We start from the raw sequence: 55,947 nt of genomic DNA, 5'->3' as shown, positions 1-55,947 counted from the left end.
TCTCTTCCTGCATGACTTCACGCAGGTCTTCCAGCATGGGGGCAGCAAACTGGTTATACAGTTCGGGGTCTGAGACCAGTGTAATCAGGCTAATTCGGGCGTTGACAGGGCGAGCGATAGAAACCGCCTTGTCTAACAACTGCTGACTTTCAGGGGTGGCGGCAACAGCAACAAGAATGTGCGAATAGCTCATAACTCGCTCCTTTTTTTCAAGAATTATGAGAGGGCTTTTCAGCTTTACTCAGCTTACTCCATACTGCAACGTTTCCTTCCTTCATAGTGTGAATGTCATCATGATTATTCATTAATTATTCTTATAAATAGAATAATCGATTCATATTAGTTGCAGATATGTTCAAGTTACTTAAGTGAAACCCACTGCTAATGAAAACAATGTGTTAATAGAAATTAAACATATATTAACATTTGCAAGGTCGTCACATCGCGGTATTAATTAATCACTCTAAATATTTAACTTATTGTTTATAAAGAATTTAATTAAAAAAGTTTTTTGAGTTAAATATGTGATCCAGCTCGCTATTTCACGGCGTGATATTAACGGATGTGAACAAAATACTATTCGCTTTTATTGCAAGAATATTCGTACATCAGGAATTGAAATGGATGATGGCAGAGTAAAAAATAAGCAAAGTAAAAGCTACGCTGATGGATTTATGTTAAGTGTTTGGCTGGTTTATGTGATCTTGATCACATATTCTTTAAATTCGCAGCATAGCTCCGTTGTATGTGTAACTGACGGCGGGTAGAGTTGCGTCGAATTAGGAAAAATCTTAGACATTTGTAAGAATTGATGTGAGCTTGTAAGGGATGCTGCCTTCTTAAAAGGGAATGTTTAGACAACGCGTAAGTGTCGTCACGCTGCTATGTATTTGACCTTTTGCTTTTTTTTACCGGGCCTTCCCGGCGACATCACGGGGTGCGGTTTTACCGCATGAAAACAATGTTGGTTATTATGGATGCAAATAATGCATACATCCGAGTTGCTGAAACACATTTATGACATCAATTTGTCATATTTATTGCTTGCACAGCGTTTGATCGTTCAGGACAAAGCATCTGCGATGTTTCGCCTTGGTATCAGCGAGGAAATGGCGGACACGTTGGCAACATTAACACTTCCTCAAATGGTCAAACTGGCCGAAACAAACCAACTGGTATGTCATTTCCGTTTCGACGATCACCAGACTGTTACTCGCCTGACGCAAGACTCCCGCGTTGACGATCTTCAGCAAATTCATACTGGTATCATGCTTTCAACACGCCTGTTAAGCGACATCGATGATGCAGCACGTAAGAAAAGGGCTTGATGATGAGCGAAAAAAGCATTGTTCAGGAAGCGCGTGATATCCAGTTGGCAATGGAATTAATCACATTGGGCGCCCGTTTGCAAATGCTGGAAAGCGAAACGCAATTAAGCCGTGGTCGATTAATCAAGCTGTACAAAGAATTACGCGGTAGTCCTCCGCCAAAAGGGATGCTCCCGTTTTCCACCGACTGGTTTATGACGTGGGAACAAAATATTCATGCGTCGATGTTTTGCAATGCATGGCAATTCTTGCTCAAAACGGGTCTCTGTAGCGGCGTGGATGCCGTGATCAAGGCGTATCGGTTATATCTTGAGCAGTGCCCGCAGCCTGAAGAAGGGCCACTGCTGGCGTTAACCCGCGCGTGGACGCTGGTGCGATTTGTCGACAGCGGATTGCTGGAGTTGTCCCAATGCAATTGCTGCGGTGGGAATTTTATCACCCACGCACACCAACCCGCAGGCAGCTTTGCCTGTAGTTTATGCCAACCGCCATCACGGGCCGTAAAAAGACGTAAACTTTCCCAGAATGCTGCCGATATTATTCCACAACTGCTGGATGAACAGATCGAACAGGCTGTTTAACTGATACGGTGTGGATGAGCACTCCAGCAGCGGTAAGCAATTACCGCTGCTTTTTTTTGTCCTGACCTTACGTTAATTGCCCGACTGCGCATCCTGTCATAGTCAATTGCGAAAGGATGATGTCGTGCTTATCTTATTAGGTTACCTGGTTGTTATTGGTACAGTTTTCGGCGGTTACATGATGACCGGCGGACACCTTGGGGCACTCTATCAACCGGCTGAGCTGGTGATTATCGGTGGTGCGGGTGTTGGGGCATTCATCGTCGGCAATAACGGGAAAGCCATCAAAGGGACGATGAAAGCGATCCCGTTGCTTTTCCGTCGTTCGAAATACACCAAAGCGATGTATATGGATCTGCTGGCGCTCTTGTATCGCCTGATGGCCAAGTCACGTCAACAGGGCATGTTCTCGCTTGAGCGCGACATCGAAAACCCAAAAGAAAGTGAAATCTTCGCCAGCTATCCGCGCATTCTTGCGGATGCTGTAATGCTTGATTTTATTGTCGATTATCTGCGCCTGATCATCAGCGGCAACATGAATACGTTTGAAATTGAAGCGCTGATGGACGAAGAAATTGAGACTCATGAGAGTGAGGCTGAAGTCCCGGCGAATAGTCTGGCGATGGTCGGCGACTCACTACCGGCATTCGGGATCGTCGCGGCCGTTATGGGGGTTGTGCATGCGCTGGCTTCTGCCGATCGCCCGGCAGCAGAGCTGGGTGCGTTGATTGCGCATGCGATGGTGGGAACATTCCTCGGTATTTTGCTGGCCTATGGATTTATTTCTCCGCTTGCCAGCGTTCTGCGACAGAAAAGCGCTGAAACAACCAAAATGATGCAGTGCGTGAAGATAACGCTGCTCTCCAATCTGAATGGTTACGCGCCGCCGATTGCCGTTGAATTTGGTCGTAAAACACTGTACTCCAGCGAACGTCCTTCGTTTATCGAACTGGAAGAACATGTTCGTGCGGTGAGAAATCCAACTGCGCAACAGACGACCGAGGACGCATGAAAAATCAGGCCCATCCCATTATCGTTGTAAAGCGACGCAAGCATAAGAATCACGGTGGTGGGGCGCATGGCTCGTGGAAAATCGCCTACGCCGATTTTATGACCGCGATGATGGCCTTCTTTCTGGTGATGTGGCTCATTTCTATTTCCAGCCCTAAAGAATTGATCCAGATTGCCGAATATTTCCGTACACCGCTGGCCACCGCAGTGACCGGGGGAAATCGTATTTCGAATAGCCAAAGCCCGATTCCAGGCGGCGGGGATGATTACACCCAGCAGCAGGGCGAGGTGAACAAACAGCCGAATATTGATGACCTGAGAAAACGTATGGAACAGAGCCGCTTGAGCAAACTTCGCGGCGATCTCGATCAACTGATTGAATCCGATCCCAAACTGCGAGCGCTGCGTCCGCATTTAAAGATTGATTTAGTTCAGGAAGGGCTGCGGATACAGATTATCGACAGTCAGAATCGTCCGATGTTTAAGACCGGTAGCGCTGAAGTTGAGCCGTACATGCGCGATATCCTGCGCGCGATTGCACCAGTGCTCAACGGGATCCCTAACCGGATCAGCCTTTCCGGTCACACGGATGATTACCCTTACGCGAATGGTGAGAAAGGGTACAGCAACTGGGAATTGTCTGCCGATCGCGCAAATGCATCGCGTCGCGAGCTGGTTAGCGGCGGTCTGGATGATGGAAAAGTATTACGTGTGGTAGGTATGGCCGCCACGATGCGTCTGAGCGATCGCGGTCCTGAAGACGCTATCAACCGCCGTATTAGCCTGCTGGTTCTCAATAAGCAGGCAGAAGAGGCCATTTTGCATGAAAACGCTGAAAGCCAGAATGAGCCGGTAAGTGTCTTACAACGGCCAGCGGAACTCCCGCCGGTAAGCGTTCCCACATCGCCACCAGCCAATCCGAGGTGATAGCGTGAGCATGGATATTAGCGATTTTTATCAGACATTTTTTGATGAAGCTGACGAACTGTTGGCTGATATGGATGCTTGATTTGGTTCCTGAAGCCCCGGATTCCGAACAGCTGAATGCCATTTTTCGTGCAGCGCACTCGATTAAAGGCGGGGCGGGCACCTTCGGCTTTACCATTTTGCAGGAAACGACCCATCTGATGGAAAACCTGCTGGATGAAGCGCGGCGTGGCGAGATGCAGCTCAATGCCGACATTATCAACCTGTTTTTGGAAACGAAAGATATTATGCAGGAACAGCTCGACGCCTATAAAAGCTCAGTGGAGCCTGATGCCGACAGTTTTGAGTATATCTGCCAGGCGTTACGGCAGTTAGCGCTCGAAGCGAAAGGTGAAACCGCACCGGCAGTTGTCAACCCAGCAAAACTTAGCGTTGTTGACAGCGCCGTGATGCAGGAAGAGGCGGTTGCAAAGCCTGAACCCGCCAGTGAAGAGAGCAAAAAACGCATTACTCTCTCGCGCCTGAAAGCCAGCGAAGTGGATTTACTGGAAGAGGAACTGGGGAATCTGGCGACCTTAACCGATGTGGTAAAAGGAAGCGACACGTTATCAGCAACGCTTGATGGCAACCTCGCAGAAGATGACATCATCGCGGTGCTTTGCTTTGTCATTGAAGCTGACCAAATTGAATTCGAAACCGTCAGCGCAGCGCCTGTGGCAGCTGAAGCTGAAGAGGTGGCTGTTGTCACTGAGCCGCAGCCGGTTGCTGTGGCACCTGCGGTGAAAGCTACCGCCAGTGAAGCACCACATAGCCGCGCGGAACGTGAAAAACCCGCCCGCGCCAGCGAGTCGACCAGTATCCGCGTAGCAGTTGAAAAGGTTGATCAGCTTATTAACCTGGTTGGCGAGTTGGTGATCACGCAGTCGATGCTGGCCCAGCGCTCTAACGAACTGGATCCTGTCAATCACGGCGATCTCATCACCAGTATGGGTCAGTTACAACGTAACGCCCGAGATTTGCAAGAGTCGGTGATGTCGATTCGTATGATGCCAATGGAGTACGTGTTCAGCCGTTTCCCTCGTCTGGTGCGCGATCTGGCCGGTAAGCTGGGTAAACAGGTCGAGCTGACGCAGGTAGGTAGTTCAACCGAACTTGATAAGAGCCTGATTGAACGCATCATCGATCCGTTGACGCACCTGGTGCGTAACAGCCTCGACCATGGTATCGAATTGCCGGAAAAACGCCTTGAATCCGGCAAAAGCCCAATCGGCAATCTGACGCTTTCCGCGGAGCATCAGGGCGGGAATATTTGTATTGAAGTGACCGATGATGGCGCTGGCCTGAACCGCGAACGTATCCTGGCTAAAGCTGTCTCTCAGGGCATGCCGATCCACGAAAACATGAGCGATGACGAAGTGGGTATGCTGATCTTCGCTCCAGGCTTTTCGACCGCCGAACAGGTGACGGATGTTTCCGGACGCGGCGTGGGTATGGATGTGGTGAAGCGAAATATCCAGGAGATGGGCGGCCATGTTGAGATCCAGTCTAAACAGGGACAGGGGACCACTATTCGCATTCTGCTGCCGCTGACGCTGGCGATCCTCGACGGGATGTCCGTGCGTGTGGCCGATGAGGTCTTCATTCTGCCACTGAATGCCGTTATGGAATCGCTGCAACCGCGCGAAGAAGATCTCCATCCGCTGGCAGGAGGAGAGCGCGTTCTGGAAGTACGTGGCGAATATTTACCGCTGGTTGAGTTGTGGAAAGTCTTTGAGGTTGAAGGCGCTAAAACTGAAGCGACTCAGGGCATAGTGGTCATTTTACAAAGTGCAGGGCGTCGCTATGCGCTGCTGGTGGATCAGTTAATTGGCCAACACCAGGTGGTGGTCAAAAACCTGGAAAGCAACTACCGCAAAGTGCCAGGTATTTCTGCTGCAACGATCCTCGGCGACGGCAGCGTCGCGCTGATTGTCGATGTCTCTGCATTGCAGGGGTTAAACCGCGAACAACGTGTGGCGATCACAGCCGCCTGATTGAGTGAGAAGGGAATAATATGACCGGTATGAGTAATGTAACTAAACTGGCCGGCGAACCGTCAGGTCAGGAATTCCTCGTGTTTACGCTGGGGGATGAAGAGTACGGTATCGATATCCTGAAAGTGCAGGAAATCCGTGGTTATGATCAGGTGACGCGCATCGCTAACACGCCAGCGTTTATCAAAGGCGTCACAAACCTGCGTGGTGTGATTGTGCCTATCGTCGACCTGCGCGTGAAATTTAGCCAGAGCGATGTGGATTACAACGAAAACACCGTGGTGATCGTGCTGAATCTGGGTCAGCGTGTGGTTGGCATTGTGGTAGATGGCGTCTCGGATGTGCTGTCGCTGACAACGGATCAAATCCGTCCGGCACCGGAGTTTGCGGTCACGCTGTCAACGGAATATTTGACGGGGTTGGGTGCGCTGGGTGACCGGATGCTGATTCTGGTCAACATTGAGAAGCTGCTGAACAGCGAAGAAATGGCGCTGCTGGATATTGCCGCTTCCCACGTCGCATAATCGTCATAACTCATCCGGCCTACAATGATTGCTGTTGCAGGCCGGATTAGCGTAGCGCATCCGGCAGATTTCCCTCTTACGCTTCCCGCTCAACCAGCTCCGGTTCTTCTTCCAGTAAACCTTCATCCTGCGCCAGCATCGCCGTTGCAATCCCGTTACCTAATACGTTGATTGCTGAACGTCCCATATCCAGGAAGTGGTCAATTCCCATCAGCAACAGGATCCCGGCGACCGGAATGTTAAAGCTCGGGATGGTTGCAGCCAACACTACCAGTGCTGAACGTGGCACTCCGGCAATCCCTTTGGACGCCAGCATCAGCGTCAGCATCAGGACGGTGATTTCTGCGAAGGATAGGTGGATGTTATAGGCCTGCGCGATAAACATAGAGGCAAATGAACAATAGACCATGGAACCGACCAGGTTAAACGAATAACCGATAGGTAGCACGAATGACACGATGTTGGGTGAGCAGCCAAATTTAGTTAATTGCTCCAGCGTTTTCGGATAAGCGGCCTCAGAGCTGCTGGTGGTGAATGCGACCAAAACCGGGTCTTTCAGCATGCTCACCAGGCGAAATACCTCTTTTTTCAGCATGACATATCCCACAGCCAGCAGAACCAGGCAGGTCAGCAAAATCGCCACATAGTAGCCGCCGATAAACGACGCATAGTTAAGCAGGATCCCCAGCCCTTGGGTGGAGATGACGGAAGAGATGGCGGCAAAAATAGCCAGCGGCGCAACGTACATCACGTAGCCGGTCACTTTCAGCATAATGTGGGAAACCACATCCAGCGCGGCAACCAGTGGAGCGTTAAATTTCTCTCCGAGCGATGCGCCACCAATACCGAAGAACATTGAGAACACCACAATTTGCAGGATCTCATTGTTAGCCATCGCTTCGGCGATGCTGGTTGGAATGGTATGCGTCAGAAAACCTTTCAGGCTCATGCCGCCCACGGCGAGACCGGTGTCGGTGGCTTCCAGTGGGATCGCCAGGTTCAGCCCGCTGCCGGGTTGCTCAAGGGAAACCACAAACAGACCGACCAGGATAGACAATATAGAAGAGCTGATAAACCAGATCATCGCTTTGCCGCCCACGCGTCCGATGGTGGACGTTTCTCCTAGGCGCATAATACCAACTGTCAGGGTGCTGAATACTAAAGGCGCGATCACCATTTTAATCAGGCGTAAAAAGATGTCGGTAAGAAGCGTAATGTTATCGGCCCAGGCGGTCACAACGCCGGGGGAGGCATAAGAGTGGATCACCGCACCCGACAGGATCCCCGCCAGCATGAAGATCACGATAAACAACGTGAGTTTGTTTGCATTTGCCACTAAAAAGCCCTCAGTAAGGATTTAACATTTATTGATCGGTTACTCATTTTTTATACTTATTAAGTGGTAACGAGGTATTCATCATATAAATTGGATTAAAGCGTAAGCGGATACAACTTTTTTTAATTTTTTATCCATTTTGTTGTGGTATTTACGATGCGTATGTGTGATCTCAATCACATAAAAATGCGTACTTCGGCCATTCTGGCCGTGCTCATCGATGAAAATAAATGTTATTTACATGATAATTATGGTGTTTTTATGTGAATGATTTGTGGTTGCTGCGCACCCGTTTTATTTTCCCCTCGCCAGGCTTCACATCCCTTCAGGATTTCCTTTTCGCAAACGTAAAGTTATCTCAGCGAGTGCCGATAACGTTGATAACTCGTTTTCAGGAAGGTGCCTTATGTTTAACCGTATCCGCGTTGTCACAATGCTGATGATGGTGCTGGGGGTTTTCGCACTGCTACAGCTTGTTTCCGGTGGTCTGTTGTTTTCTTCATTGCAGCAGAATCAGCAAAGTTTTGTTATTTCTAACGATCTTCGACAGCAGCAAAGTGAACTCACCTCAACATGGGATCTGATGCTGCAGACACGAATCAATTTAAGCCGTTCTTCTGCGCGCATGATGATGGATGCGTCTAACCAGCAAAGCAGCGCTAAAAACGATCTGCTGAAGAATGCGAAAGCATCGCTGGCGCAGGCCGAAACGCATTACGCAAAATTTAAAAACATCACACCGTTGCCGGAAATGGCAGAAGCCAGCGGCAACGTCGAGGAAAAATATCAGCAGTACCATGCGGCCCTGGCAGAACTGGTTCAGTTTCTGGAAAGCGGCAATATGGACGCCTACTTCGCGCAGCCTACGCAGGGAATGCAAAACGCGCTCGGCGAGGCGCTGGGCAAGTACGCCAGCGTTAGCGAAAAGCTTTACGTCCAGGCATTTGATCAAAGCGCGCGGGATTACCATTTCGCCCAATGGCAGCTTGGCGTGTTGGCCGTCGTGCTGGTGCTGATTCTGGTGGTGGTCTGGTACGGCATCCGTCATACCCTGCTTAATCCTCTGTCCCGTGTCATTGCCCATATCCGGGAAATCGCCAGCGGTAACCTGACCGCAACTCTCGCTGTTAGCGGTCGTAACGAAATCGGCGAGCTGGCCAGTACGGTTGATCATATGCAGCGCTCCTTGACGGAAACCGTCACCCTGGTGCGTGAAGGCTCTGATGCGATTTATTCCGGTACCAGCGAAATTGCCAGCGGAAACACTGACCTTTCATCTCGTACGGAACAGCAGGCGTCTGCACTGGAAGAGACCGCAGCCAGCATGGAACAGCTGACCGCAACCGTGAAGCAAAACGCGGACAACGCGCGTCAGGCCTCGCAACTGGCGAAAAGCGCGTCCGATACCGCGCAGCATGGCGGCAAAGTGGTTGATAGCGTGGTGAACACCATGCACGAAATCGCCGATAGCTCGAAGAAAATCGCCGACATCATCAGCGTCATCGATGGCATTGCCTTTCAGACCAACATTCTCGCACTGAACGCGGCGGTTGAAGCAGCGCGTGCCGGTGAGCAAGGCCGCGGCTTTGCTGTGGTGGCGGGTGAAGTGCGTAATCTGGCAAGCCGCAGTGCGCAGGCGGCGAAAGAGATTAAGGCATTGATTGAAGATTCCGTTTCCCGGGTTGATACCGGTTCCGTACTGGTAGAAAGCGCCGGCGAAACGATGAACGATATCGTCAATGCCGTGACGCGGGTGACAGACATTATGGGCGAGATTGCCTCGGCATCTGACGAGCAAAGCCGGGGGATTGATCAGGTTGCGCTCGCGGTCTCTGAAATGGATCGTGTTACGCAGCAAAACGCCTCATTGGTACAGGAGTCAGCTGCCGCAGCGGCCGCTCTTGAAGAACAGGCCAGTCGCTTAACGCAGTCGGTATCGACTTTCCGTCTTGCGTCACGTCCGGCCTCGACAAAACCGCGCGATACACGATTACCTGCAGCCCCGAGCGCATCCTATCCGCGCCAGAGCATTGAACAAGATACGAATTGGGAAACATTTTGACTGATAGTTAAACCGCGGCCAGTGCCGCCCGATGGGAGCGTTGATGTTTAATCGTATTCGAATTTCGACCACGCTGTTTTTGATTTTGATCCTCTGCGGAGTTTTGCAGATTGGCAGTAATGGCTTGTCCTTCTGGGCATTTCGGGACGGTTTTCAGAACCTGAATCAGGTCGAACGGAGTAATCAGCAACGCGCTGCGCTGGCCCAAACCCGCGCTGTGTTATTACAGGCCAGTACGGCCCTTAATAAGGCAGGGACGCTGACCGCCCTGAGCTATCCGCCAGAGGACATCAAAACGCTGATGACCCTCGCGCGCGATAGCCTGACGCAGTCTGAATTGATGTTTAAACGCTTTATGGCGACGTCGGATTCGACGGAGCAAGGCAAGGCGCTGTTTGGCGCAACGGAGAATAGCTTCAGCCAGTGGCACAGCGCTCTCGCGCATCAGGCAACCTGGCTTGAAAACAATCAGTTGTCAGATTTTCTGACCGCGCCGGTGCAGGCGGCTCAGGATGCTTTTGATGCGAATGTGAATGCGTGGCAGAGCAACATTGACAGCGTGTTGCAAACGGCGGGGGAGCAGAGTCAGCGTAATTACCATATGTCGGGGGTGATTTTCGCCACCATGGTGGTACTGGCGGCACTGCTCACCAGCGGTGCGCTGTTCTGGTCACGCAAGATGATCGTTCAGCCGCTGGCGATTATTGGCAGCCATTTCGACAGTATTGCCGCGGGGAACCTGGCACGACCGGTAGCGGTTTATGGGCGCAATGAGATCTCGGCTATTTTTGCCAGCCTGCAGAAGATGCAAAAGGCGTTACGCGAAACGGTAAGTGACGTTCGTCAGGGCAGCTCAGCCATGCATAGCGGTATTTCAGAAATCGCGATGGGCAATAACGATTTGTCTTCACGGACTGAACAGCAGGCGGCTGCGCTGGCGCAAACGGCGGCCAGCATGGAACAACTGACCGCCACCGTCGGCCAGAACGCTGATAACGCACGCCAGGCATCAGGAATCGCCAAAAGTGCGGCAGACACAGCGCATAAAGGTGGCGAGCAGACGTCCCGGGTCGCCAGCACCATGCATGAGATTTCTGCCAGCTCGCAGAAAATCGGCGACATTATCGGGGTGATTGACAGCATTGCCTTCCAGACCAATATCCTGGCGTTGAATGCCGCGGTAGAGGCCGCCAGAGCGGGGGAGCAAGGGCGTGGTTTTGCCGTCGTCGCCGGAGAAGTGCGCAATCTGGCAAGCCGTAGCGCACAGGCGGCGAAAGAAATTAAGGGACTGATTGAGGAATCCGTCACCCGGGTGCATCAGGGATCGCAACTGGTGGATATGGCGTCGCGCACTATGACGGAAATTGTCAGTTCGGTGACCCGGGTTAACGACATCATGGGCGAGATTGCCTCGGCATCCGATGAACAGCGCAGAGGCATTGAGCAGGTGGCGCAGGCCGTCAGCCAGATGGACTCCGTGACGCAGCAAAACGCCGGTCTGGTGGAAGAAGCCGCATCCGCCGCCGGACAACTTGCGACGCAGGCCGATCATCTTTCTGCTTGTGTCGCATTTTTTAAACTTGAAGAGCAAACCGTAGCAAAACAAGAGTTGGCGCAGCCTCAGGTTGCGCCCGTTGTATCCTGAATGTGATTGAGAAGGCGCTATGACATCATCTCTGCCCTCCGGGCAAACGTCATTATTGTTACAGATGACACAGCGCCTCGCGCTGTCTGACGCGCATTTTCGTCGGATATGTCAATTAATCTACCAGCGTGCGGGGATCGTACTGGCCGACCATAAGCGGGACATGGTTTATAACCGCCTGGTTCGTCGTCTGCGTACCCTGGGGCTGGATGACTTTGGTCGCTATCTCAGCATGCTGGAAGCTAACCAGAACAGTGCTGAGTGGCAGGCTTTTATTAACTCCCTGACTACCAACCTGACCGCTTTTTTTCGCGAAGGGCATCATTTTCCGGTGCTGTCAGATCATGCTCGTCGGCGCAACGGTGAATACCGCGTCTGGAGCGCGGCGGCGTCAACCGGAGAAGAACCCTACAGCATTGCGATTACGCTTGCCGATACCTTAGGTATGGCACCGGGCCGCTGGCGTGTTTTTGCCAGCGACATTGATACCGAAGTGCTGGAAAAGGCCAGAAACGGCATTTACCGCCTCGATGAGCTAAAGACGCTGTCACCCCAGCAGTTGCAGCGTTATTTCATGCGCGGCACCGGGCCGCATGAAGGGCTGGTACGCGTTCGGCAGGAACTGGCAGGGCATGTTGAATTTTCCAGCGTGAACTTACTGGATAAGCAGTACAACGTGCCAGGACCGTTCGACGCCATATTTTGTCGTAACGTTATGATCTATTTCGATAAAACGACTCAACAGGACATTTTGCACCGTTTTGTTCCACTTCTTAAACCTGACGGGCTGCTGTTTGCAGGTCATTCAGAAAACTTTAGCAACCTTGTGCGCGAGTTTAGCCTGCGTGGACAGACCGTGTATGCGCATGCGCCAGGTAAGGATAAAGCATGAGTAAAATCAGGGTGTTGTCGGTAGATGATTCTGCATTGATGCGTCAAATCATGACCGAAATTATTAACAGTCACAGTGATATGGAAATGGTGGCGACGGCGCCGGATCCGTTGGTCGCCCGGGATTTAATCAAAAAATACAATCCCGACGTCCTGACGCTGGACGTGGAAATGCCGCGCATGGACGGCCTCGACTTTCTTGAGAAGTTGATGCGTCTGCGTCCGATGCCGGTAGTCATGGTTTCTTCGCTGACCGGTAAAGGTTCAGAGGTCACGCTGCGGGCGCTGGAGCTGGGGGCGATTGATTTTGTCACCAAACCGCAACTGGGGATCCGCGAAGGAATGCTGGCGTATAGCGAGATGATTGCGGAGAAAATCCGCACCGCATCGCGGGCAAAACTGGCGGCCCATAAGCCCATGGCTGCACCGACGACCTTGAAGGCAGGGCCATTACTCAGTTCGGAAAAATTGCTGGTGATTGGGGCGTCAACCGGAGGAACAGAGGCAATTCGCCATGTACTCCAGCCATTGCCGCTTTCAAGTCCGGGTATTCTTATTACCCAGCATATGCCGCCAGGATTTACCCGTTCGTTCGCAGAACGTCTGAACAAACTGTGCCAGATAACCGTGAAAGAGGCAGAGGACGGAGAGCGCGTACTTCCAGGGCATGCGTATATCGCGCCGGGTGACAAGCATATGGAACTGGCGCGCAGCGGCGCGAACTATCAAATCAAAATTCATGACGGTCCGCCGGTTAATCGACATCGGCCTTCAGTGGATGTGCTGTTCCATTCGGTGGCGAAACATGCGGGGCGCAATGCCGTCGGGGTGATCCTGACCGGTATGGGCAACGATGGCGCAGCCGGAATGTTAGCGATGAATCAGGCGGGAGCCTGGACCATTGCGCAAAACGAAGCAAGTTGTGTGGTGTTCGGCATGCCGCGCGAGGCCATCAATATGGGTGGCGTAAGCGAAGTGGTCGATCTTAGCCAGGTGAGCCAGCAAATGCTGGTGAAAATTAGTGCCGGACAGGCAATACGTATTTGAATCAGGAGTTTATTTTTATGGCGGATAAAGAGCTTAAGTTTTTGGTTGTGGATGACTTTTCCACCATGCGTCGCATCGTGCGTAACCTGCTTAAAGAGCTGGGATTCAACAATGTTGAAGAGGCTGAAGATGGCGTGGATGCGCTGAACAAGCTGCAGGCTGGGGGATTCGGCTTTGTTATTTCTGACTGGAACATGCCGAACATGGATGGACTGGAACTGCTGAAAACCATCCGTGCCGATGGCGGGATGGCTTCTCTGCCGGTGCTGATGGTCACGGCAGAAGCGAAAAAAGAGAACATCATTGCGGCAGCACAGGCAGGTGCCAGTGGCTATGTCGTGAAACCGTTCACGGCGGCGACGCTGGAAGAAAAACTGAATAAAATCTTTGAGAAACTGGGCATGTGAGGGTGTGATGATGATGCAACCACAAATTAAACCTGCTGACGAACACTCTGCCGGGGACATCATCGCGCGCATCGGCAGTTTGACCCGAATGCTCCGCGACAGCTTGCGTGAACTGGGGCTGGATCAGGCCATTGCCGAAGCGGCAGAAGCGATTCCTGATGCCCGCGATCGTCTCGATTATGTTGTGCAGATGACCGCGCAGGCGGCGGAGCGTGCGCTAAACAGCGTAGAAGCTTCGCAGCCGCATCAGGACGCGATGGAAAAAGGGGCCAAAGATCTGACCAAACGCTGGGATGAATGGTTCGAAAATCCGATTGAACTCTCCGATGCTCGTGAACTGGTCACCGATACCCGTCAGTTCCTTGGTGATGTGCCTGGACATACCAGCTTTACCAATGCCCAGTTGCTGGACATCATGATGGCGCAGGATTTCCAGGATCTCACCGGACAGGTCATCAAGCGCATGATGGATGTTATCCAGGAAATTGAACGTCAGCTGCTGATGGTTCTGTTGGAAAACATTCCGGAACAGGGCGCACGTCCAAAACGTGAAAACGAAAGCTTGCTTAACGGCCCGCAGGTTGACGCCTCGAAAGCCGGTGTAGTGGCAAGTCAGGATCAGGTTGACGACCTGCTGGATAGCCTCGGGTTCTGATGAGTATTTGCCGGATGTGAGGCGTGGGCCTCTCATCCGGCTTACGCGCAATTCTGCTTAAAGCCATAAATCCCGTCTTTTTTACCGCTTACTCTTCCCATTGCTGGATAGCTGTTCTGGCATCATTCTCGCCTATATCTCTATCCAGGGTCTGATGCGTGGCAGAAGAAAGCGACGACGACAAAACAGAAGCCCCCACACCCCACCGACTTGAAAAAGCGCGGGAAGAAGGGCAGATCCCCCGATCCAAAGAGCTAACCTCACTGCTCATTTTGCTGGTGGGTGTGTGCATTATCTGGATAGGTGGGGAGTCGCTTGCCCGCAGACTGGCTGGCATGCTGTCGGCCGGATTACGTTTTGACCATAGCATGGTTAACGACCCGAATCTGATCCTCAGCCAAATCATCCTGCTGATTAAAGACGCGATGATTGCGCTGTTGCCGTTGATTACCGGCGTCGTTTTGGTGGCTTTAATCTCCCCGGTGATGCTTGGCGGCTTGATTTTCAGCGGTAAATCCCTGCAACCCAAATTCTCGAAGCTGAATCCGCTGCCGGGCATTAAGCGCATGTTTTCCGCGCAAACCGGCGCAGAACTGCTCAAAGCGATACTGAAGTCCACTTTAGTGGGAAGCGTGGCCGGATTTTATCTCTGGCATAACTGGCCGGCGATGATGCGTCTGATGGCGGAGTCACCGATTACGGCGATGGGCAACGCCCTGGATTTAGTCGGTATGTGTGCACTACTGGTGGTACTTGGCGTTATTCCGATGGTGGGGTTCGACGTCTTTTTCCAGATCTATAGCCATGTGAAAAAGCTACGTATGTCGCGTCAGGATATCCGCGATGAATTTAAGCAAAGCGAAGGTGACCCGCACGTTAAGGGCAAAATTCGTCAAATGCAGCGCGCGGCCGCTCAGCGTCGCATGATGGCGGATGTGCCGAAAGCAGACGTTATTGTCACTAACCCTACGCACTACTCAGTGGCGTTGAAGTATGACGAGAACAAAATGAGCGCGCCGAAAGTTGTTGCGAAAGGGGCCGGGCTGGTTGCGCTGCGCATCCGTGAAATTGGCGCAGAGCACCGTGTCCCGACATTAGAAGCGCCGCCACTGGCGCGTGCGCTCTATCGCCATGCTGAAATTGGTCAGCAAATACCGGGTCAATTGTATGCCGCCGTTGCTGAAGTACTGGCATGGGTATGGCAGCTAAAACGCTGGCGTCTGGCTGGCGGCAAGCGTCCACCACAACCTGAAAACCTTCCGGTGCCTGAAGCACTGGATTTCATGAACGAGAAGAATACTGATGGCTAATCTGGTCGCGATGCTGCGTCTGCCCAGCAACCTGAAATCCACGCAATGGCAAATCCTTGCCGGACCGATCCTCATCCTGCTGATCCTGTCGATGATGGTGCTGCCGCTGCCGGCTTTCGTCCTCGATTTGCTGTTCACATTTAACATTGCGCTGTCGATCATGGTGCTGCTGGTGGCGATGTTCACCCAGCGTACGCTGGAGTTTGCCGCATTCCCGACGATTTTGCTGTTTACCACATTATTACGCCTGGCGCTGAACGTCGCGTCGACCCGTATCATTTTGATGGAAGGACACACCGGCGCAGCGGCGGCGGGGAAGGTAGTTGAAGCCTTTGGTCACTTCCTGGTGGGCGGTAACTTCGCGATCGGTATCGTGGTCTTCGTGATTCTCGTCATCATTAACTTTATGGTAATCACTAAAGGTGCAGGACGTATCGCCGAGGTAGGCGCGCGCTTTGTACTGGACGGAATGCCCGGCAAGCAGATGGCGATTGATGCAGATTTGAATGCCGGTCTGATTGGCGAAGATGAAGCTAAAAAACGACGCTCGGAAGTGACCCAGGAAGCGGATTTTTACGGCTCAATGGACGGTGCGAGTAAATTCGTCCGTGGAGACGCCATCGCCGGTATTTTGATCATGGTGATCAACGTGGTCGGCGGTCTGTTAGTTGGGGTGTTGCAGCATGGTATGAGCATGGGCAGCGCTGCGGAAAGTTATACCCTGCTGACCATCGGTGACGGGCTGGTGGCACAAATTCCTGCGCTGGTTATCTCTACCGCGGCGGGCGTTATCGTGACCCGCGTGAGTACCGACCAGGACGTAGGCGAACAGATGGTGACCCAACTGTTCAGTAACCCCAGCGTCATGTTGCTCAGTGCGGCGGTACTTGGACTTTTGGGTCTGGTTCCGGGCATGCCGAACCTGGTGTTTCTGATGTTTACTGCCGCATTGTTGGCTCTGGCATGGTGGATGCGCGGTCGTGAGCAAAAAGCGCCAGATGAACCGCAGCCGGTGAAAATGCCGGAAAACAACTCCGTGGTGGAAGCCACATGGAACGACGTGCAGCTGGAAGATTCGCTGGGCATGGAGGTTGGTTACCGCCTGATCCCAATGGTGGATTTTCAACAAGATGGTGAGTTGCTGGGGCGAATTCGCAGTATTCGTAAGAAATTTGCCCAGGATATGGGCTTCCTGCCGCCGGTGGTACACATTCGAGACAATATGGATCTGCAGCCGGCCCGCTATCGAATTTTGATGAAAGGGGTAGAGATTGGCAGCGGTGACGCCTATCCGGGACGCTGGCTGGCCATTAACCCGGGTACTGCCGCCGGGTCGCTACCGGGTGAGAAAACGGTCGATCCGGCTTTCGGACTGGACGCTATCTGGATTGAAAGCGCATTGAAGGAACAGGCGCAGATTCAGGGTTTTACGGTGGTTGAAGCCAGTACTGTTGTCGCTACGCATCTAAACCACCTGATTGGGCAGTTCGCCGCTGAGCTGTTTGGCCGTCAGGAAGCGCAGCAGTTACTGGATCGAGTGTCGCAGGAGATGCCAAAGCTGACGGAAGATCTGGTGCCGGGCGTTGTGACGCTCACCACGCTGCATAAAGTGCTGCAGAACTTACTGGACGAGAAAGTACCGATTCGCGATATGCGCACCATCCTTGAAACACTGGCGGAACATGCGCCGCTGCAAAACGATCCGCATGAGCTTACCGCGGTCGTCCGTGTTGCGTTAGGACGCGCCATCACTCAGCAGTGGTTCCCGGGTAATGAAGAGGTTCAGGTTATCGGTCTTGATACTCCGCTCGAGCGTTTGCTGCTGCAAGCGCTGCAGGGGGGCGGCGGCCTGGAGCCTGGGCTTGCAGACCGACTGCTGGCCCAGACTCAGGAAGCGCTGTCCCGGCAGGAAATGTTGGGCGCGCCGCCAGTCTTGCTGGTTAATCACGCGTTACGTCCGTTACTGGCGCGGTTTTTACGTCGCAGCATCCCGCAGTTGGTGGTGTTATCGAATATGGAGCTTTCCGATAACCGCCATATCCGCATGACGGCGACCATTGGAGGTAAATAATGCGTAAGTTACTGTGGTTGTTGTTTTTTCCTCTGGTGGCGCAGGCCGCTGGAGAAGGGGCCTGGCAGGCAAGTGGTATGGGGATCACCTTAAATCACCGTGGCCAGTCAGCCTCGTCTGATCCTTTGGTTCCCAGCCAGCCGGTCTCAGGCTTGATGACGCTGGTGGCCTGGCGCTATGAGCTGAATGGCCCCACGCCCGCAGGTTTGCGGGTGCGTTTATGTTCTCAGTCCCGTTGTGTCGAGCTGGACGGGCAAAGTGGGACCACCAACGGGTTCAATAACGTTCCGGCCATTGAACCGATGCATTTTGTCTGGGAGGTCCCCGGCGGTGGTCGCCTGATCCCCGCGTTACGCATTCAGAGCAATCAGGTGATTGTGAACTACCGTTAACACCCTCCGTCATTCAGACCAGCAGTTGAAACTGCTGGTTGTTTCAACATTTCAGTCTCTCACTCAATTAAATAGAAACGCCGTTTTATAAAATAAGTGACGTACGTTGCCGGACTCTTTGTATTCTTGCCATTTCACGAATCCTTCTGGCAGAAATAGAAAGGTTTCACTTCCTGTTAGCTTTTACTGTGACCCTATAAGGATGCCCATTGTCAAAGCGAGGATTGCGGGGCCTCCAAAAAAGCTGCTGCGCCGTAACAGGGGCAAGTCTCAGCATTGAATCCGACATTGACAGAGGTTAAGTAAATGATTGTTTACCCGGTTAAACATAGCCCGTTATTGCGCCAGCCAGAACATTTTATTGCCAGGGATGAATTAAAAACGCTGATCAAAAAGGTGACGCATAACCTGGTCAATATTCATGACGAAACCGGCGAGTTCTTGCTGCGTCTGGACGATGGACGCGTAATTGATACTAAAGGCTGGGCGGGATGGGAGTGGACACACGGCGTCGGCCTGTACGGGATGTATCAGTACTATCTGCAAACCGGCGATGAAACGATGCGCGATATCATCGATAGCTGGTTTGCCGAGCGTTTTGCTGAAGGTGCGACCACCAAAAACGTGAACACCATGGCGCCATTTTTAACGTTGGCGTATCGCTATGAAGAGACGCGTAACCCAGCGTTTCTGCCGTGGCTCGACAGCTGGGCTGAGTGGGCAATGCATGAGATGCCGCGTACCGAATTTGGTGGTATGCAACACATCACGCTGGCGGAAGAAAACCATCAACAGATGTGGGATGACACGCTGATGATGACGGTTTTACCGCTGGCGAAGATTGGCAAGCTACTCAATCGCCCGGACTACATCGAAGAGGCAACGTATCAGTTCCTGCTGCACGTGCAAAACCTGATGGATAAAGAAACGGGGCTGTGGTTCCACGGCTGGAGCTATGAAGGAAATCATAACTTTGCTAATGCCCGCTGGGCGCGTGGCAACAGTTGGTTAACTATCGTGATCCCGGACTTCCTCGAATTACTTGATTTACCGGAAAACAATGCTGTTCACCGCTATCTGGTACAGGTCCTGAACGCGCAAATCGCGGGCTGGCGAAATGCCAGGATGAAAGTGGGTTGTGGCATACCTTGCTGGACGACCCTCAGTCGTATCTGGAAGCATCGGCAACTGCCGGATTTGCCTATGGGATCCTCAAAGCAGTACGTAAACGCTATGTTGGGCAAGAGTATGCGCTGGTGGCCGAAAAAGCCATTCGCGGCATTGTGCAGCATATTTCACCGGAAGGTGAACTGCTGCACACCTCGTTTGGTACCGGGATGGGACATAATCTTGATTTCTACCGCAACATCCCTCGGACCTCCATGCCTTACGGACAGGCGATGGCGATGCTGTGCCTTACCGAATACTTGCGAAAGTATTTTTGATATCGGTATTCAATGGCGATACCGCTATCGGACCTGATTGTTCAGTCGTCACTGTTTGTACCGTGTTGTCCTGCGGGGCAAACAGATGATCCATGATTTGACGCATAACCGGCGCGGCGGTGACACCATCACTGCCGCCGTTTTCCAGAATTAACGCCACCGCGACCTTCGGGTTCTTATAGGGTGCAAATGCGGTATAGAACACGTGGTCGCGCAAGCGGACAGGGATCATCTTCGCATTGTAGGTCTGATTTTCTTTCAGGCTAAAGACCTGCGAGGTGCCGCTTTTTGCCGCAATGCCGTAAGGCGCGGTGTGAAAGAACTTATAACCTGTACCATTTGGTTCATTCGCCATGCCGAACATCGCCTGACGCACCAGTCCCCAGTAGGGCGATGAGGCCGAGGCGATTTGTGAAGGTGCTTCTGGAGCCTGATACGGCGTGATGGTTTTGCCGCTCTCTTCATCGAGCAGCAGGTGAGGGACGATAACCTTGCCGTTGTTAATCAGTGCGACCATGGCTTTTACCATCTGGATAGGCGTGGCAATCCAGTAGCCCTGACCGATGCCAACTGAAATAGTGTCCCCCTGATACCAGGCTTTTTTGTGTACTTTTTGCTTCCATTCACGGCTCGGGAGCAGGCCGTTATACTCCTCATCAAGATCGATGCCGGTCGGTTTACCGTAACCAAACTGGCTGAGCATGCTGTTAATCCGGTCGATCCCCATCATATACGCTACCTGATAGAAGAACGTATCGGCAGACTCTTCTATCGCTTTGGTGACATCCAACATACCGTGGCCCGTTTTTTTCCAGTCACGGTAATGTCGCTCGGTGCCGGGTAGCGTCCAGGTAGGGGCACCGAAGAAACTGGTCTGCGGCGTGATCACACCGTTCAGTAATGCCGACATCGCCATATACGGTTTGACCGTTGAAGCGGGAGGGTATAATCCCTGCGTGACGCGGTTGATTAATGGCAGGTCTTTATCCTGGAGTAGCTTGTTATAGTCCTGATAGCTGATGCCTTTGACAAATGGATTAGGGTCGTAGCTGGGGTTTGAGACCATCGCCAGTACGGAACCGTCGTGTGGATCTTCAACCAAAACGGCGGCACGCTGGCCAGCCAACAAGCTCTCAATGTATTGCTGTAAATGTAAATCCAGCGTCAGATGGATATCTTTTCCGGCAACGGGCGGCACATCTTTGATCAGGCGTACGATGCGTCCGTGGTTATCTACTTCCACCTCCTGATAACCGGTCTTTCCATGCAGTTCGTTTTCGTAATAGCGCTCAATACCTTGCTTACCGATGTTGTGATCGGCGGCGTAGTTCTCCGCCAGACCTTTTTGATCCAGTGCTTTCAGGTCGTTGTCATTGATTTTTGAAACATAACCCAGGACATGCGCCAGCGCCGCGCCATAGGGATACTGGCGGTCTTCGTAACTATTGATGTTGACGCCGCTAAAATGAAACTGGTTTACCGAGAAACGGGCGATTTCGACATCGGTTAGCGCATTTTTTAGCACCACAGGACGATAGCGGCTGCTGGTTTTCAGCTCATGGCGAAACTGGTCTATGTCATCAGGAGTGAGGTCAACGATCGGCGTGAGCTGCTGGAGTAACGCATTCATATCGCTGATTTTATACGGCGTAACAGAAATATCGTACCAGGTAACGTTGCGCACCAGCGGGATGCCGTTGCGATCGTAAATCATGCCGCGCGTTGGGGCGACGGGCAGCATTTTGATGTCGTTTGCATTCGACCGGGTGGTGTAATACTGGTGCTGACAGATTTGTAAGTTATACAGATTGTAAATCAGGATGCCAAAACAGATGACTACCAGGCCAAAGGCCACCAATACACGCCGCTGGAAGAGCTTTTCTTCCGCCTCAAAATCTCTGAATGTCATTGACCCGTACCCGATTAATTCGCCGCCTAATGATACGGAGGCTTAGACGGGATGACAGGCAAAAGATGTTCCATATCTCTAGGGAAATGTGTCATTCCTTGTGGGTTGTTACAAATTACAGTGAACGTAGCCGTTTCTCGTCGGCCTGATAGTGCTGCCTACGAGGGCGGTAATTCGGGGAAATAAAAAAACCCGCGACATAGCGCGGGCTTTCATATTACTTGAGGTGATTACATACGTTCTACTGTTTCGATACCCAGTGTATCCAGACCCAGCTTCAGCGTTTTCGCCGTCAGCTGTGCCAGTTTCAGTCGGCTGTTACGAATCTCTTCGTTTTCAGCGCTGAGAATAGGGCAGTGCTCGTAGAAGCCGGAGAACAGACCAGCAACGTCGTACAGGTAAGCACACATCACGTGTGGCGTACCTTCACGTGCAACGACGGTCAGCGTTTCTTCAAACTGCAGCAGACGTGCCGCCAGTTGAGCCTCGCGATCTTCGCTGATGACGACCTGCGCATTTGCCAGCGCGCTTTCGTCGATATCTGCTTTACGGAACACGGACAGTACGCGGGTATAAGCGTACTGCATATATGGCGCGGTGTTACCTTCGAACGCCAGCATGTTGTCCCAGTCGAAGATGTAGTCGGTAGTACGGTTTTTGGACAGATCCGCGTATTTCACTGCGCCGATACCGACCGCATTTGCCAGTTTTTCCAGTTCGTCGGCAGGCATGTCTGGGTTCTTCTCCGCGACCAGACGACGTGCGCGCTCCAGCGCTTCATCCAGCAGATCGGCCAGTTTAACCGTGCCGCCCGCGCGGGTTTTGAACGGTTTACCATCTTTGCCCAGCATCATACCGAACATGTGGTGTTCCAGCGGCACTGAATCCGGCACATACCCGGCTTTACGTACGATGGTCCAGGCCTGCATTAAGTGCTGATGCTGACGGGAGTCGATGTAATAAAGAACGCGATCGGCATGCAGGGTTTCGTAACGATACTTGGCGCAGGCGATGTCGGTTGTGGTGTAGAGATAGCCGCCATCTTTCTTCTGAATGATAACGCCCATCGGTTCGCCTTCCTTGTTCTTATACTCATCAAGGAATACGACGGTAGCGCCTTCGCTTTCAACAGCCAGGCCTTTCGCCTTCAGATCGGCGACGATGCCAGGCAGCATCGGGTTGTACAGGCTCTCGCCCATGACGTCGTCACGGGTCAGGGTAACGTTGAGGCGATCGTAGGTTAACTGGTTCTGCGACATGGTAATGTCGACCAGTTTGCGCCACATCTCGCGGAAGTATTCGTCACCGCCTTGCAGTTTCACAACATAACTACGGGCGCGTTCCGCGAAGGCTTCATCTTCGTCGTAATGTTTTTTCGCATCACGGTAGAAACCTTCCAGGTCAGCCAGCGCCATCTCTCCGGCATTTTCCTGCTGCTGTTTTTCCAGCCATGCGATGAGCATACCGAACTGAGTACCCCAGTCGCCGACGTGGTTAGCGCGAATAACGTTGTGACCGAGGAACTCCAGCGTACGCACCGCCGCGTCACCGATGATGGTGGAACGCAGGTGACCAACGTGCATCTCTTTCGCTACGTTAGGCGCGGAGTAGTCAACCACGACGGTTTGTTTAGCCGGTTGAGTGACGCCCAGACGATCGGAAGCCAGCGCCTGCTGAACGTGCTGCGCCAGAAATGCCGGATCGAGAAAAATATTGATAAAGCCCGGGCCTGCAATTTCAACTTTGCTGGCAATCCCGTTGAGATCCAGATGAGTCAGCACCTGCTCAGCCAGTTGTCGCGGCGCCATACCCAGTTTTTTAGCGACAGCCATCATGCCGTTAGCTTGATAGTCGCCGAACTGTACTTTTGCTGACTGACGAACCTGCGGTTCGCAATCTGCAGGCGCACCTGCAGCAATCATGGCCTGACTGACTTTTTCTGAGAGAAGAGCCTGAATATTCACCGGAATACCTTACATTTATGAAGCGGCCTAAAATTCACCGCACCAGTTTAAGAATTAAGGGCGGGAGTATACTGCAAATGCCCGTTGCCGTCAGCATTGTGTGTACCGCCAGTAGCCTGAAATATAAACAATGCAATGGCGTAAATTTATTCATGATGTGTTCGGAGAAAACAGCGGTTGGATGGCGCAGCGCAACAGAGTAAATTAGCGACTTTGAACATGGATATGAGCTTTTAATATGGCGAACTGGCAAACCGTTGCAGAACTACAGGATATTTCTGCAGATTTACCGCATTTCACGCAGGCATTAACGGAACTTTCTACCCGTCTTGGGCTGGATATCACAGGCCTGGAAGCCGATCACATTTCCTTGCGTTGCCATCAAAATACCACCGCAGAGCGCTGGCGTCGTGGGTTTGAACAGTGCGGTGAATTGTTGTCAGAAAACATCATTAACGGCAGACCAATTTGTCTTTTTAAACTGCATGAGCCGGTTTGTGTGCAACATTGGCAATTTTCCATCGTCGAACTGCCGTGGCCGGGCGAAAAACGCTACCCACATGAAGGCTGGGAACATATTGAAATTGTTCTGCCGGGAGAGGCGGAAACGCTGAATGCGCGCGCGCTGGCGCTGCTTTCCGATCACGGTCTGAGTCAACCGGGCATATTTGTGAAAACCAGCTCGCCAAAAGGAGAGCGTGAGCGTTTACCGAATCCGACGCTGGCGGTTAGCGATGGCAGCGTGACGATAAAATTCCATCCGTGGTCGATTGAAACCATTGTGGCAAGCGAACGTCAGGAGTGAGCATGGCTATACTGGAAATCTGCTGTTACAGCATGGAGTGCGCGCGCACGGCGCAGCAAAAAGGCGCGGATCGTATTGAACTATGCTCGGCACCCAAAGAAGGGGGCTTAACGCCGTCACTGGGCGTCTTGCGTTCCGTTCGCCAGCACATTTCGATTCCCGTCAATCCCATTATTCGCCCACGTGGAGGCGACTTTTACTACACCGAAGGTGAATTTGCTGCAATGCTGGATGATATTGCGATGGTCAGGGAACTGGGATTCTCAGGGCTGGTGACCGGCATTTTAGATGTGGATGGCAATGTCGATATGCCGCGCATGGAGAAAATAATGATCGCCGCCGGTTCGCTGCAAGTCACTTTTCATCGGGCCTTTGATATGTGTGCTAACCCACTCAATGCGCTTAAAAAATTAGCTGAGCTGGGCATCGCCAGAGTACTCACTTCAGGGCAAAAATCAGATGCGGCGCAAGGTTTAACAAAAATAATGGAACTTATTGCGCAGCCCGGTGCTCCAATCATTATGGCCGGAGCGGGGGTTCGCGCCTCGAATTTGTCCCTGCTCCTTGATGCTGGAGTGCAGGAAGTCCACAGTTCTGCCGGAGTATGGCTGGCTTCACCAATGCGTTATCGCAATTCGGGGTTGTCGATGTCTTCGGATGCGCAGGCGGATGAGTATTCGCGCTATGCGGTAGACGGGACGGCGGTTGCTGAAATGAAAGCAATCATTGCACACCATCAGGCCAGCTGATTTTACCGTTGCATCATGTCGCCCAATATGATGCTTGCTCGTACCAGGCCCCTGCAATTTCAACAGGGGCCTTTTTTTATCCTTTTATGTCTGATGGCGGCGATGCCTTATCAGGCCTACGGGAGTTGTAGGCCCGGTACGCGTAGCGTCACCGGGCAATCCATCACGGCTTACGCGCAATCAAGACTGCACGCAGCGGGGCGGGGTAACCTTCTACCGTTTTGCTGTGGTCGTTCGGGTCGAGGAAGTCGGCCAGTGACTCGGTTACCATCCACTCAGTGCGGCGCTGCTCTTCGGTGGTGGTGACGCAGACATCGGCGATGCGCACATCAACAAAACCGCATTTTTCCAGCCAGTTTTTTAAAGCCAACGCAGATGGAATAAAGTAGACATTACGCATTTGCGCGTAGCGATCGCCCGGCACCAGTACGGTAGTTTCATCACCTTCGACCACCAGTGTTTCCAGCACCAGTTCGCCATCTTTAACCAACTGATCCTTTAACTGCCACAGGTGTTCCAGCGGCGAGCGGCGGTGATAAAGCACGCCCATGGAGAACACAGTGTCAAAGGCGTTGAGCGCTGGAAGTTGCTCAATGCCCAGCGGCAGCAGGTGAGCGCGCTGGTCATTGCCCAGCAGTTTACGCACCGCCTCAAACTGGCACAGAAACAGTTGCGTAGGATCGATGCCAACCGCCAGATGCGCCCCCGCGCCAATCATGCGCCACATGTGATAGCCACTGCCGCAGCCGACGTCAAGAATGGTCCGCCCGGTGAGATCAGACAAGTGCGGCAGGACACGATCCCATTTCCAGTCGGAACGCCATTCGGTATCGATGTTGACGCCGTACAGCGAGTACGGTCCTTTACGCCATGGCATCAGGTTCCGCATCAGGGTGTCGATGCGTTTAAGCTGGCCTTCGCTGAGCGGTTCTTTACTTTCTGCGGTAACGCTGTGTAGTAAGTCCAGACGATGCGGCATCAGCTCGGGCAGAAACTCGACGGCGTTTGACCATTGCTTAAAAAGACCGTGCTGATCGCGCTGCCAGGCAGCGATTTGCGCCGGAAGCGTTTCCAGCCAATGGGACAGATGATTTTTGGCAATCAACTGATAAAAGTTACCAAAATCGATCATGCGCTAACCTCAGCTTTCAACGCCACCAGAGAGCCAAAGTTGAAGCACTGGAACCACAATTCGCTGTGCTCAAAGCCGGCCTGATGCAGTCGCGCTTTGTGCGTTTCTACCGAGTCGGTCAGCATCACGTTTTCCAGCATGCTGCGTTTCTGGCTAATTTCCAGTTCGCTGTAGCCATTGGCCCGTTTGAAGTCGTGGTGCATGTTGAACAGCAACTCGCCAACGTTAGCGTCTTCGAAACTGAATTTTTCAGACAGCACCAGCGCGCCGCCGGGATTCAACCCTTGATAAATCTTATCCAACAATGCCTGGCGCTCAGGTGGCTCAAGGAATTGCAGGGTAAAATTCAGCACCACCATCGAGGCGTTTTCGATAGTAATGTTGCGAATATCGCCTTCGACAACCTCAACCGGGGTCGGTGCCTTATAGGCATCAATATGACGACGGCAGCGCTCAACCATCGCCGGGGAGTTATCGACGGCAATAATTTTGCAATTCTCGTGATGAATATTGCGACGCACCGAGAGCGTCGCCGCGCCCAGAGAACAGCCCAGATCGTAGACCTGCGTGTTGGGTTGTACGAAACGTTCGGCCAACATGCCAATCATAGATATGATATTGGAATAGCCAGGAACGGAACGCTGGATCATATCCGGGAAGACTTCAGCTACCCGTTCATCAAAGGTCCAGTCACCCAGACTGGCGATAGGCGCAGAAAAAAGCGTGTCGCGGTGAGACATAACGTAAAAATCCGGGAAAAATAAAGTGGCGTATTGTGCGCTAATGCAGGGAGAAAACCAACTCCCAGGGCATATACCAAAGATTCGCCAGCACCATTAGCAACAGCGAACACCAGGTTGCGCTCATGCCTGAACGGCGCCAGCGGAAGAGCCGGTGGTGGAATCCGTAATAATGCATCAGACGTCCGGCAATCAACATCAGCCCGCAAATATGCACCATCCACGTCTCTGCGCCGTTCATTTCCATAAATAACAGCAGCACTAATGCGACGGGAATATATTCCACAGCATTACCGTGAATGCGGATAGCGCTTTGCAGCTCGCTAAAACCTCCATCGCCATAGGCAACGCGGTATTGCATGCGCAGGCGAACGACGTCAAAGGAGAACTTTATTAACAATAACGCACCCAATACGGCATAAAGCGCGCTTACCATACAAACTCCCTTTTAAAATGGCTGCTGGCATTGACTATGATAGGTGGCATTTTCAGAAAAGAGAAGATTGCTGTGGAATAGAGGGAGCTGATCCGATCTCTGGCAGAGCACTGTGTAAATCTGCCCATAGCGTATCAACAAGCTCCGGGGCTTGCGCGATGTCCGGCGTATGCAAAAACAGATACGGCGTCGTGGTGCGTTGCCATAGCGGCAGCTTGGTCAGCCAGACGGCAAAAAGGGCGCTGTTTTGTGCCATATCATCGCTACCGATAAAGCGTACCATCGGATGGTTTGCCGTCACCACAGCATGCACCGGAACCTTCGGTTTTTTGCGCTGAGCGTCACGTATTGCTTCAGTATGTGGGATTGCGGCATGCACCGGGCGGCTGTCCAGAATCACCCGGTTTACTCCACGCTCGTGTAAACCGCGATTAAATAGCTGTTCGGCTTCGCCTTTGGCAAAGAAGTCTGGATGGCGAACTTCCACACCGTAGGTAAAGGGTTTCGGGAGCGCATCGAGAAACTGCCACAGGGCAGGCAGGTCGCGTGGGCTAAAGGTCGCGGGTAATTGCAGCCAGTATTGTCCAATGCGCGATTCCAGCGGCGACATACGCGTAAAAAATTCCTGTACCAGGTCATCACAATTACGCAGCGCGGCCTGGTGCGAGATGGTCGCCGGAAACTTAAAACAAAATCGAAACGCATCGGTGGTCTGTGCCTGCCAGCGGGCAACAATATCGGCCTTAGGCAGCGCATACAGCGTGGTATTGCCCTCCACGCAGTTAACATGACGGGCGTTAGGGGTTAACTTACTGATTTTAATAATCCTCCCGTACTGCTCTCGTGGCTATGGGGCATCAATGGGGCAAAATCTGCCAGCTTCTGATTCAGCATTGCGATCTGCTCTGCGCTGCTGTCAGCCATCCATGCACCGTAAACATTGAACACCATCTGCGCGCTCGCATGCCCCATCTGACTGGCAATAAAACTAGGGTTTGCACCAGCTGATAATGACCAGCACGCATAGGTGTGTCGTGACTGGTACGCCTTTCTGTGTCTGATCCCCGCACGCTTAAGTGCCGCTTCCCATGAGTCGCCTACTGAATCGACCCGGTAGATAAATCCGACCTGCTTACTGCGTCTGACCACATGCGGATTAAAGACGAATGTACACTCATGGTTCACCGAACGGCCGTACTCACGTAACTGCACTTCAATGTGATATTGCCTGCCCAGCCTTGTCATTTCAGCCTGATTTTTCAGGATACTGATTGCGGGCTGGATAAGATGCACCACTCGATCTGTGCTTGCCTCGGTTTTCGGTAGAGTGAACTCACCAAGTTTCGTATAATTACGTCTGACGGTAATTGTTCCAGCCTTCAGGTCGATATCTTCCCAGGCCAGGGAGACCAGTTCCCCGTGACGCATTCCTGTGTACACTGCTAATGACCACAGGTTTTTCGTCTGCTGATGCCGGCATGCATCTATCAGGCGAATAAATTCATCACGAGACAGAGGATCTGGTTCTGCCCTGGCTTTTTTCAGAGGCTTAATTCCCTCGAATGGGTTCACCTCTAAGTAACCGTGATCCGCAGCAAACTGAAACATTCCGGCCATTGTCGTCATGTAATAGTTCACAGTAACAACGCTTCGCCCTTTTGCCGGGGCTTTGTTTTTCGTCGGATTCTGATAACCAGTTAGCAAATATTTCCTGAGATACAGCAATTCCTCTTTGGTTACTGCTGACACCAGGCGATTACCTCCGATCCTCGGCACCATATTCCTTGCGACAGATTCATAGCGATTAAATGCGTTCGCGCAGATTTCCATCCGTTTCAGATCCAGCCATTTTTCTTCAAGTTCTTTCACTGTAATGTCTTTTTTACTTACACCAAAAGCCTTGAGGTTAGGGGAGTCAGGAAACTGGGTTGCATAATCAAAGGTTCCTGTGCGGATGGCAAAACATACTGATGTCCGCAGTTCCCCGGCTATCTTCCTGTTCTTAGCGGTGTCAGGGACACCGAGACTTTCCCTGACACGCTTACCTTTAAAATTAAACCAGATGCGTAATGTGCCACCGTGGTTTTCGACGCCTGTTGGATATGTGACTTTATCCATTGGTGTTACCTCCAGACGCCCAAGAGCGATACGAGCTTACCTTTTTCATGGCATCAAATCACCCTGGTTGCTTGCTTTTCATTGAAGCGACCCAGGCATCTACAGCCTTTCTGTTATACATGCACTCACTGGAAGGTTTAGGATTTCCGTCAGGCGATACGTGGATATACTCCCTCCCAATCATCCAGCATTCTTTTCTGGCACGGAGGATGGTTCCGGGTTTGAGCCCAGTAACCGCGATCAAAACGCTTTCACAAACCCAATCGTTGGGAGCTAACTGGAAAATATTGCTCATAGTTATTTCTCCATTATCCCGGCTGCACCCGGGGAAAACTTTAGCTGTTGCTGGTGGTTGGGATTAGTTTCTGCCAAATCGCTGAAACATATTTCGCCTGGTGGCGGGCATCAGCCAGTGCGTTATGTGCAACCCCATCAAATGGCATATCACGCTTAGGATCGAAACCTACAGCTCTGCCTAATGTGACGATGGTTCTGACGTCGTGATCATTCCAAAATTGCCACGGGCAAACCTGGCCGGCACGCTCATATGCGCCGCGCAATATAACGTTGTCGAAAGTAGCTCCATTGCCCCAAACTTTTAAATATTTAGGGTTATCAGAATGCCGATTAATGAAATGGCTCAGTTCAGATAGGGCAGATGATATCGGCATCGCATCATCAACACAGATTGCTGATCGTGCTTCTGAGCTTTGTCTTAACCACCACAGAATAGTGTCACCATCCGGCACCGCTCCCTGCTCCATAGCGCTTTCAAGATTAACAGCGGTGTAAAACTCCTGACCCAGTTCACCGCTTTGCGGATCGAAGAATACGGCACCAATGGAGACAATAGGGGCATTCGGTTTTTTGCCCATGGACTCAAGGTCGATCATTAAGTTGTTCACGTTAAATATTCTCCTGTTTGGCTATTCAGTAATCTTGCCGCGACGCATCGCACGTAGGTTTTTCAGGTTTGTTTCCTGCTCTATTTCGGCACATATTTTGCGATACTCATCATGCTCCACTCGTTCAAAATCTTCGTTAAAGCGTTTGATGCTAATCGTTCTCAGCTCGCCATCATTGCGTTTAATTCGGACCGAGTGATCACTACAGCTATGGATAATTACGGGCCAGTTGCTACTGTCCGTGTAGATTTGACCGCGCCGAATCAGGCTAAACATTCTTATTTTTTCTCCTGCTCTGACTGTTCTTTGATATGCAATCGAGGTTCCCCGTCTTTCGGCTCAGGCCATTGGCGAACCTTATTTATAGCCAGCTTTTTTATCATTGCCTGGGTAATCTGCTCATCACTGATACCGGCACGACGTTGCGCATCCCATAACAGGAATTGCATGTCAGCCCATTCGCTAAGGTCGCCTGGTTCAGCAGCAGCCTCGAGCGCTTCTTTGGAAAGGTGCTTCAGCGGACCAACTGGACCGACATCGCCGAAAGTAGCCTGTGACCACGCTGCATGCTCACGGCGTACCAGCTCGCGGGCAATAGCCCCATCAATCACCTTCAATACATCAGCGAGAATGTAGGCTCTGTTCCCGCCGTTTGAGTATTGGGTATCATGCAGCAGGTGTTCGCGTATCTGGTGCAGGCGATCGAGTGATACAGGACCGTGCGCCGGGTGGTTAGTTGTCATGCCGTAGCCCCTTCTTGATATTTTTCAAACCAGAACACCACTGGGTCAGATTTCATTTCAACCAATCCCATACGAACCAGCGCTTTTCCTTTCCCGGACACAAGGAATTCACGACGACCATCACCGATAATTCGCCGGTAATCTTCCAGGCTACTGCAATGCTTGTGCAGATTGCATGGGTGGCATGCTGGAACCATGTTTGATATATCGTCACGTTCCTGGTGAAGCATATTCCCATCAAAACGAATGACAGGCTTAACGTGGTCGGCATGCCACTTATCACCAAGCTCGCACCCGCAATAAGCACAGCGACCGCCAAACTTCATGCGTAGCTCTGCGCGTTGTTTTTTCGTCAGCGCCATCTCACTCCCCCTTCACGCCAATGCCAGCGGCTACAAGTTCTGCGGTGTTGGCATCCTGCTGTCGGCAGTCGCATTCAATCTCAATCGGCTCGCCCCATGGCTGCGTGCCGCCACTATCAGTCATTCCTGTGTCGTTGCATTTCGGGCATGGTTTTTCCTCAAGCGCATTCAGCAACATACGGATCTCATGTTGTTGTGCTGCTATCGTTGAGTCTTTGGCTTCCAACTCATCCAGCAGCGCCTCCGCCTCGATGTAAATCACCTGCCGATCGTGGTCTGCCGGGTCGCTATAGTTGTCCTGCATGAACTGGAATTCTTCACGCAGCGCCTGTTTGTTGAGTGCTGTCATTGGGCTGCTCCTTGTCTGGCTCTGCTCAAGAGCTGGTTAAACATCATGGTTAGGCTGTTACTGCAACCAAACGGCATATCGTTAATGCGGTATGTTGGAATACCCTTGCGAACACCAGACTTCACGATCCGACCGGTGCCATAGAGCTGAGATAATGCTCCGGCGACCGCTGGGGTCTTTTTGTTCATACCTTTGGCGATTTCACCGCTGGTGGTATTCGGATTAGCCTGTAGATATTCAAATACAGTCATGGCGTTTTATCTTTACGTTCCTGTTCCAGTTGCACCAGAGACTCTTTTAATGCTGCGAACGTAGCGTCCAGTCTGGTGGCGACTTCGCGCATAAGCGGCGCATGCTTTGGTGGCAATTCAGCAACGGAGGCAAACGCCTCCGCTACGAGTTCTTTTACCTTCATGCGGCGCATTGGCGCTGCTCCATCAACTCGTTAAAGCGATTGATGAACATGCCGTATGACTGGCCAGGACGAACTGGGTTGATAATGAATAAATCCGTTGGGACAACTTCCTCGAGGCATGGCCAAATGGAACCTTCGTCAATCTCAAAATCGCGGCGTTCGCTGGCGAGCATCACCAGGTCGGCATATTTCACGGTTGGGTGTTGCTCAGTTGGTAGACCGAACTTCTGCCGAATGGCTGCGTCCACACGAGCTTCGATTGCCTGGTAATCCGGAAGCAGGCGCTTAAGTGGGGAGGGGATGTCCTGCAGGTAGGCTTCAGCAGCATCATGAAGCAGTGCTTCTAATGCAAACTCCTGCGGAACGAGGTGGCTGGTTAAAACGCTATGCTGGCCGACACTGTAAAACTCAGGAAGATGCCCTGCAAAGCGGCAGATATGAGACAACGCGGTAGCAATATCCTCGATCACGATATCGTCCTGTTGGATATCGAGGTAATTAAAATGTTTGCCGGATAATGTCTGAATGTAGCTCATGGTTTTCTCCATATTGGCGCGCTGCACCGCGCCATTAAATTAATGAATTGCTGAATTTAGCGTGCAGCAACCCAACCCATGCTTATGGGGGTAATTGTTGCCTGGTGTTTATCGCTTGGCTTCGCCGCCGAGAGAGGTTGTTAATCCGTTAATGAGAGAGATAAGCTCGCCGGTCATCAGAACAAAGTCAGCGTCGAACCGCTGAGCCGCATCCTCACGGTCGATATCGTCGTTTTGTTCTGTAATCTCATTAGAGAACTTAAGGCGTTTGATGCTGCCGTCATCGCAAAGAACGAACTGAATGCGCTGTTGCCAGTCGATAGACAGCTTTGTAACTACTTTGCCAGCTTCCAGATGCACATGAATTTCGTCACTGACCAGAGTCTGTTTTTTAAAGCGTCCAATACCGCCATCTTCAAGAATAGCTTTCAGTTCGGCTTCATCACCCAGGCCAAAGCCAGCAGGCGCACTACCGGAACGAACCCAGTCGGTCATAGTTAGTTCGATCGGCGTTTCCATAGTCAGCGGTACCACCGGGAGAGAACCGAGAGTTTTACGAAGCAGGGCCAGTGAGTCTTCGGCACGTTTAGCGCTGGCTGCATCAACCATGATCAGACCGTCGGTGACGTTGATCCACAAACTAACAGTCGAGTTTTTGGAGAACGCCCGAGGAAGCAGGGAGTGCAACACTTCATCACGCAGCGAATCTTTCTCAGTTTTTTTGAGGCGACGCCCCTGATCGGATTCCAGATGCGACACACGCTTGCGCAGTTCTTCAGCAATGACAGGAGATGGCAGTATTTTTTCTTCCCGGCGAATAACCAACAACACTTGATTATTGACAGTGTGATGCAAGCGATCTGACAGCTGACCAAGTGGTGATACCCAACCGGTTTTTGCCATATCCTGGCTACCGCATGGAGTGAAGCGAAATAGTTCAAGCTGCTGTTCCAGCTCTTCCTGGTTGATGGTGAAATCGCGACTAATGCGATACACCAACATATTTTTGAAAAACGGATTATTCATTCTCGGTTCCTCAGCGCATCTGCACAGACGCTAAAAAGTTAGTTTCTCCATACACAACAGAGAAGGGCACCTGCATTGGTCGGCGGCTTGAGAGACCGCTTTCTTTTTGCCCGGGTGGAATGGGTTATGAGCCCGTCGCCCGGTGATGCCCTTTTCTGTTGCGTAAAAAGGGCGGTAACGAGGTAGAACATTATCTTCGTCCCCCTTGTATAAGGTTGAAGACCCTGGTACCGCCAAGACTACACACAGCAATAAGGTTGTGGCGCCAGATGCTTATCTTCTGGTTGTCTCGATGGACTGCAATTCACCACAACGAAGAGAACACTGCCGGTGTCCGAATCGAACGAACCTTTTCCCTGCCCAACCCTCCCAACTGAATGGGACTGTCTGGAATCGAACCAGCACTTATGCCTTGCTCGTCAATGCTCTCGTCGTTGTTCCCTGAAAAAGGCTGGCGGTTACCGGAAATACACGGGAAAACACCGGGCCGCCAGAACAGGGAGTTACTTGTTATTGCTTTGGCCTGCTTTTAACCACATCAGGCGCGGTGGATCCTGCTATTCCCCAACAGTCAGGAATGCGATAATCTGAATACCCCCAATAGTCATAAGGTACTGAGATGCAATATCTTGATTACGAAGAGAAGCACATGCCGGTTCAGCAAAGGCCACCGGCTCCACCAAAAGAAGACTGAGGTGTTATATGAACCGGGACGATTTGGAGTTTGATATCAACTATTCGTATTTCATTGAAAAAATGAATTACACCCTTCTGAACCGAATAGATAAAAGCATTACCCTTATCCTTATCGTCTTGGGCTTTTCTGTCTTTGCTCCATTCAGCAATATGTTTATTTTTGGTGTTTCTGTTGCCGTTCTGTCTGTACTTCAGCTGGTTTATCAATTTGGGCAAGAAGCGGGGTTATCTAAGGAGCAAATGAGGCAATACAAGCGTTTACTTGTTGAATTCTCAATTCTTCCTGATGATGAACTAAGAGCCAGATATCTGAAGATCCAGGATGCCGACAGTAACCCTTGGCGGTCGCTGCAAGATGCTGCATTTAAGCGAACCTGCATCGCTCTGGGACGTAATGATGATTCTGAAATATCATTCATACACAGCGTGATTGCCTGGATTGCGGGTGACCTGCCCCGAACAAAAAAGGTGAAAAAAGATGTCAAAACCCGTGCCGATAATTCCTAACCATCGTCCCCCGAAACCCAGACCACCAGCACCTAAAGGATGAGATTTTACTGATGGACCACTCATCTCCTCATCCAGACAGGCATGGACACGTACCTACACAACCGCGTCCTCCTGCGCCACCAAGTAAATAAACAATTACTTTGGTTGGGGTATCCAGATTGTTAAAGAGCTAAGCGTCCGATGGGCGCTTTTTTGTTGCCTGCGAATCATCCGGTTATTCATATGCCACCGGCGGCTACTTCGTGGGCGTCCTGCCTGTTCGCTGTTGATGAATAAAATCTAACTTAACTTAGCTTTTAGATCAAGAAAAAACATCAAACTATTCTTAGCTTGATGTTAAGAGGAAGGTTAGAGGTGGGTTAAAGTTCGTACTGAACGCCTTTGACAACTCCGATAATCAGGCAATTACCGTTTATTGAAATGTTTGGATAGCGTGGATTCAAGGGAACTAAGAACTTTTGAGGCCCATCGATGACGAGTTTTTTTACAGTAGCCTCGTTTGTCCCATCAAGCCTAGCTACGACTATCTTTCCATTAAGTGGCTCTGCATCAGGATCTACTATGACCGTTGCCCCTTCAGGGATTGTGGGGAGCCCATTAGGGTTTGTCATCGAATCACCTTTGACCTCCAATGCAAAGGAGCTATCACCTATCCTGAGTGATGTTTCTACCCACTTATCTACTTCACTGAAAACTTCTGCTGCTTTACATTCTGTAAACTGTCCAGCCTGAACCCAAGATATCACCGGAATCCTTCGCATCTTGGTTATCAGGTTCCCTTCGAATTCAGTGCCATAAAGTATGTAATCAATTGATGTGTTGAAATACTTTGCAAGTTTCGCAAGTGACTCACCGCCTGGCACATTAATGTCTTTTTCCCAATACCCAACCGCCACATCGCTAACACCACAGAACTTACCCAGTTCTTTCTGCGAGGTTTTAGTTATGCGCCTGAGAGCTTTGATGCGCTGACCGACAGTTTCCATTTGAACACCATAAAAAATTAAAAGGCTAAGCAATCTTAGTTTTTATTGACCAAAGTTAGATTAGTTATTAATATCTAATCAAACTTAGCTAAGGAGGCATTATGACAACCGATGATATTGAAAACTACTTCGGCAGTACTGAGAAAGTTGCCGAGTTTTTTGGAATAACAAGCGAGGCCGTTTACCAGTGGCGTAATAGAACTGGTCGCCTAATCCCGAAAGGACGTGCAGCAGAAGCAGCCTATCGGACTGGTGGAAAATTGGTTTTCCATCCCGACCTTTACGAAAAGCGTAGCGAAGCTTCAGTAAAACTCAAACCACAGGAATAAGGGGGGAACTGTGGGTAACGAACCTATTTGGAAAGTCGAACGTCAGCCTTCTTGGCTGGTGGTAGCGATTAAAAAAACGATTACCGATCTGCATGGTGGATATGCTGAGGCGGCGGAATGGTTGGGTGTGACAGAGAACGCATTGTTTAACCGCCTTCGCGTTGATGGTGACCAGATCTTCCCACTGGGCTGGGCAATGGTTTTACAACGTGCTGGTGGTTCAACTCATATCGCTGATGCCGTTGCGCGCCATTCTCAGGGCGTATTTGTACCACTGGCAGATGTTGATGATCTGGATAACGCCGATATCAACCAGCGCCTGATGGAGTCCATCGAATGGATAGGTCGTCATTCTAATTTTGTGCGTAAAGCCACGGCTGATGGGGTAATTGACGCAGATGAGCGTGCTCAGATTGAGGAAAACAGCTATCAGGTTATCGCGAAGTTCCAGGAGCACGTAGCACTTCTTTATCGAGTTTTTTGTGTCGCTGAAAAGAGTGACGCCCGCGAGTGTGCAGCTCCGGGCGCCTTGGCGAACAACTCTTCGAGTATGGAGAAATAATCCGCATGAGCAATTTAATCGTAAATCCTCACTTACCGCAACTACGAATGATCCCGGTGCCGGGTCTTCCGCTGTTTCGGTATGAATGCAAAGTATCAAATCGCTGGGTGTCATGTAACCACAGCCAGGCTGCCGTAATTGTGGGGGTCTACTATCGGAGGGCAAAACGCCTGTGCGCGAACTTAACCGAAGGTTCAAAGATCACCGCGGAGTGCCAGTCCGTGTTATCCGCTGGGAGCCAGAAACACAGCGCGTTATCTACCTGCGAGATGGCTATCCACACGAATGTTTCAGGCCGCTTGAGCAGTTCAGGCAAAAGTTCAGGGAGATAACGGACGATCATGAGCACTAAATTAACCGGCTACGTATGGGATGGTTGCGCAGCGTCGGGCATGAAGTTGTCCAGTGTTGCGATCATGGCTCGCCTTGCTGACTTCAGCAGCGATGAAGGTGTGTGCTGGCCGTCAATTGAAACTATTGCTCGCCAGCTTGGCGCAGGCCCGAGCACTATCAGAACGGCAATCGCAAAGCTTGAAAAAGATGGCTGGCTCACACGTACACAGCGCCGTAATGGTAACCGTAATGCTTCGAACGTGTATCGGCTGAATGTGGCGAAACTTCAGACTGCCGCATTTTCTCAACTGTCAGATTCTGACACGTCAAAATCTGACACGTCAAAATCTGACGCATCAAAATTTGACGCCTCAAAAACTGACCCGTCGAAATCTGGCAAAAACGATGGTTTTGACCCGTCAGAATCTGGCGGGGATCCGTCAGTAAAATCAAAACAAGATCCACAAGTAACTTCAAAACCCTCTTGTCCGGTTGCGGCGCAACCCGACCCTGAGGTTGTGATTACTGATCAGGCCAGACAGGTTTTGTCTTACCTGAATCAGACTACTGGCTCACGCTACCAGGTATGCAGCACGTCGCTGGAGAATATTCGCGCCCGTCTTCGGGAACAATTCACTGTTGATGACCTGTGCTTGGTAGTGGATTACAAAAATGCCGATTGGCGTGATAGCGAGCAGGCGCAATACCTCCGCCCGGCAACTCTGTTCATTCCAAAAAACTTCCCTGGTTACCTGCAAAGCGCGACCAAATGGTCCAGTGCTGGCCGGCCTGAACGCGTTAACGGCAAATGGGAGACTAACTCAGCCAGCCGCGCAAACTTCCAGAGTGTTGATTACTCACTGCCAGAAAATTCGGGGTTCCGTTCATGATGACCAATAAATATTGCCAGGCGCTGGCGGCACTGCGTAGCAAACCAGCTCACGAATTGAAAGAGGTTGGCGATCAGTGGCGGACACCGGATCTGCTTTTTTGGGGGATCAACGCGCTATTTGGTCCATTAGTTCTGGATTTGTTTGCTGACGACGACAACGCGAAATGCCCGGCATGGTACACCGCCGAAGATAACGCGCTGACGCAGGACTGGTCTGAACGTCTGGCTGAACTGGGTGGCGCTGGCTATGGCAACCCACCGTATAGCCGTTCGCAGTACCACGAGAAGCAGGCGATCACCGGCATGACGCACATCATGAACTACGCAGCAGCCCAGCGCGAGAAGGGCGGTCGCTATGTATTCCTGATAAAAGCCGCGCCGAGTGAAACGTGGTGGCCGGAAGATGCCGATCACATTGTATTCATTCGCGGGCGCATTGGGTTCGATCTGCCTGTGTGGTTTGTACCTGCTGACGAAAAACAGAAACCCACCAGCGCGTTTTTTGCCGGTGCCATAGCTGTATTCGATAAGTCATGGCGTGGCGAGCGGTTCAGCTATATCAACCGCACAGAACTGGAGGCAAAAGGGCGGGCGTTTATGGCTTTGGCACAATTTGCTGCCAGCAAGTCTCAACCTGTAACTGCCACACCTCCTGCAGCTGATAAGCCAGAAGCAGAGTTGCCACTCACCCAGAAAGATATTTTTGCTATCAGCGGTGTCGAGGCGTGGGCATGCGTTAGAGCTGCGTTTGGCGATAAAGAAGAATACACATTCAGTGAATCGAAGTTTGGGCATACCTAGGCGGCGGATTCTGTCGAAGCACCGGAATTCACTCAGGTATCACCTTTAACGATCGACAAAGCGAAGCTGCTTATTCGTGAGAGTATTTTGTTCGGTGTGGATGAGTGGCTGTTGTCGATTGAATTCGATGACGCTGCTGTGCGCCTGGATATGTCGGAACGTATTCGCACTGTTGCCCTTGAAGCATCCGGTGAATATGGCATGAACAGCACTGACTTCATTGCAGCCATGGGAAGCCTGGATGTTTCCAGTTGGTCCAATATTCGCCAGATCCGCATGCACATCCGTGAGAAAGCTAAACCAGTATCGGATCCGCTTCCAGAGTCCCGTATCTGGCCGCTGGAGGTTGGAATTGTATTCGACCAGGTGGATGGTGCTGACATGCTGGATGAATCACAGCAGAACAAGCTGAAAGCCAACATCAATCAACTCTGGCTGGAGCGGACGGCCACCAGCGAAATCATTACTGCAGTTTCTGAACTTGTTCGCAATATGCGGGGAGAGGCCGCATGAAACTGGTCCTGCCTTTTCCTCCGAGCGTGAACACTTACTGGCGCGCCCCTAACAAGGGGCCGCTGGCCGGTCGTCACCTCATTAGCGCTGATGGTCGTAAATACCAAAGTGCTGCCTGCGTGGCGATCATTGAGCAATTACGACGTCTCCCGAAGCCATCGACTGAACTGGCAGCGGTAGAAATCACTCTGTACCCGCCGGATGCGCGCCGCCGGGATATCGATAATTACAACAAAGCCCTGTTTGACGCGCTGACGCATGCGGGTGTCTGGGAAGACGACAGCCAGATTAAGCGCATGCTGGTGGAATGGGGACCGATAGTACCGAAGGGAAAAGTTGAGATAACCATAACGGCATATAAAAAAGAGGTGGTTATATGTCCAGCTGTGGGTTGAATATTGGTTGTTATGGCAGTAATGTCGGAAAGTGCAAGCGAAACGGGCGTGCAGGCCCTTCGCAACAATCAGAGTATGGAGAGAATATGAGCAATCATCATGTTATGGGCACTGCTACGCCCAAAAAAGACTCTTATCTTGTTGTTGATGGATGTTTAATCAACTCATTCGAACCAAATCTATATAGTCTCAATGATATTCATAAGGCTTCAGGTGGATCTGCGTCCAAAAAACCTGCGTTTTATCTCAGGACGCTAACTGCAAAAAGAATTCTAAATGCTCTCCCTGGTGAACGTTGGGAAAAGTTGCATGTTATTCGCGGTGGAGTCTTACAGGGGACTTTCGCCTCTCAGGAGTTGGTTTTTGCCTATGCCCTCTGGTTGAGCCCTGACTTTTATGTTCGCGTTCTGAGCAATCTCCCTTTTATCAGCGATCTGCGCAACGGGGAGGCAAAATGAGTCAGCTACATCAGATCATCCCGATCACTCAGGGCAATATTGGCAACCACATAACCCCGATGGTCAGCGCTAAAAGGTTACATGCCTTTCTCGGCGTTGGGCGTGATTTCACCAACTGGATTAAAGGGCGTATTAGCCAGTACGGCTTCACTACTGGAGTTGATTACATCATTGTTGAAAGTTTGAGCACGCCAAAACGGGCGAGCGCAAAATCTCGGCAGCAGATGGAACATGACTACCTGATCACCATTGATATGGGTAAAGAACTGGCGATGGTGGAGAGAAACGAGAAGGGTCGTCAGGTTCGTCGTTATTTCATCACATGCGAACAACAAGCGAAAATGCGAGTTGGTACACCATCATTACCAAATTTCTCTGATCCGGCACAGGCTGCGAGAGCATGGGCTGATGAATTTGAAGCCAGGCATCGCGCGGAAACAGTTACCCACCAGCAGGCCGAATATATCGAGCATCTCGAGAGTCTCTTCACTGACGGGCTTTCCCCTGTACAGTTCTGTAAGCGTTTGAATGGTGTGAATACCTCCAAGATCAGTGCCTGGCTTGTCTCTGCTAACTGGCTGTACGACGACAATCCCGAAGGCTGCAGTGCACAGTGGCGTGTTCGTTCGTATGCCCGCGACAAATACCTCACCGAGAAAAGCAGTAAAGTATCGCCAAACTCTGCGGTGAGCTTTACTACCTACCAGCCCGTCCTGCTGCGTGAAGGCGCTGTCTGGCTGTACAAAAACTACCTGAAGGGGAAGCTTCCGATGAAGGTCACCTGGAACGGTAGTTTTACCCACGATAAAGATTTAGCAGGGGGTCTCCAGTGAGAGTGACCCCTCCGCACCTTCAGCCAGTATTGTCCAGGGTTAAACGGTTTGTTGAGAAACAACCCGATGGGGCAACTCTTACCCATCTGACACACAAAGTATCAGCATATAGCTCGTTGAGTCGGAAGGATAAAGAAAGCCTGATCGAAATAATCCGCGAAAACAGTCTGCTCTGCGTCACTGATGACGGCAGGACAACAACCCTGCATCACCCTAAGTTTGGTCATAAATCCGTGGCGCCGGTTATTGCGTCGTCGAAGACATTGAAGGAAGCCACTATGAATAAGCCAACCGTGACCCCTGAAGAATTACGCAAGCAGGCTGAAGCCCTCATCCGCGCCGCTGAAGAGGCTGAAAAAAAGGCAGGCGACCGCGCTGAAATCAAAAAACAACTCGATCCTCTGAAGCTTGAAATCACCCAGGCTTATAGGATGGCAAGCCGTAAGTTTGATGAGTTTGTGGATGCTATGGCGGATATGGGGAAGGCCGTACAGAAATTTAAAGATCTGACGGTATAAGGGGTGGGCATTGAGAGCCTTACTTACCCCTGAAATGGTGCCACGCCTTGGCGTGGTGCTGTTCAAGCCAGGACGGGAGTTAATGCACCTGTTTGCATCAGGTCGCGTGCTGGTTGAACGTGAGCCAGAAAACATGGCCCGGCTTCCGTCTGGTCGGATCCCCGATGCACAGCAACCGCTACTGGATGATGCCAGCCTTCACACTTTCTTTACCGATGAACGGGTCATTACTGCTGCTGGTGGTATGTCCGGGCTTGAGTACTGGCTTCGTCAGCGCGTTAAAAAGTGCCAGTACCCTGTTTCTGACTACCATCATGCCGAGCTAACGACACTATGGCATCCGCCTGGCGCGTTGGTGGTGTGCTGGCACTGCGATAACAAATTGCGCGGGCAGTCAACGGAAAGGCTGCAGGCGCTTGCCCTGAGCAATGTTGCCGAATGGATTGTTGATACCGTTCTGGTTGGGCTTGGCTACAACAAAGAGCGCTCCCTGTCTTTAGCCGAGCTTTGCTGGTGGGCTGTTCAGTCAGGTGTCGCTGATGCCGTCACTGAAGGAATGGCGCAACGGGCACTACGGTTGCCAGACGAACCATTGTTATCTGTTTACCGGGAAAGTGACATCGTACCTATGCCGCCGGCCACCAGCATTATGCAGGAAAAAGTCAGGCCGATTGAAACGTTACCAGCTCGGCGGTCAGACAGCCTGGATGTGGAAACCCAAAAGCCAATACTGACGTTAACCGTCGATCCGGAGTCTCCGGAGTCTTTCATGCTCAGGCCAAAGCGACGTCGCTGGATAAATGAGACGTACACCCGCTGGGTTAAAACACAACCCTGTGAGTGTTGCCGACGGCCAGCAGATGATCCGCACCATATCGTAGGGCACGGTATGGGTGGTACAGCAACAAAAGCCCATGACCTCTTCGTGATCCCTCTGTGCAGAGAGTGCCACGACGAGTTACACGCCGACGTACCGGCATTCGAGCAGAAGCATGGTACGCAGCTTGAGCTGCTACTGCGTTTTATGGATCGGGCGCTGGCGATCGGCGTAATTGCGAAAGCTTAAGTGTATGGAGCGCAAAGAAGCATGAATCAACAAGATCTGAATTTTGTAAGAATAGAATTGCGCCGCGCGCTACCTGACCTCTCTGGGGGAACAAAAGGGCAGCTTGAGGCTTTCAGTGAACACCCACCAGCAGACAAAAATGCCACCCCGCGCCGTGGAATTCATCTCGTCGAACTCGAAGGAGAGAAGGGGCCACGTTTTGTTAACTCGCTTTCCGCGCCACTGTATGTACTGGAAACACGCAGCCGCCGCAGGCCAATGCCGCCGATAAAAGATGCGGAATTTGAGTCCGCGCCGTGGCGCAGGGCTGTGTCCGCGCTTAGCGGATACCAGCAGGCCTGGTTGCGGTACTGCTACGGTTTTGACCTTAGCTATAAGCACCAGGTGATGATGTGTGAATACGTCTGGAAAACTTATCAGAAATGCCTGGGTGATAATTCCCTTCAGGAGCGCGTAGTAAAGAAACTGATAGGTCTGGTATGGCTGGCAGGGCAGGAAATTGCCGCAACCCGAAACAATGAAACCTATAAAGACTACGCTGGTGCGGCACTGGCCCGTATGGTTAGCGTTGACCGTTCAACGTGGTTGCGTGTCTATTCAGGGCACTGGGCTGGGTTAAAGGCTGCTTTTACCCAGCTTGATGAATCTGCGTTGGCAATGGCTCTTGAATACTATGAGGAAGAAGAAGCCCTCAAAGTGGCAGAAATGTGAAGTAAATTTCACTATCTCCTTCAAACGCGCTTGCAAAATGCAACAAAATAAGCCATATTTGAATCATATTTGATATGTTGCCAAAGTTTTATAAACCCGCCAGTGAGCGGGTTTTTTTGTATCCGCATTTCCTGCGCACCGCCCGCGCATCCATCACGTCGAACCAATCCATTTGAAATGAGCCTTTGAGGAAGTCGGTTAGCGCTGGCGAGCCTCGACGGGCTGATTTCCTGTGCGGCAAAGGTTCATCTCAAAGTAAGGTAAACGCCATGCAATTAGTTGAAATTAAAAAACTCGACCTTGTAACCAGCACTGTCGCTATTGCTGACGGGGTTGGGCGTGATCATGACACCGTCATTAAGTTAGTGGACCGTAACAAGGCTGATCTTGAAGAATTTGGAAGGGTCGGATTTGAAATCCGAACCATTCAAACTGACGGTGGTCTTCAAAAGCGTCGAGTGGCGCTACTGAATGAACAGCAAACCACTCTACTGATCACCTACATGCGTAATAACGATGTTGTCCGCAAGTTCAAAAAGAAACTGGTTGCTGAGTTCTTCCGCATGCGTGGCGCTCTGGCGGGCAAAAAAATGGATCGCAACACCGCCCGTCTGGAATATCGCCCGATGAGCGATGCCATTAAGCATGAGCGTGAAGTGCAGGGTAAAGAAATCAAGCCTTACCACTTCAGCAACGAAGCCGATTTGATTAACCGCATCGCGCTCGGTATGACGGCGGCAAAATTTCGTGTTTACCACGACCTCGACAAAAAAGAGAACATCCGTGACTACCTGACGCCGGAGCAGATCCACTGCGTAACTGAGTTGCAGCGGGCCAATACAGTTTTCATTGGCATGGGCTGGGACTTTGAGCAGCGCAAAGAGGCGCTAAAGGGTGTATTTGATCGCAATCATCGCCAGCCGCTGATTGAAGAACAGCACAGTTTAGCAGCGTAATGAGCGTCACTTCGACACACAGCCTAATCATTGGAACCCTGCCATTCGGCGGGGTTTTTGCTTTTCGCACTCAGTGTAAGTGAAATATAACCATGTGCTTTCAGGGTGAGTTACTATGCAGATTCCTTTCAAAAGTTGTCTGGAGAGTGGCATGGAATTAACATTTAAGGATCTGAAAGAAAAACGCACTAAACTGGTCGAGGCGCAATGGAAGTTACAGGATAAACTTCAGGAGAAGGCGAGCGAACTACTACGAGAGTATTCAGGTTCTCTTGATCTTACATCTCGTGAGTGGACTGGTTCTGACGGAACAAGATGGCCTTATGTGGACATTGGTATTTGGGAGGAGGAGGGGAAGTTCTTTCCTGTCTTAATCCCCCAACTCAATATGGACAGCCGTTACCACTTGAATTTCGTGATTGCAACCACTCTTGATGATTCTCCGCTAACAGGTGGCTACAGGCAGGGCGTAAGCATCTCACTCTGGTATGAGAACTCATCATTTTATGCTGAAGTAGGCTCAGGAGACGACGTCTCCCGTTTTTCTGTCTCATCTCAGCTGGGTGGATTTTATCAGGTATGCAACGCTATTAAGGCGTTAATTAGCTCTTCTATGGATCGCGCCATGCCAGATATTCCAGCGAATTAATAAAGCATAAACATCTTTCAGGGCTATGCAAATGCACGGCCTTTTCTATATCCCGTTGTGAAATGTTCGTGAGGCATGGGTTGTCAGCCAAAGGATCACCGGGAGACACCCGGCACCACGCATCCATTATTGCATAGCAAAAAGGCTCACAACGGTGGAACTTTTAGCAGGGCGAAAAAAAGCCCGCATTGGGTTGCGGGCATAACAGAGAACAAATAGCTAATATTCAAGTTGTCTTTCATCAACTTGTCAGAAGAATTTAACCTTAAGAAAAATTGATGTAAAGACAATATTGATTTCTGGTTACAGGCTGCGCATTTGCGTGGCCTTTTCTATTTCAGGCTCACGGGAATCATCCGCTACGTGCTTTGTTGATAAATCCAGCCCGTGAAGCCTGACCTTTTCATCACACACAGCGCCATCCGAAAAATCGGAGGTGAGGCTATGACCAGAATGAGCACCATTTACAGCAGACTTTCATATGGATCAGGAACCACGCTTGCCGGCTGCGGTGTATCAGCGAAGGCATATGCCGAAACAGCTAAAACAGCAAAAGAGGTGTCCTGGATGTTGGCCGACAGAATTGCAGGGTTAAGCCTGAGCGACTGGGCAATTATTGTCGGTATCGCATGCACCGTTATCACCTGTGCAGTGAACTGGTATTTCCGCTGGAAAGAACGGGAGGATCGGCGCAATGGCTATGCCACCAAAGCTGAAGAATAAACTGAGTGCAGCGGTCGTTGGTTTAATTCTTGCGGGGGCTTCCGCGCCCGTGATTCTCGATCAGTTTCTGGATGAGAAAGAAGGCAACAGTCTGACCGCATACAAGGATGGCTCCGGCATCTGGACTATTTGCCGTGGCGCCACGATGGTTGATGGTAAGCCAGTAGTTCAGGGCATGAAGCTGTCTGCTGAGAAATGCGATCAGGTAAACGCCATTGAGCGTGATAAGGCACTGGCGTGGGTTGACCGAAATATCAAAGTACCACTGACCGAACCACAGAAAGCCGGGATCGCGTCTTTCTGCCCATATAACATCGGTCCCGGAAAATGTTTCCCATCTACGTTCTATAAGCGAATAAATGCTGGCGACCGTGAAGGTGCCTGTGAAGCGATCCGCTGGTGGATAAAAGACGGTGGTCGCGATTGTCGTCTGACCAAAGGGCAGAAGAACGGTTGCTATGGTCAGGTTGAACGGCGAGACCAGGAAAGCGCGTTGACGTGCTGGGGGATAGACCAGTGAGCCTGCGCTATCAGTTCATTGTTATTTTGTTGCTGGTGGCCGTTGCATTCTTCGCGGGTAGTGTATGGAGCAGCCGCGGTTGGGAAAAGAAGTGGGCCGAGCGTGACAGCGTAGAATCATCGCAAACAGCGAACGCACAGACCGCCGCTCGCATGATTGAACAAGGGCGTATTATTGCCCGTGATGAGGCTGTAAAAGATGCACAAGCACAAGCCGCTAAATCCGCTGCCACTGCTGCTGGCCTGTCTGCCACTGTTAACCAGCTGCGTACCGAAGCAACAAAGCTTGCCACTCGCCTGGACGCCGCAAAGCACACCGCAGATCTTGCCACTGCCGTCAGAAGCAAAACAGCCGGAGCCGACGCCGCAGTGCTCGCCGACATGCTCGGACGCCTTGCAGAAGAAGCTCGATATTATGCTGAGCGATCTGACGAAAGCTACCGGGCAGGAATGACGTGTGAGCGCATTTACGACTCAGTGAGGCAGTCAAACAACAACAGGGTTAGAAGATGAACGCAGAAAACCTAAGTGAAGCGTATTACCTCAATAACGATATAAAAGAACTACAACTTCAGAAAAGCATACTGGAAAGTGGTGCCGGACTTGGTGTGACAATCCAGTCTACCTATCAGGATAACGCCTTTCTTGATGCCATACGCCCGCATGCAGTGGCTGAACTTGATCGCCGTATTGTGGAGAAGAAAAAAAACCTCTCCACTCTGGGTGTTACATTCTCTTAAATGAGAACAACAATAAAAGGTTATGTCTGCTTTGCCACATTCTGAGAGTATGAGTTTTATTTGGTAGTCAATCAGTTACTTTATTGGTTTGCTTTCCGATGGAAGATAGATGTTTCCACAGAAGGGGCAAATTAACGTTATATTGTTTTTTATTCTCGACAGACTGTGCTTTGACTGGCGGGAGCAATGAGGACAAGTACTTTTCACATGGCGTAAAGTACGCATCTTGATATCTTTGAGTATCGACATGTTGATTGTCCTGGTGGGCGGTTAACAACCATACACCACATGTTGGCTAATAGCTTCTTTTATAACCGTTACGATGTAGTCGTTAGCCATAATCAATCAAGCCTCGCAATAGCGGGGCTTTTTAACAACTGAGGAATGAGCATTACAGTAGTTCTTACAGCTAAGCAGATTGAAGACCTGGCTGCCTTCGCAAAAGAAGATGGCCAGCCACAATATACCATCACTACCGGAACAATCCCTGAGTTCGAAGCGGATGATGGCGAGGTTATCCCTGAGTACACCGGGCTGATTGCCTATTCCGAGTCGCTAGAGCATAGCGTTCTACAGCTCGATAACTAACGAATCAACATAACTTTCCATCCGCCATGACACCACAATGCTCGTAGACATGCCAGGAAGCCTGGCAGAAGAAGCTCGATACCATGCTGAACGCGCTGATGAAAACTACCGAGCAGGAATGACATGTGAGCGGATTTATGAGTCCGTAAAAATACTAACAATGAACCGTAGAGGAAAAATAATAGCTCTATAAATTAAGATGTTGACGGTTTTCGTGGATAAATTTGTGAATTTTTACTATGAAGGAAATACGACTCTTCCTTGAGTCAAAATCCCTGACAACTTAGGGTGATAGATAAAGGTCTTACGCAGCATGACATAATTTTCGATTTAAGCTATTTAAATTAATTTTTAAGATCAAAACCCACTGAGATTTACTTACAAAACTAAACCTTGCTATGTCTGGTTAATCATGCGTTAATGAATGTCTGGTTTGTAACGAATTTATCTGAAGCAGTCGCTGTAATAATTTTATTCCTTGTTCCTGTTGAGATTTCCTTGTTAGCTTTTCTCTCTGATAATTTTTTTTCGGACCATTCTGCCCAAGGGCTTACTCAATAAAGGTAATGTTTATGTCTAATAAAATGACTGGTTTAGTTAAATGGTTTAATCCTGAAAAAGGTTTTGGTTTTATCACTCCAAAAGATGGTAGTAAAGATGTGTTTGTTCACTTCTCTGCTATCCAGAGTAATGATTTCAAGACGTTGAATGAGAATCAGGAAGTTGAATTTAGTGTTGAACAGGGACCTAAAGGCCCCACGGCAGTTAATGTCGTGGCTGTATAAGGTAACTGTTATTACTAATAATATTCACTTCAGATGTCCGTGTTGCCACGGATCTCAGTACCGAACGTCAAACTTTGATGTTACTGAAAAAAATCCTTTCGGAGCAAAATGTATTTTTTGCAAATCAACAATGATTACATTTGATAATATTGCACTGTACATTCGTTCTGGTCAGTCTTCGTTAGAATTCAGAAAATAAATTTCAGGCTCCTTATGGAGCCTTTTTTGTATGCTGAACCGACAATCTCTGTAAGAGACATCACGGTAAAATTATGAAAAAAGTCATCGTTTTTTTTAATGCAGAACCAGCAGTTGTTGTAACCGTAATGAAAGGTATTACTACGATAATGCGTGAGTTTCCCAATGGGGAAAAAGCACACCTACCCGTGATGTCAGCGGGATTTCCATCTCTGACAGGAGACCATAAAATAGTTTATGTAGCCTCTGATCGTGATGTCAGTTCAGAAGAGATCCTCGAGGCAGCCTCGAAGCTTTTGAAATGAGATCTGGTTGTTTCGTGACCGACCCGGATTTTAGTACAGTGGTTTGTGTGGTCGCGAGCTCTTTTGCATGAAGATTGTACTGCAAACTATTGATAATTGAGTCTTTCTATTCTATCTTTTAAACATATCAGCGCTTATACAAGTGCTCTACGGGGAATGTAACATGCCTGGCGTTGATACGTTAGAGATCAAGAGAGGTAAACAATGAACGTCGAAGATTTAAAAAGAAAAACTGAAGCGGATATTTCTGAATTCATCACAAAAAAAATTATTGAACTCAAAAAAAAGACAGGAAAAGAAGTTTCCGATATCCAGTTTAATGCTCGTGAAAAAATGACTGGGCTTGAAAGCTATGATATTAAAATCACATTAATCTAATTGTTATAAGACTCAGTTCGAGTGAAAAAGCATTATCTTGAAAGGTAATGCTTTTTTATTTCTGTCATAAAATTTAGAACGTTGTCAAAGCCTTCAATTCTAACCACAGATTTTCTGCTTACCTTTTAACGGGTCCTCCTTGACGATTCTGACCATCGAGGGGCAGCAGCGGCGCGGGATTTGGAGCATTTTTGATTCTTCACGCAACCATTTCAGCATTTGATGCTGATGACGGAACACTATCCCCGAATACACTGGGTTTGTTGCATTCTCTGATTCAAAAGAACACGGTGTGCTTCAACTTGGCTGAGCAGGCATTACAGCAGACATTCACTGAGTGCCTGCGACAAAGTTAAATGGCATCAAGCATGCGATGATGATTGATTAATAATTGAGCTATGCATGGTATAATAAGCCCCATTCATTGAAAGGTTAACCACCATGTCATTTTTCGATTATGCAATGCAGCGTGTTGGGCTTGCAGCCAATACGACTGTCATGTGCCCGATATGCGGACATAAATCCACACACTCGACCACGAAAGTACGCCAACAACAGGCGTTACTTTGCCCTAAATGTAAATCTCTGTTTGTCATTCACAGGTAGTGGGTCGCGATACAAATAACCCCAGGCCTCGCAATTGCGAGGCTTTTTTATGCGCATCGCACGCGCACATCAAATACAGGAGAAGACATGTCCGAGCCGCGTATCTATAACAGTCGCTGGGACAAAGCCAGGCTCTCATTTCTGAAATCTAATCCTCTATGTGTCATGTGTCGTCGCCAGGGCAGGGCAATCCCTGCAATGGTGGTTGACCACATAAAGCCACATAAGCTGAAGGAAGCACTTAAGGGTGGCAATCAGGAAGAGATAGCGAAGGCACGGAAGCTCTTCTGGGATAAGGGTAACTGGCAACCCCTCTGTAAACAGCACCACGACTCCACCAAACAACGTGAAGAGAAACGCGGTCACGTGATCGGATGTGATGAGAACGGGCTGCCACTCGACCCACAGTCGCACTGGCGAAGGTGAGATGACACGAGCGCGAAGGGGAGGGCGGGTAAAGAGTTCAGGAGACATCGCTTCCCTGACCGCCAGCCCCCCTTTTTGTGCACAACCGCGAAATGAAAAGTTTTTTTCCGGGAGGTTCCGATGGCAGGAAGACGCCCGAAACCATCCCACCTGAAGGTGGTAACTGGTAACCCGGGCAAACGTAAACTTAACAACAAAGAACCCACCCCGATCAGAGAAATTCCAAGCCCACCTGCACACCTCACAGACTGGGGGAAAGTCGCATGGGGAAAACTTACCGTACTGCTTGATGGTATGGGAGTCCTCACCGTCGCAGACGTGCTTGCGCTTGAACGCCTTTGCGATATTTACGCCGATATTCTGCAGTTGCGTTTGACGATCGCTGATGAGGGCAGAACTTATACCGTACAGACGGATGGCGGTTTTTTGATTAAGGCAAATCCTGCTGTAGCTATGCTGGCAGATGCAGATCGCCGCTTTAAAAGTTACCTGGTCGAATTCGGTCTTACCCCGGCCGCCAGAACGAAGGTGAAAGTTGATGGTGGAGAAAAAGAAGAAGACTCGCTCAACCAGTTCTTCGGTTGACCCAGCCACACAGTATGCGCTGGATGTCACAACCGGGAAGATACTTGCCGGGCCGGATATCCGTAATGCCTGCGCACGTCACCTCCGCGATCTGGAAAACGGGCCGGCGCGGGGACTTACCTGGGACATTGAATCCGCGCAACGAGGAATCGATTTTTTTGCAAAAGTTTTGAAGCTCAACGGCGGTGAGCATGAGGGGAAGCCCTTTATTCTACTACCCTGGCAGTGTTTCATTGTGGGTTCTATTTTTGGCTGGAAGGCCAGTGATGGATACCGACGCTTTCGCATGGTCTATGTTGAGTCTGGCAAGGGTTCCGGTAAATCCCCTCTCGCTGGTGGAGTCGGATTATATTGTCTGGTCGCCGACAAAGAACCACGCGCTGAAGTGTATGCCGCCGCCACCAAAAAAGACCAGGCGATGATCCTATTCCGGGATGCTGTGGCGATGGTGGATCAGTCTCCCGCTCTGTCTCAGCGAATTCATAAATCAGGTGGTACTGGGAAAGAATGGAATCTGGCGTTTGTTCAGACTGGTTCGTTTTTCCGGCCAATCAGTTCTGATGATGGTCAGTCAGGCCCCCGTCCACATTGTGCTCTGATTGATGAAGTTCACGAACATAAAAGCAATCAGGTCGTTGAGATGATGCGCGCTGGCACAAAGGGGCGCCGGCAGGCGTTGATGTTCCTTATTACCAACAGCGGTCACGATAAAACCAGTGTTTGTTTTGAGTATCACGAGTACGGACGCAAAGTTGCCTCCGGTGATCTGGAAGATGACAGCTTCTTCAGCTTCATCTGCTCGCTGGATGAAGGAGACGACCCGTTTAAAGATGAATCCTGCTGGGGTAAGGCTAATCCGTCACTGGGGCACACCTTCACTGAGAAATATTTGCGTGAGCAGGTGACGCAGGCGCGCGGGATGCCGTCGAAAGAGAGTATTGTCCGCCGCCTTAATTTCTGTCAGTGGGTGGAATCTGCTGATCCTTGGGTGGACAGCGAGACGTGGATGAAATGCGAGCAGGATTTCGACCCTGAAGAACTGACAGGTGAGGAGTGCTATGGAGGTCTGGATCTTTCCGGCTCCCGCGACCTTACCTCGCTGGCACTTTACTTTCCAAAATTTAAAAAATTGTTGGTCGAATTCTGGACGCCAAAAGACACACTGCTGGATCGCGCCAAAACTGACCATGTTCCCTATGACGCCTGGCTGCGTAACGGGTTTATTCATGCTCCACCGGGTAAGGCTGTTAACTACGGGTTTGTGGCTGACCGCCTCGGGGAGTTAACGCAAAAGCACAATATCAGGTGCATTGCCTGCGACCAGTACCGTATTAAATACCTTGAAGTTGAACTGGCGAACCAGTCCGTTGATGTTGAACTGGTTCCGCACGGCCAGGGTTTTTACAAGGCTCAGGAGTCTGGGTTGTGGATGCCGCGATCAATTGAGTTATTTGAAGAGCACCTTAACAGTGGCGAACTAATTATCCGTACTAACCCCTGTCTGCGCTGGAATGCGGCATCTGCAGTTCTGGAAGCCGATCAGAAAGACAACCGTATCTTTGCCAAGAAGAAGAGCACTGGCCGTATTGATGGCGTGGTGGCTTCCGCTATGGCTATTGGCGCGGCGGAGGATGCGGTTCTTGTAGAGACTGGCGACCCTGATGATTTTTTTGATGATCCGATCATGGTAGGTATCTGATGAAGGAAAAAAAACGGCCTGGCCGCATCAAAACCGCGATTGTTAACTGGCTTGGCGAAACAATTGGACTGAATGACGCAGCCTTTTGGCAGGAGTGGTATGGCACCAGTAGCAGTGGAAAAGTCGTTACAGCAGAAAAAGCGCTGGCACTGGCTTCTGTCTGGGCCTGTGTACGTCTGCTGAGTGAATCAGTTTCAACCCTGCCGATGAAGGTATACGAACGGGCGGCTGATGGTTCCCGCAAACTGGCACTTAATCATCCTGCTTATCAGGTGTTATGTCGCCGCCCCAACAGTGAAATGACGCCGTCGCGCTTTATGCTGATGGTGGTTGCCAGTATCTGCCTTCGGGGTAATGCCTACGTAGAAAAAAAGTTGATTGGTACCAAACTGGTTTCACTGGTGCCGTTGCTGCCTCAGTGCATGAAGGTGGATCGGCTGGAGATTGGCGAACTGCGTTATACATACACAGAGAAAGGCGTAGCGCGCATCATCCCGGTTAAAAACATGATGCACATCCGGGGCTTTGGCCTTGATGGTGTCTGCGGGATGATGCCGATGCGTACCGGGCGTGACGTGTTTGGTGCGGCGATGGCGGTTGAAGAGTCCGCAGCGAAAATTTTCGAAAACGGTATTCAGACATCCGGATTTTTCCTGTCAAAGAATCTTCTGACCAAAGAGCAGCGCCAGAAAAACCGTGAAAACCTTAACCGCTTCGTCGGCTCTAAAAACGCCGGAAAAGTGATGGTGCTGGAGGGGGATATGTCCTATCAGGGCATAACTCTGAATCCTGAAGATGCGCAGATGCTGGAATCACGCTCATTCAGCATCGAGGAAATCTGCCGCTGGTTCCGGGTACCTCCCTTTATGGTAGGACACACGACGAAGCAGAGCAGTTGGGCATCGAGCGTTGAAGGGATGAACCTCCTGTTCCTGACTAATACACTGCGCCCAATGCTGGTCAATATTGAGCAGGAGATTTCACGCTGTCTTCTTAACGGAGATGAGGATTTATTTGCGGAGTTCTCAGTAGAAGGCCTGCTCCGTGCCGACAGCGCAGGGCGTGCGGCGTACTACACTACCGCACTGCAAAACGGATGGATGTCGCGTAATGACGTGCGACGCCTTGAAAACCTTCCACCGATTGACGGTGGGGATATTTACACCGTTCAACTGAATCTCACCCCGCTTGAAGACTTGCGTAAAAACAGTACAGCCGAAAAAGCTAGACTGCTTCGTGAAGTCCATAATGCGGTTTTCCCTGATATTCCTTTCGAACAATCTCCACTGAAACAGGCCGCTTAGGAGCAATTTCCTGATGAGCAAAAAACAACTTCCGGTAGCACCGGCGGGTCGCCCCTGTGCGCGCGTTACCTGTGAAACCTTACCGTCTGCACTGGACCGCTGGGACGGCGGGATTAAAGCTGCGTCCACCGACGATAACAGCATTTCTGTTTTTGATGTTATCGGACAGGACTACTGGGGCGAAGGGGTGACAGCCAAACGTATTGCCGGTGCACTTCGGGCGATGAATGGTGCCGACGTTACGGTGAATGTCAACTCACCAGGCGGCGACATGTTCGAAGGCCTGGCAATTTATAACCTTCTCCGCGAGTACGAAGGCCGTGTAACTGTGAAGGTGCTGGGTATTGCCGCCAGTGCTGCCTCGATAATTGCGATGGCCGGGGATGATATTCAGATTGGTCGTGGAGCCTTCCTGATGATCCACAACTGCTGGGTATACGCGATGGGCAACCGCCATGACTTTGCTGAACTGGCACAGTCACTGGAGCCATTCGATACCGCAATGGCTGATATCTATGCAGCGCGCTCTGGCCTTGATATGGCCGCCGTGCATAAGCTGATGGATGCTGAAAGCTATATCGGTGGCAGTGATGCCGTGGCGAAAGGGCTGGCAGACAGCCTGCTTTCTGCTGATGCAGTCAGCGATGGCGATGAATCACCCGCCGCCGCGCTTCGAAAGCTTGATGCATTGCTGGCTAAAACCAACACCCCGCGCTCTGAGCGACGAAAACTCATTAAATCCTTATCCGGTGGCATGCCTGGCGCTGTCACCCACAACGACGGTACGCCGGGCGCTGCCGAAGATATCAAACCTGAAACCATCAATTCACTTGAAAGCGCTCTGGCGGCGTTAGTCAAATAAGGACCCTTTATGTCTGAAGTAAACGATATTCTGAAAAAAGTCACTGCCAGCATTGAAGAGGCAACCAGTAAGTTCAACGCGAAAGCAGAAGACGCACTCAAAGAAGCGACAAAGTCCGGCCAGCTTTCAGAAGAAACGAAGGCGGCTGTCGACAAAATGGCGTCTGAATTTAACGCCCTTCGCGAAGCTGAAAAAACACTAAAAGCAGCCGTTGGTGACCTTGAACAACATGTAGCGCAGATGCCACTGGCAAATGCAAAACAGGTTGTCGAGACTGTTGGGCAGCAGGTTATTTCTGCTGAAGCGTTGAAAACGTTTGCTGCCAGTGTTGAAAGCAACAAGCGCCTGAGCATTCCTGTTAGTGCAGCTCTGTTGTCAGTGAATGTCCCTGGTCAGATTGTTGCGCCAGACCGTCTTCCTGGCATTGATACACAGCCGAAGCAGCGCCTTTTTATTCGCGATCTGATCGCGCCTGGGCGCACCGAGTCCAATACCATTTACTGGGTGCAGCAGACCGGATTTACCAATAATGCTAAAGCGGTGGCGGAAAATACTACCAAGCCGTACAGCGATATTGCGTTTGCTGAAAAAATTACGCCGGTTCGCACCGTTGCCCACCTGTTCAAAGCGGCGAAACAGATCCTCGACGATATGCCACAGCTTCAGTCCACTATTGATGCTGAGCTTCGTTATGGACTGAAGTATGTCGAAGAGCAGGAAATCCTCTTTGGGGATGGCACTGGAGCTCACCTTGATGGCATCGTTCCTCAGGCTTCAGCTTTTGCTGCGGCGTTTGCTGTTGCACAGCAGAACGGTATTGATGATCTTCGCCTGGCGGGTAATGACTCCAACTTATTGATAGTGTTTTATGTTCAGATAATGCCCGATGACTTTGTCATGCAGCTCCACCGATTTTGAGAACGACAGCGACTTCCGTCCCAGCCGTGCCAGGTGCTGCCTCAGATTCAGGTTATGCCGCTCAATTCGCTGCGTATATCGCTTGCTGATTACGTGCAGCTTTCCCTTCAGGCGGGATTCATACAGCGGCCAGCCATCCGTCATCCATATCACCACGTCAAAGGGTGACAGCAGGCTCATAAGACGCCCCAGCGTCGCCATAGTGCGTTCACCGAATACGTGCGCAACAACCGTCTTCCGGAGCCTGTC

Annotated in this window: 64 protein-coding genes and 7 pseudogenes (1 of these 71 only partly in view); 49 read left to right on the top strand and 22 right to left on the bottom strand. The window is 50.8% G+C overall.

Translation table 11 applies throughout. From position 1 onward, the window contains the following. Positions 1–193, bottom strand: partial view of a universal stress protein UspC gene (gene uspC, locus OGX92_RS12380; RefSeq protein WP_063940887.1) — the 5' portion only. Its footprint begins 236 nt before the window's first position; the window shows 193 of its 429 coding nt (coding positions 1–193); the start codon lies at positions 191–193; its stop codon lies off the left edge, out of view. Between the two features lie 793 nt (positions 194–986). On the opposite strand from uspC, the gene flhD reads away from it, so the two are divergent. The 6 genes and pseudogenes from flhD to cheW all read left to right on the top strand — a co-directional run bounded on the left by flhD (position 987) and on the right by cheW (position 6,404). Further along, positions 987–1,328, top strand: coding sequence for a flagellar transcriptional regulator FlhD (gene flhD, locus OGX92_RS12375; protein ID WP_003034622.1), 342 nt, complete (start codon positions 987–989; stop codon positions 1,326–1,328). Beyond that, positions 1,325–1,909, top strand: a complete 585-nt coding sequence (flhC, locus tag OGX92_RS12370; RefSeq protein WP_008785071.1) for a flagellar transcriptional regulator FlhC — start codon at positions 1,325–1,327, stop codon at positions 1,907–1,909. The genes flhD and flhC overlap by 4 nt, the downstream gene beginning before the upstream one ends. A 124-nt stretch (positions 1,910–2,033) precedes the next feature. Beyond that, positions 2,034–2,921 (top strand): flagellar motor stator protein MotA, encoded by an 888-nt coding sequence (gene motA / locus OGX92_RS12365; RefSeq protein WP_200921455.1) that lies wholly within the window; start codon positions 2,034–2,036, stop codon positions 2,919–2,921. Further along, positions 2,918–3,847 carry a flagellar motor protein MotB gene (gene motB / locus OGX92_RS12360; RefSeq protein ID WP_003034631.1) on the top strand — a complete coding sequence of 310 codons (930 nt, stop codon included), beginning with the start codon at positions 2,918–2,920 and terminating at the stop codon, positions 3,845–3,847. The genes motA and motB overlap by 4 nt, the downstream gene beginning before the upstream one ends. A 4-nt stretch (positions 3,848–3,851) precedes the next feature. Then, positions 3,852–5,880, top strand: a pseudogene (cheA, locus tag OGX92_RS12355) (chemotaxis protein CheA). A 20-nt stretch (positions 5,881–5,900) separates the two neighbouring features. After that, the gene (cheW, locus tag OGX92_RS12350; protein WP_003034638.1) at positions 5,901–6,404 is read left to right on the top strand and encodes a chemotaxis protein CheW; all 504 of its coding nucleotides are present in this window, start codon (positions 5,901–5,903) and stop codon (positions 6,402–6,404) included. Between the two features lie 76 nt (positions 6,405–6,480). Here cheW and OGX92_RS12345 read toward each other — a convergent pair whose 3' ends face one another. Further along, the gene (locus OGX92_RS12345) at positions 6,481–7,740 is read right to left on the bottom strand and encodes a dicarboxylate/amino acid:cation symporter (protein WP_003833882.1); all 1,260 of its coding nucleotides are present in this window, start codon (positions 7,738–7,740) and stop codon (positions 6,481–6,483) included. Between the two features lie 406 nt (positions 7,741–8,146). Between OGX92_RS12345 and tar the strand changes: the two genes are divergently transcribed. The 10 genes and pseudogenes from tar to bglB all read left to right on the top strand — a co-directional run bounded on the left by tar (position 8,147) and on the right by bglB (position 19,665). After that, positions 8,147–9,802: a methyl-accepting chemotaxis protein II gene (tar, locus tag OGX92_RS12340; protein ID WP_003833879.1), complete on the top strand. Its 1,656-nt coding sequence runs from the start codon at positions 8,147–8,149 to the stop codon at positions 9,800–9,802. A gap of 43 nt (positions 9,803–9,845) precedes the next feature. Beyond that, on the top strand, positions 9,846–11,447 hold the full coding sequence (gene tap / locus OGX92_RS12335) for a methyl-accepting chemotaxis protein IV (RefSeq protein WP_103014296.1): 1,602 nt from the start codon (positions 9,846–9,848) through the stop codon (positions 11,445–11,447). A 19-nt stretch (positions 11,448–11,466) separates the two neighbouring features. Then, complete coding sequence (gene cheR / locus OGX92_RS12330; protein WP_003833874.1) at positions 11,467–12,339, top strand: protein-glutamate O-methyltransferase CheR; 873 nt, start codon at positions 11,467–11,469, stop codon at positions 12,337–12,339. Continuing rightward, positions 12,336–13,385, top strand: a complete 1,050-nt coding sequence (locus tag OGX92_RS12325) for a protein-glutamate methylesterase/protein-glutamine glutaminase (protein WP_003833872.1) — start codon at positions 12,336–12,338, stop codon at positions 13,383–13,385. Before cheR ends, OGX92_RS12325 begins: the two co-directional genes overlap by 4 nt. Before the next feature lie 17 nt (positions 13,386–13,402). After that, the gene (cheY, locus tag OGX92_RS12320; protein WP_003034656.1) at positions 13,403–13,792 is read left to right on the top strand and encodes a chemotaxis response regulator CheY; all 390 of its coding nucleotides are present in this window, start codon (positions 13,403–13,405) and stop codon (positions 13,790–13,792) included. Positions 13,793–13,802: 10 nt separating this feature from the next. Beyond that, entirely contained in the window at positions 13,803–14,447 is a 645-nt protein-coding gene (gene cheZ / locus OGX92_RS12315) for a protein phosphatase CheZ (protein ID WP_003034659.1), read from the top strand. A gap of 158 nt (positions 14,448–14,605) precedes the next feature. Further along, complete coding sequence (flhB, locus tag OGX92_RS12310; RefSeq protein ID WP_003833866.1) at positions 14,606–15,757, top strand: flagellar biosynthesis protein FlhB; 1,152 nt, start codon at positions 14,606–14,608, stop codon at positions 15,755–15,757. After that, positions 15,750–17,828 carry a flagellar biosynthesis protein FlhA gene (gene flhA / locus OGX92_RS12305; protein ID WP_003833865.1) on the top strand — a complete coding sequence of 693 codons (2,079 nt, stop codon included), beginning with the start codon at positions 15,750–15,752 and terminating at the stop codon, positions 17,826–17,828. The genes flhB and flhA overlap by 8 nt, the downstream gene beginning before the upstream one ends. Continuing rightward, positions 17,828–18,220, top strand: coding sequence for a flagellar protein FlhE (gene flhE, locus OGX92_RS12300; RefSeq protein ID WP_003833862.1), 393 nt, complete (start codon positions 17,828–17,830; stop codon positions 18,218–18,220). The genes flhA and flhE overlap by 1 nt, the downstream gene beginning before the upstream one ends. A gap of 306 nt (positions 18,221–18,526) precedes the next feature. Next, positions 18,527–19,665: pseudogene (gene bglB, locus OGX92_RS12295) on the top strand (beta-galactosidase BglB). On the opposite strand, the gene mrdA2 reads toward bglB, so the two are convergent. Together mrdA2 and argS are read right to left on the bottom strand one after the other, a co-directional pair. After that, positions 19,637–21,574, bottom strand: coding sequence for a peptidoglycan DD-transpeptidase MrdA2 (gene mrdA2 / locus OGX92_RS12290; protein WP_003833859.1), 1,938 nt, complete (start codon positions 21,572–21,574; stop codon positions 19,637–19,639). The pseudogene bglB and the gene mrdA2 overlap by 29 nt on opposite strands. Positions 21,575–21,804: 230 nt before the next feature. After that, the gene (gene argS / locus OGX92_RS12285) at positions 21,805–23,538 is read right to left on the bottom strand and encodes an arginine--tRNA ligase (RefSeq protein ID WP_003833857.1); all 1,734 of its coding nucleotides are present in this window, start codon (positions 23,536–23,538) and stop codon (positions 21,805–21,807) included. Between the two features lie 238 nt (positions 23,539–23,776). On the opposite strand from argS, the gene OGX92_RS12280 reads away from it, so the two are divergent. Next, positions 23,777–24,343, top strand: coding sequence for a VOC family protein (locus OGX92_RS12280; protein ID WP_003833855.1), 567 nt, complete (start codon positions 23,777–23,779; stop codon positions 24,341–24,343). A 2-nt stretch (positions 24,344–24,345) separates the two neighbouring features. Beyond that, positions 24,346–25,092, top strand: coding sequence for a copper homeostasis protein CutC (cutC, locus tag OGX92_RS12275; protein ID WP_125112495.1), 747 nt, complete (start codon positions 24,346–24,348; stop codon positions 25,090–25,092). Between the two features lie 163 nt (positions 25,093–25,255). Here cutC and cmoB read toward each other — a convergent pair whose 3' ends face one another. From cmoB to rdgC, 15 genes and pseudogenes are all read right to left on the bottom strand, one after another. Next, entirely contained in the window at positions 25,256–26,224 is a 969-nt protein-coding gene (gene cmoB / locus OGX92_RS12270; protein WP_191222440.1) for a tRNA 5-methoxyuridine(34)/uridine 5-oxyacetic acid(34) synthase CmoB, read from the bottom strand. Beyond that, positions 26,221–26,964 carry a carboxy-S-adenosyl-L-methionine synthase CmoA gene (gene cmoA, locus OGX92_RS12265; protein ID WP_003034686.1) on the bottom strand — a complete coding sequence of 248 codons (744 nt, stop codon included), beginning with the start codon at positions 26,962–26,964 and terminating at the stop codon, positions 26,221–26,223. Before cmoA ends, cmoB begins: the two co-directional genes overlap by 4 nt. Before the next feature lie 40 nt (positions 26,965–27,004). After that, the gene (locus OGX92_RS12260) at positions 27,005–27,400 is read right to left on the bottom strand and encodes an MAPEG family protein (protein ID WP_003833847.1); all 396 of its coding nucleotides are present in this window, start codon (positions 27,398–27,400) and stop codon (positions 27,005–27,007) included. Positions 27,401–27,452: 52 nt separating this feature from the next. Beyond that, entirely contained in the window at positions 27,453–28,226 is a 774-nt protein-coding gene (locus OGX92_RS12255; RefSeq protein WP_166465560.1) for a DUF72 domain-containing protein, read from the bottom strand. Next, positions 28,205–29,518: a tyrosine-type recombinase/integrase gene (locus OGX92_RS12250; protein ID WP_149385082.1), complete on the bottom strand. Its 1,314-nt coding sequence runs from the start codon at positions 29,516–29,518 to the stop codon at positions 28,205–28,207. The genes OGX92_RS12255 and OGX92_RS12250 overlap by 22 nt, the downstream gene beginning before the upstream one ends. A 58-nt stretch (positions 29,519–29,576) precedes the next feature. Then, the gene (locus tag OGX92_RS12245) at positions 29,577–29,813 is read right to left on the bottom strand and encodes an excisionase family protein (protein ID WP_003839185.1); all 237 of its coding nucleotides are present in this window, start codon (positions 29,811–29,813) and stop codon (positions 29,577–29,579) included. Between the two features lie 40 nt (positions 29,814–29,853). Then, entirely contained in the window at positions 29,854–30,423 is a 570-nt protein-coding gene (locus tag OGX92_RS12240; protein WP_057064719.1) for a 3'-5' exonuclease, read from the bottom strand. Between the two features lie 21 nt (positions 30,424–30,444). Then, on the bottom strand, positions 30,445–30,699 hold the full coding sequence (locus OGX92_RS12235; protein WP_000492059.1) for a DUF4222 domain-containing protein: 255 nt from the start codon (positions 30,697–30,699) through the stop codon (positions 30,445–30,447). 23 nt (positions 30,700–30,722) lie between these two features. After that, positions 30,723–31,055: pseudogene (locus OGX92_RS12230) on the bottom strand (DUF550 domain-containing protein); the annotation flags it as partial. Positions 31,056–31,162: 107 nt separating this feature from the next. Then, positions 31,163–31,528, bottom strand: coding sequence for an HNH endonuclease (locus tag OGX92_RS12225; protein WP_001229290.1), 366 nt, complete (start codon positions 31,526–31,528; stop codon positions 31,163–31,165). Position 31,529: 1 nt separating this feature from the next. Continuing rightward, positions 31,530–31,877, bottom strand: coding sequence for a hypothetical protein (locus OGX92_RS12220; protein ID WP_000126106.1), 348 nt, complete (start codon positions 31,875–31,877; stop codon positions 31,530–31,532). After that, positions 31,874–32,128 (bottom strand): hypothetical protein, encoded by a 255-nt coding sequence (locus OGX92_RS12215; protein ID WP_149385084.1) that lies wholly within the window; start codon positions 32,126–32,128, stop codon positions 31,874–31,876. The genes OGX92_RS12220 and OGX92_RS12215 overlap by 4 nt, the downstream gene beginning before the upstream one ends. After that, entirely contained in the window at positions 32,125–32,301 is a 177-nt protein-coding gene (locus tag OGX92_RS12210) for a hypothetical protein (protein ID WP_001253785.1), read from the bottom strand. Before OGX92_RS12210 ends, OGX92_RS12215 begins: the two co-directional genes overlap by 4 nt. Beyond that, the gene (locus tag OGX92_RS12205) at positions 32,289–32,828 is read right to left on the bottom strand and encodes an HD family hydrolase (RefSeq protein ID WP_286586599.1); all 540 of its coding nucleotides are present in this window, start codon (positions 32,826–32,828) and stop codon (positions 32,289–32,291) included. Before OGX92_RS12205 ends, OGX92_RS12210 begins: the two co-directional genes overlap by 13 nt. Positions 32,829–32,936: 108 nt before the next feature. After that, positions 32,937–33,854: a recombination-associated protein RdgC gene (rdgC, locus tag OGX92_RS12200; protein ID WP_286586598.1), complete on the bottom strand. Its 918-nt coding sequence runs from the start codon at positions 33,852–33,854 to the stop codon at positions 32,937–32,939. Between the two features lie 702 nt (positions 33,855–34,556). Here rdgC and OGX92_RS12195 point away from each other — a divergent pair. After that, the gene (locus tag OGX92_RS12195; RefSeq protein WP_048217444.1) at positions 34,557–35,057 is read left to right on the top strand and encodes a hypothetical protein; all 501 of its coding nucleotides are present in this window, start codon (positions 34,557–34,559) and stop codon (positions 35,055–35,057) included. Positions 35,058–35,419: 362 nt separating this feature from the next. On the opposite strand, the gene OGX92_RS12190 is transcribed toward OGX92_RS12195, so the two are convergent. Next, a complete protein-coding gene (locus OGX92_RS12190; RefSeq protein WP_046669973.1) occupies positions 35,420–36,046 on the bottom strand; it encodes a LexA family protein in 627 nt (208 codons plus the stop codon). A gap of 101 nt (positions 36,047–36,147) precedes the next feature. Here OGX92_RS12190 and OGX92_RS12185 point away from each other — a divergent pair, with 101 nt between their 5' ends. From OGX92_RS12185 to OGX92_RS12100, 17 genes and pseudogenes are all read left to right on the top strand, one after another. Continuing rightward, a complete protein-coding gene (locus OGX92_RS12185; protein WP_046669972.1) occupies positions 36,148–36,375 on the top strand; it encodes a Cro/CI family transcriptional regulator in 228 nt (75 codons plus the stop codon). 10 nt (positions 36,376–36,385) lie between these two features. Next, positions 36,386–36,937, top strand: a complete 552-nt coding sequence (locus tag OGX92_RS12180; RefSeq protein ID WP_046669971.1) for a YmfL family putative regulatory protein — start codon at positions 36,386–36,388, stop codon at positions 36,935–36,937. 172 nt (positions 36,938–37,109) lie between these two features. Continuing rightward, positions 37,110–37,289 carry a DUF4222 domain-containing protein gene (locus OGX92_RS12175; RefSeq protein ID WP_103848493.1) on the top strand — a complete coding sequence of 60 codons (180 nt, stop codon included), beginning with the start codon at positions 37,110–37,112 and terminating at the stop codon, positions 37,287–37,289. Further along, on the top strand, positions 37,279–38,160 hold the full coding sequence (locus OGX92_RS12170; RefSeq protein ID WP_139935011.1) for a conserved phage C-terminal domain-containing protein: 882 nt from the start codon (positions 37,279–37,281) through the stop codon (positions 38,158–38,160). Before OGX92_RS12175 ends, OGX92_RS12170 begins: the two co-directional genes overlap by 11 nt. Then, positions 38,157–39,476: pseudogene (locus tag OGX92_RS23475) on the top strand (phage N-6-adenine-methyltransferase). Before OGX92_RS12170 ends, OGX92_RS23475 begins: the two are co-directional and overlap by 4 nt. Next, on the top strand, positions 39,473–39,871 hold the full coding sequence (locus tag OGX92_RS12155) for a RusA family crossover junction endodeoxyribonuclease (protein ID WP_000780154.1): 399 nt from the start codon (positions 39,473–39,475) through the stop codon (positions 39,869–39,871). The pseudogene OGX92_RS23475 and the gene OGX92_RS12155 overlap by 4 nt, the downstream one beginning before the upstream one ends. 86 nt (positions 39,872–39,957) lie before the next feature. Then, positions 39,958–40,329, top strand: coding sequence for a KilA-N domain-containing protein (locus OGX92_RS12150; RefSeq protein ID WP_163208392.1), 372 nt, complete (start codon positions 39,958–39,960; stop codon positions 40,327–40,329). Further along, positions 40,326–41,162, top strand: coding sequence for an antA/AntB antirepressor family protein (locus OGX92_RS12145; RefSeq protein ID WP_286586595.1), 837 nt, complete (start codon positions 40,326–40,328; stop codon positions 41,160–41,162). The genes OGX92_RS12150 and OGX92_RS12145 overlap by 4 nt, the downstream gene beginning before the upstream one ends. Next, the gene (locus OGX92_RS12140) at positions 41,159–41,680 is read left to right on the top strand and encodes a hypothetical protein (RefSeq protein WP_286586594.1); all 522 of its coding nucleotides are present in this window, start codon (positions 41,159–41,161) and stop codon (positions 41,678–41,680) included. Before OGX92_RS12145 ends, OGX92_RS12140 begins: the two co-directional genes overlap by 4 nt. 10 nt (positions 41,681–41,690) lie before the next feature. Next, a complete protein-coding gene (locus OGX92_RS12135) occupies positions 41,691–42,746 on the top strand; it encodes a DUF968 domain-containing protein (protein WP_234692651.1) in 1,056 nt (351 codons plus the stop codon). A 21-nt stretch (positions 42,747–42,767) separates the two neighbouring features. Next, complete coding sequence (locus OGX92_RS12130; RefSeq protein WP_001704136.1) at positions 42,768–43,457, top strand: bacteriophage antitermination protein Q; 690 nt, start codon at positions 42,768–42,770, stop codon at positions 43,455–43,457. A 269-nt stretch (positions 43,458–43,726) separates the two neighbouring features. Beyond that, complete coding sequence (locus OGX92_RS12125; protein WP_080100500.1) at positions 43,727–44,413, top strand: Rha family transcriptional regulator; 687 nt, start codon at positions 43,727–43,729, stop codon at positions 44,411–44,413. 151 nt (positions 44,414–44,564) lie between these two features. After that, positions 44,565–45,062, top strand: a complete 498-nt coding sequence (locus OGX92_RS12120; protein WP_000423994.1) for a hypothetical protein — start codon at positions 44,565–44,567, stop codon at positions 45,060–45,062. 444 nt (positions 45,063–45,506) lie between these two features. Then, entirely contained in the window at positions 45,507–45,785 is a 279-nt protein-coding gene (locus OGX92_RS12115) for a phage holin (RefSeq protein ID WP_016150433.1), read from the top strand. Then, entirely contained in the window at positions 45,757–46,305 is a 549-nt protein-coding gene (locus OGX92_RS12110) for a lysozyme (protein ID WP_115601849.1), read from the top strand. The genes OGX92_RS12115 and OGX92_RS12110 overlap by 29 nt, the downstream gene beginning before the upstream one ends. After that, positions 46,302–46,817, top strand: a complete 516-nt coding sequence (locus OGX92_RS12105; RefSeq protein ID WP_142710296.1) for a DUF2514 domain-containing protein — start codon at positions 46,302–46,304, stop codon at positions 46,815–46,817. Before OGX92_RS12110 ends, OGX92_RS12105 begins: the two co-directional genes overlap by 4 nt. Beyond that, positions 46,814–47,044, top strand: a complete 231-nt coding sequence (locus tag OGX92_RS12100) for a hypothetical protein (RefSeq protein WP_000990801.1) — start codon at positions 46,814–46,816, stop codon at positions 47,042–47,044. Before OGX92_RS12105 ends, OGX92_RS12100 begins: the two co-directional genes overlap by 4 nt. A 75-nt stretch (positions 47,045–47,119) precedes the next feature. On the opposite strand, the gene OGX92_RS12095 is transcribed toward OGX92_RS12100, so the two are convergent. Next, entirely contained in the window at positions 47,120–47,293 is a 174-nt protein-coding gene (locus OGX92_RS12095) for a YnfU family zinc-binding protein (protein ID WP_213083834.1), read from the bottom strand. A 141-nt stretch (positions 47,294–47,434) separates the two neighbouring features. Here OGX92_RS12095 and OGX92_RS12090 point away from each other — a divergent pair, with 141 nt between their 5' ends. The 13 genes and pseudogenes from OGX92_RS12090 to OGX92_RS12035 form a co-directional block, all read left to right on the top strand. Continuing rightward, a complete protein-coding gene (locus OGX92_RS12090; RefSeq protein WP_024174517.1) occupies positions 47,435–47,632 on the top strand; it encodes a hypothetical protein in 198 nt (65 codons plus the stop codon). 28 nt (positions 47,633–47,660) lie between these two features. Next, positions 47,661–47,825 (top strand): annotated as a pseudogene (locus OGX92_RS12085) (DUF2514 family protein); the annotation flags it as partial. A 379-nt stretch (positions 47,826–48,204) separates the two neighbouring features. Continuing rightward, the gene (gene cspG / locus OGX92_RS12080) at positions 48,205–48,417 is read left to right on the top strand and encodes a cold shock protein CspG (protein WP_000066494.1); all 213 of its coding nucleotides are present in this window, start codon (positions 48,205–48,207) and stop codon (positions 48,415–48,417) included. 10 nt (positions 48,418–48,427) lie between these two features. Beyond that, entirely contained in the window at positions 48,428–48,616 is a 189-nt protein-coding gene (gene ymcF / locus OGX92_RS12075) for a cold shock small protein YmcF (protein WP_057069020.1), read from the top strand. Between the two features lie 73 nt (positions 48,617–48,689). Further along, entirely contained in the window at positions 48,690–48,920 is a 231-nt protein-coding gene (locus tag OGX92_RS12070; RefSeq protein WP_000756041.1) for a hypothetical protein, read from the top strand. Between the two features lie 204 nt (positions 48,921–49,124). Beyond that, complete coding sequence (locus OGX92_RS12065) at positions 49,125–49,298, top strand: GnsA/GnsB family addiction module toxin (RefSeq protein WP_001100119.1); 174 nt, start codon at positions 49,125–49,127, stop codon at positions 49,296–49,298. A gap of 441 nt (positions 49,299–49,739) precedes the next feature. Next, a complete protein-coding gene (locus OGX92_RS23470) occupies positions 49,740–49,904 on the top strand; it encodes a YnfU family zinc-binding protein (protein ID WP_213090494.1) in 165 nt (54 codons plus the stop codon). An 87-nt stretch (positions 49,905–49,991) separates the two neighbouring features. Beyond that, a complete protein-coding gene (locus OGX92_RS12060; RefSeq protein WP_165712277.1) occupies positions 49,992–50,330 on the top strand; it encodes an HNH endonuclease in 339 nt (112 codons plus the stop codon). A 120-nt stretch (positions 50,331–50,450) separates the two neighbouring features. Continuing rightward, positions 50,451–50,915: a phage terminase small subunit P27 family gene (locus OGX92_RS12055; RefSeq protein ID WP_286586593.1), complete on the top strand. Its 465-nt coding sequence runs from the start codon at positions 50,451–50,453 to the stop codon at positions 50,913–50,915. Further along, entirely contained in the window at positions 50,869–52,614 is a 1,746-nt protein-coding gene (locus OGX92_RS12050; RefSeq protein WP_286586592.1) for a terminase large subunit, read from the top strand. Before OGX92_RS12055 ends, OGX92_RS12050 begins: the two co-directional genes overlap by 47 nt. Continuing rightward, a complete protein-coding gene (locus OGX92_RS12045) occupies positions 52,614–53,918 on the top strand; it encodes a phage portal protein (RefSeq protein WP_286586591.1) in 1,305 nt (434 codons plus the stop codon). Before OGX92_RS12050 ends, OGX92_RS12045 begins: the two co-directional genes overlap by 1 nt. A 13-nt stretch (positions 53,919–53,931) precedes the next feature. Beyond that, positions 53,932–54,780, top strand: coding sequence for a head maturation protease, ClpP-related (locus OGX92_RS12040; protein WP_181617480.1), 849 nt, complete (start codon positions 53,932–53,934; stop codon positions 54,778–54,780). Between the two features lie 9 nt (positions 54,781–54,789). Next, positions 54,790–55,617 (top strand): annotated as a pseudogene (locus tag OGX92_RS12035) (phage major capsid protein); the annotation flags it as partial. Between the two features lie 15 nt (positions 55,618–55,632). Here OGX92_RS12035 and OGX92_RS12030 read toward each other — a convergent pair. Further along, positions 55,633–55,947: pseudogene (locus OGX92_RS12030) on the bottom strand (IS1-like element IS1B family transposase); the annotation flags it as partial.

Source organism: Citrobacter sp. Cpo089 (assembly GCF_030332695.1).
Taxonomy (GTDB): domain Bacteria; phylum Pseudomonadota; class Gammaproteobacteria; order Enterobacterales; family Enterobacteriaceae; genus Citrobacter; species Citrobacter portucalensis.
This window is presented reverse-complemented; position numbering and strand designations above follow the sequence as displayed.

Bases quoted from the DNA above. Each gene is read 5' to 3' on its own strand.
- OGX92_RS12125 (WP_080100500.1), top strand. From the start codon at position 43,727: ATGCAATTAGTTGAAATTAAAAAACTCGACCTTGTAACCAGCACTGTC.
- OGX92_RS12225 (WP_001229290.1), bottom strand. From the start codon at position 31,528: ATGGCGCTGACGAAAAAACAACGCGCAGAGCTACGCATGAAGTTTGGC.
- OGX92_RS12325 (WP_003833872.1), top strand. From the start codon at position 12,336: ATGAGTAAAATCAGGGTGTTGTCGGTAGATGATTCTGCATTGATGCGT.
- tap (WP_103014296.1), top strand. From the start codon at position 9,846: ATGTTTAATCGTATTCGAATTTCGACCACGCTGTTTTTGATTTTGATC.
- OGX92_RS12065 (WP_001100119.1), top strand. From the start codon at position 49,125: ATGAACGTCGAAGATTTAAAAAGAAAAACTGAAGCGGATATTTCTGAA.
- OGX92_RS12210 (WP_001253785.1), bottom strand. From the start codon at position 32,301: ATGCGCCGCATGAAGGTAAAAGAACTCGTAGCGGAGGCGTTTGCCTCC.
- OGX92_RS12070 (WP_000756041.1), top strand. From the start codon at position 48,690: ATGAAAAAAGTCATCGTTTTTTTTAATGCAGAACCAGCAGTTGTTGTA.
- OGX92_RS12055 (WP_286586593.1), top strand. From the start codon at position 50,451: ATGGCAGGAAGACGCCCGAAACCATCCCACCTGAAGGTGGTAACTGGT.
- OGX92_RS12260 (WP_003833847.1), bottom strand. From the start codon at position 27,400: ATGGTAAGCGCGCTTTATGCCGTATTGGGTGCGTTATTGTTAATAAAG.
- OGX92_RS12145 (WP_286586595.1), top strand. From the start codon at position 40,326: ATGAGTCAGCTACATCAGATCATCCCGATCACTCAGGGCAATATTGGC.
- OGX92_RS12100 (WP_000990801.1), top strand. From the start codon at position 46,814: ATGAACGCAGAAAACCTAAGTGAAGCGTATTACCTCAATAACGATATA.
- tar (WP_003833879.1), top strand. From the start codon at position 8,147: ATGTTTAACCGTATCCGCGTTGTCACAATGCTGATGATGGTGCTGGGG.
- OGX92_RS12155 (WP_000780154.1), top strand. From the start codon at position 39,473: ATGAAACTGGTCCTGCCTTTTCCTCCGAGCGTGAACACTTACTGGCGC.
- OGX92_RS12185 (WP_046669972.1), top strand. From the start codon at position 36,148: ATGACAACCGATGATATTGAAAACTACTTCGGCAGTACTGAGAAAGTT.
- flhE (WP_003833862.1), top strand. From the start codon at position 17,828: ATGCGTAAGTTACTGTGGTTGTTGTTTTTTCCTCTGGTGGCGCAGGCC.
- OGX92_RS12150 (WP_163208392.1), top strand. From the start codon at position 39,958: ATGAGCAATCATCATGTTATGGGCACTGCTACGCCCAAAAAAGACTCT.
- OGX92_RS23470 (WP_213090494.1), top strand. From the start codon at position 49,740: ATGTCATTTTTCGATTATGCAATGCAGCGTGTTGGGCTTGCAGCCAAT.
- flhD (WP_003034622.1), top strand. From the start codon at position 987: ATGCATACATCCGAGTTGCTGAAACACATTTATGACATCAATTTGTCA.
- cheR (WP_003833874.1), top strand. From the start codon at position 11,467: ATGACATCATCTCTGCCCTCCGGGCAAACGTCATTATTGTTACAGATG.
- cheW (WP_003034638.1), top strand. From the start codon at position 5,901: ATGACCGGTATGAGTAATGTAACTAAACTGGCCGGCGAACCGTCAGGT.
- OGX92_RS12050 (WP_286586592.1), top strand. From the start codon at position 50,869: ATGGTGGAGAAAAAGAAGAAGACTCGCTCAACCAGTTCTTCGGTTGAC.
- OGX92_RS12215 (WP_149385084.1), bottom strand. From the start codon at position 32,128: ATGACTGTATTTGAATATCTACAGGCTAATCCGAATACCACCAGCGGT.
- motB (WP_003034631.1), top strand. From the start codon at position 2,918: ATGAAAAATCAGGCCCATCCCATTATCGTTGTAAAGCGACGCAAGCAT.
- OGX92_RS12040 (WP_181617480.1), top strand. From the start codon at position 53,932: ATGAGCAAAAAACAACTTCCGGTAGCACCGGCGGGTCGCCCCTGTGCG.
- OGX92_RS12115 (WP_016150433.1), top strand. From the start codon at position 45,507: ATGACCAGAATGAGCACCATTTACAGCAGACTTTCATATGGATCAGGA.
- cheZ (WP_003034659.1), top strand. From the start codon at position 13,803: ATGATGCAACCACAAATTAAACCTGCTGACGAACACTCTGCCGGGGAC.
- cmoB (WP_191222440.1), bottom strand. From the start codon at position 26,224: ATGATCGATTTTGGTAACTTTTATCAGTTGATTGCCAAAAATCATCTG.
- OGX92_RS12195 (WP_048217444.1), top strand. From the start codon at position 34,557: ATGAACCGGGACGATTTGGAGTTTGATATCAACTATTCGTATTTCATT.
- OGX92_RS12245 (WP_003839185.1), bottom strand. From the start codon at position 29,813: ATGAGCAATATTTTCCAGTTAGCTCCCAACGATTGGGTTTGTGAAAGC.
- OGX92_RS12205 (WP_286586599.1), bottom strand. From the start codon at position 32,828: ATGAGCTACATTCAGACATTATCCGGCAAACATTTTAATTACCTCGAT.
- OGX92_RS12110 (WP_115601849.1), top strand. From the start codon at position 45,757: ATGGCTATGCCACCAAAGCTGAAGAATAAACTGAGTGCAGCGGTCGTT.
- OGX92_RS12250 (WP_149385082.1), bottom strand. From the start codon at position 29,518: ATGGATAAAGTCACATATCCAACAGGCGTCGAAAACCACGGTGGCACA.
- cutC (WP_125112495.1), top strand. From the start codon at position 24,346: ATGGCTATACTGGAAATCTGCTGTTACAGCATGGAGTGCGCGCGCACG.
- OGX92_RS12060 (WP_165712277.1), top strand. From the start codon at position 49,992: ATGTCCGAGCCGCGTATCTATAACAGTCGCTGGGACAAAGCCAGGCTC.
- rdgC (WP_286586598.1), bottom strand. From the start codon at position 33,854: ATGAATAATCCGTTTTTCAAAAATATGTTGGTGTATCGCATTAGTCGC.
- OGX92_RS12120 (WP_000423994.1), top strand. From the start codon at position 44,565: ATGGAATTAACATTTAAGGATCTGAAAGAAAAACGCACTAAACTGGTC.
- OGX92_RS12130 (WP_001704136.1), top strand. From the start codon at position 42,768: ATGAATCAACAAGATCTGAATTTTGTAAGAATAGAATTGCGCCGCGCG.
- OGX92_RS12170 (WP_139935011.1), top strand. From the start codon at position 37,279: ATGAGCACTAAATTAACCGGCTACGTATGGGATGGTTGCGCAGCGTCG.
- flhA (WP_003833865.1), top strand. From the start codon at position 15,750: ATGGCTAATCTGGTCGCGATGCTGCGTCTGCCCAGCAACCTGAAATCC.
- OGX92_RS12220 (WP_000126106.1), bottom strand. From the start codon at position 31,877: ATGACAGCACTCAACAAACAGGCGCTGCGTGAAGAATTCCAGTTCATG.
- OGX92_RS12045 (WP_286586591.1), top strand. From the start codon at position 52,614: ATGAAGGAAAAAAAACGGCCTGGCCGCATCAAAACCGCGATTGTTAAC.
- cheY (WP_003034656.1), top strand. From the start codon at position 13,403: ATGGCGGATAAAGAGCTTAAGTTTTTGGTTGTGGATGACTTTTCCACC.
- cspG (WP_000066494.1), top strand. From the start codon at position 48,205: ATGTCTAATAAAATGACTGGTTTAGTTAAATGGTTTAATCCTGAAAAA.
- mrdA2 (WP_003833859.1), bottom strand. From the start codon at position 21,574: ATGACATTCAGAGATTTTGAGGCGGAAGAAAAGCTCTTCCAGCGGCGT.
- OGX92_RS12095 (WP_213083834.1), bottom strand. From the start codon at position 47,293: ATGTCGATACTCAAAGATATCAAGATGCGTACTTTACGCCATGTGAAA.
- OGX92_RS12190 (WP_046669973.1), bottom strand. From the start codon at position 36,046: ATGGAAACTGTCGGTCAGCGCATCAAAGCTCTCAGGCGCATAACTAAA.
- OGX92_RS12235 (WP_000492059.1), bottom strand. From the start codon at position 30,699: ATGTTTAGCCTGATTCGGCGCGGTCAAATCTACACGGACAGTAGCAAC.
- OGX92_RS12280 (WP_003833855.1), top strand. From the start codon at position 23,777: ATGGCGAACTGGCAAACCGTTGCAGAACTACAGGATATTTCTGCAGAT.
- cmoA (WP_003034686.1), bottom strand. From the start codon at position 26,964: ATGTCTCACCGCGACACGCTTTTTTCTGCGCCTATCGCCAGTCTGGGT.